The organism is Bacillus sp. GZB (genome assembly GCF_001975995.1).
In the GTDB taxonomy this organism is placed as follows: Bacteria; Bacillota; Bacilli; order Bacillales; family Bacillaceae; genus Bacillus; species Bacillus velezensis.
This window is the reverse complement of record NZ_MTQG01000017.1, coordinates 343,275-399,687: the sequence shown is the minus strand read 5'-3', so window position 1 is coordinate 399,687 and position 56,413 is coordinate 343,275. Positions and strand designations below refer to the sequence as shown.

The following is a 56,413-nucleotide window of genomic DNA, read 5'->3' as shown; positions in this document are numbered from 1 at the left end:
GTTGCCATCATTTTAATTTTCTGGCCCGGTTTGACCGTTCCTTCTACGACTCTGATATACGCGACGACTCCGCGGTACGCGTCATAAAGCGAGTCAAAGATGAGCGCTTTCAGCGGAGCTTCCGGGTCTCCCGCGGGAGCCGGCACTTTTTCTACGATCTGTTCTAAAATGTCTTCGATGCCGATGCCCGCTTTCGCTGAAGCGAGGACGGCGTCTGAAGCGTCAAGGCCGATAACGTCCTCAACCTCTTGACGCACACGTTCTGGCTCTGCGCTCGGAAGATCGATTTTATTAATGACAGGAAGAATCTCAAGATCATTATCAAGCGCCAGATAGACGTTCGCCAATGTCTGCGCTTCTATTCCCTGAGCCGCATCAACAACGAGAATCGCGCCTTCACAGGCAGCCAGGCTTCGCGATACTTCATATGTAAAGTCGACGTGTCCGGGCGTGTCGATGAGATGGAATATATATTCTTCTCCGTCTTTTGCTTTATATTTCAGCTGAACGGAATTTAATTTGATGGTAATTCCCCGTTCGCGTTCAAGGTCCATTGAATCAAGCAATTGTTCTTTCATTTCCCGCTGGGTGATCGCCGATGTTTTTTCTAAAATCCGATCCGCCAAGGTCGATTTGCCGTGGTCTATGTGGGCGATGATGGAGAAATTCCGGATTCTTGACTGCCTCTCTAAACGCTTTTCTTTATCTGTCACAATCTATCACTCCTACTATTAAACGCAAAATACACTAGCTTAGATTATATCAATAGGATTGTAAACATTCAATTAAAACAAGAAAGAGAAAAGCTTCCTTTAAGGAATCATCCGCTTTTCTCTTCATCAATGCTAACGGTTCAGTTTCGAAACCCACTCATACATCGCCTGCGCCGAGTCCGTCACGGTATTTGAAAGGGTTTCCCCGGCTTTTGAAAACAGGTTGAAGGTTTCCGCCTGTTCCAGCTGTTTTTGTTTTTCTTCCAGATCTTTCGCCGTAACGGTTTGTCCCAAAATGGAAGCTTCTTTTCCCTGTCCTTCTCCGCCGCCGAGCGTGAATGCTCCTTTTAAGGAGGGATCTTTGTATCCTTTCATATCAAGCATTCCGCTGTTTGCCTGCTGCATGCCGAACAATACGCCGAAAAACATGACAATGGCAATCAGCAGGCATTTGCCGGTAAAACGGATCATTCGAATCACCTGATTTCTATTGTTTTTTCTTCTCTCCTGATTGCGAACTGACCTTTTCTGCATCCCAGTACAGTTCGCTGAACACATCGGCCACGGCATCTGATGCGCGCCTCAGTTCTTCAAGATTGTTATCCACGCCCCCGAATTCCAGCAGAAGCGACCGGTCGTTTAAATCTTGGTTGTATACTCCATTATCTCCCGGAGAGCCTTTTGATAAAACACCGACGCTTAAGCCGGGGTATTTTTTCTCCATCAGCTTATGAAGTTCACTTGCGAGTTTATAGTTTTCTTCAAAATTAGCGCTTTTTTTGCCGACGACGATGGCGACTCTGGCATAGCTTTTTCCTTTAATGTCGGCTGTCGTATTTTTCTTGCGGCGGGAATCCCGGTGAATGTCTATGGTATATTGCAGGTTTTTATTTTTGGCGAGCGCGCTTTTTACGACCGGCCTTGATTCGTCATAGCTTCGCGCATAATTTAAGCCGTCTTTGTTCAGGCGGGCCTGAATGTCGGTTTTATCTACGGTCGCTCCTACACCTTGCGCTTCAAGCGCTTTTCCGAACATATCTCCGACAAGCGTGACATTGGCCTTCGAATGGCGGGCGTTATCCGGATTTGTTTCCCCCTTTAACAGAGGAAGGTAGGATTCGGTATTATGAGTGTGGTAAATAAAGACGACTTTTTTGCTGCCTGTTGAATGTTTCGGCGGCGCCGTTTCTTCTTTTTTCGTTTTGTTTTCGATTTCTGCCAGGTTCACTTCTTTTTCTTTTTCCATCACTTTTGACGGCGGCGGAGATTCAGCCGGCATATTCGTATAATCCGTCCCCTGCCCCGCCAGAAGGATCTCCGTATCATATTGGGCAAATCCCGGCAGCTCACGTCCCAAGAAACTCCGCGGGTCTTCCATATTAATACTTGTCGCCAGTTTTAAGGAAAGCCGGGACAGCTGAAAAGAGTCTTTTTCAGGAAGCTCTGAGGCGAAATAATGATTTTCCATGCCGAGGAGGTGTGCAAACGCGTCACCCGGAAGTTCTCCGGCAATTCCGTGAAGAGAATCCGAAGAAAGCCTCAGTTCAGGGCGAAGCGATGTGAGCACACCCGATAATACGAAAATAACGATAAGGCTTGTCATAAACAAAAACATGCCCTTGAGCGCATTTCCACCGTTTACTGCAACGACAATTTGACGGTTTCTGCGTTTTTTTCTCATGATTTGAATCCCTCCAGCGCTTGTCTAGTAATTACTCTATGAACAAGCTAGAGGAGGTAGAACCATTTTAATGATTATAAGAACCTTTGTTATCTTGTGACACTTTTTCATGAAGGGCGGTGTTTAACCCGTTTGCAAGTACGTTCGCCATATCATCAATAAAGGTGTCAATCTCCTTCGGCGTGACCATCAGATTATGGCCGAGCGGAGAAAGCACTTCGTGAATCAGCTGGCGTTTTTCGTTTTCGTCCAGCGTGCCGACAATACCGAGAAAGGATTGGCGTTCTTTTTCTCCGGGAAGGTCTTCGTCTGTCAGCACCTTCTTTTTGCCGAAGTTCATTCCGGCGGGCACCAGAGATCTTGACGGGCTGTCATCTTTCATCTCTCTGCCGAAATGTTTTAATATATAATCCACCGTATCGCTTGCGATCGTAACCGCATCAACAACAGTCGGTACCCCGATTGCGATGACGGGAATGCCGAGCGTTTCCTTGCTTAATTCTTTTCTCTTATTGCCGACGCCTGATCCCGGGTGAATGCCCGTATCAGAAAATTGGATGGTCGTGTTCACCCTTTCAACGGCTCTTGCCGCAAGAGCGTCTACCGCGATCACAAAATCCGGCTTTGATTCTTTGATCACCCCTTGAATAATATCGCTCGTTTCAATTCCCGTTAATCCCATCACACCGGGAGCAAGCGCGCTGACCGGCCTGTACCCTTCCTGTACGTTTTCTGGCTGAAGCCTGAACAAATGCCTAGTCACAAGAAGGTTTTCGGTCACGAGAGGGCCGAGCGCATCCGGCGTCACATTCCAGTTGCCGAGACCGACGATCAAACAGCTTGCATCCTTTGGAATCTTTAATGCCGATAGATAGGCGGAAAATTCCTCGGCAAACACTTCCGTTACTTTTTCCTGCATGTCAGAGTCGTGTTCCCGGACCCCTTGAGCCTCGATCGTGACATAGCGTCCCTGCTTTTTCCCCGATAGCTCGGCGCCTTCTTTGGTAATATCGACGGTTCTGACTTTAATGCCGCCCTTGTCGTGTTCTTTTTCAATAAACCCGTTTATTTCTTTTTTCTGACCGGCTTGTCCGTCTTTTACTGCCTGTTTCGTTTCTACCGCTAAATCCGTCCGTATCAGAAATTGATTGACATCCAGTTCGTTGTTTTTCACAGGGAAGACCTCCTTCAATCATCGTGGTACATAGTGTGGCCATTTACAAAACGAATCATGCGAATTTACCCATCAACGAAAAATACTTTACATTTATATTGCAATCTAAAGTTCTGTTTGATAGAATACAATTTGTTCTATTGTGAAGAAGATTTAACCTTAAGACACTGTGCTACAGGTTGTATCTTAGGAGGTGAAACACATGCCAAACATTAAATCAGCGATTAAACGTACAAAAACAAACAACGAACGCCGCGCTCATAACGCGACAATCAAATCTGCTATGCGTACTGCAATCAAACAAGTTGAAGCTTCTGTTGCTAACAACGAAGCGGATAAAGCGAAAACTGCTCTTTCTGAAGCAGCGAAACGCATTGATAAAGCAGTGAAAACAGGTCTTGTACACAAAAATGCCGCAGCTCGATACAAATCTAGACTTGCGAAACAAGTGAACGGACTTTCTGCATAATACAAAAACGATCCCTTTAACGGGGATCGTTTTTTTCATTCAGTCCGGAGAAGCTCAAGGAGAAAGAGCTCCAGCAAAAGCTGCTTGTCCTTTTTCCCCGTTTTCATTTCATAATCCATCACTGCGAGTCTTTCTATAATACGCCGCAGCTCTTCTTCAGAAAAAAGCCTCGCCTGATCCATCGCCAGCTTTACCCGGAAGGGGTGGACCTTTAAGTTGGAAGCGATTTGCTTTTGGCCGTATCCTTGTCCTGCAAAATACTTTGTCTGCATAATCAGACGGAATTGGTTGGCGATCAGCGCCATAATTTTGATCGGTTCTTCGTTTTGTTTTAAAAGATCATAAAATATTTGAAGACTTTCCGTCCGTTTTCGGTTCACGATTTTGTTGATCAGCTCAAAAATATTCTGCTCCAAACTTCTTGCGACGAGCTCCCGGACATCTTCAAGCGTGATCTCATGTCTGTCACCGGTGTAGGCGGAGAGTTTTTGTATTTCCTGATATATGGAAGACAGATGGCCGTTTGCAAGCAGAACCAAATGCTCGGCAGCTTCTGTATCGATCGTTTTATTTTCGGATTTCGCCAGATTAATCGTAAAATCAGTCGTCTCCTTTGCATTCAGCTCCTTAGCTTCAATCATAAGGGCTTTTTGCTTCAGCGCTTTCGTCAGCTTTTTCCGTTCGTCCAGTTTCTCATACGGAGCCACAATCACAAAGACAGTGTAAGGTGCAGGCTCCTTCAGATAAGTCTCCAGAGCGGCTGTATTATGCTCTATTTTTTCTTTCTTTTTTTCCCCTGTTAAAAAAGACGGATTTTTTACGATGACCAGCCGCTTCTCTCCCATAAACGGAAACGTTTCCGCATCGGTTACGGCCTGGTCAAGCGGATCTTCTTCAAGATCAAAAACAGACAGGTTAAAATCCTTTGTCTCCTCATCAACGACAGCTTGTCTGATCCGGCTGACAGTCTCTTGGAGCAGATACGTTTCTTTTCCATATAAGCAATAAACGGAGCGGACATCCCCTTTTTTCAGGGCTTTCCAAACATCAAATACCATGATCGTATGACTTCCTCTCTTTCTTGATCCCCTTCTATCCTAAATTGAGTTCGGCAAATAGTAAAGAGGAAGCTTTAAGGACAGCTTCCTCATTTATAATAAACGCCTGATTCACAAGCTCCCGGGTCTGCTTGTAAAAAGGCGATAATCACAAGAACAGAAAACGTTACCATCACTTCTAGATTTTTCAAAACAATTCCAGTATACTTAGGGAAGTCAGGAGGGATGAAATTGAATGATTTTGAAAAAAACGTTCAAAGCAAACGAAATGATGCTGTTGACTCAGCTGTCGGTTTTGTCGTGTCCTTCGGATTTTTCGCCTTTTTGTTCGTGATGGCAACAGCCATCCATCTTATCGGCTCTTAGCCGCATTCCGGGCTGCTGTCAATCGGCAGTCTTTTTTACTTCTTGCGCCCTGGTTTCTTCTATATCATATGGAGGGAAGACGGAAAACGTTCCGGCGCCTTTTTTAAATCTGTATTGAATCGTTCCGCTGACATCGGTGCGAAGCACATTGACAGAGTACGCCTTCAAACGATCCAGCACTTCTTCATGCGGATGATGGTATCGATTCTCTTTTCCTGCTGAAATCAGCGCTGCTTCCGGCTGAAGCTGTTTCAAAAAGGCTTCACCCGTAGAGCTTTTGCTGCCGTGATGACCCGCCTTCAATATATCAGCCTTCAGTTTCGGATACGTTTTCAGCACTTCCGTTTCGCCGTCCGATTCTAAATCTCCCGTCAAAAGCCAGCTCACTCCGCCTAAAACCGTCCAAAGCACCAGTGACGAATCATTTTTACTCCTTCCGTCAGACGACTCCGGAGACAGCACCTGAAACTGAAGATCACCGGCTGTAATGGTGTCGCCCCGCTTTGCTTCGGCAACGGGAATGTTGTTTTCTTTCGCCATATTTAATATGTTCTGATCTTTCGGTTCTTTTACGAATCCCACGGGGACAATTAACCGTTTGACTCTATGATTTTTGATTAACACTCCGGCTTCTCCGATGTGATCTTGATCCGCATGGGTTAAAATCAGCGCATCCAGCTTTTTCACCCCTTTTCCGTTTAAAAACGGAATCAAAACCTTCTCGCCGATAGAATACGGGTGGCGTTTTTCTTTCCATGATTCTCCGGGATAAGCAATCACTCCCCCTGTATCAACCATTACAGTCCCTTTGCGGTGCGGCGCGCTTATAAACAGTGAGTCTCCCTGCCCGATATCAAGCATATCCGCTTCTCCCCATGGACTGAAATACGGACGGCATATTAAATAAGCCAAAACCGCGCAGAAAAAAAGAGCCGATTTCCTGAGTTTTAAAAAACCTCCCTTTTCCAAAGCCGCAAAAAGCGTAAAAACGGAAACCGCAAGCAGAAGAAGGGAAACAAAGTCAGGCTTTGACACAATCATAGTAAATAAATCAACGGATGCCGCATATGTAATGAAATCATGCACAGGCTTCATCACAAGGTCGAACATATCAAACAAACATTCTCCCATCTGCCTTGAAAGTAAAAGAAGAAGGAAACCGATGACAGAAACCGGAATGACAAATAACGTATAAAATGGCACCATCACCATATTCATCGGAAAACTGACAAGTGAAATCTGCTGAAAATGATAGAGAAGAAACGGAAGTGAGCTGAGCTCCGCAATGAATGAAGCCATCGCAAGCCCGGCAAGTCTGCTTTTCCCCGCTTTCTTTAAAATGGAGGATGACAGAATTAAAGAGGCGCTTACCGCAAAGGAAAGCTGGAAGCCCGCCTGCCAAAGGAAGTAAGGATTAAACAGCAGGAGCAGCAGATAAGACAGGGACAATGCAGCAGAGGAATGAATGCCGCGTTTAACAAGAGTTCCGGCGATATAAAATCCCAGCATGAGGGATGCGCGCAATACGGATGGGGCGGCACCGCTCAGCAGCGTATACACCGGCAAAAACAGCAGCAGCAAAATTCCCGCTTTTTCTCTTGTCAGCCCGATTCTGATCAGAGCATAAAATAATCCCGCCGTAATAAGACCGACATGCATTCCGGAAATCGCCATTAAATGAACGACTCCTAAATTTTGATATGCACTCAGTATATCGTCCTCTATAGAAAATCTTTCACCTAAGGTCAGCGCTTCAACAATTCCGGCGGAAGATTCAGGCACGTGATTCCGAATGATCGAAATCAAATTTTTTCTGATGTTCAGCAGTTTAAACAGCGGCTGTTTGGATTTTTCACACTGCTGAATGGACGTCACGGAAAATAACCAGTGAATCTGCTGAGAGTAAAGATATTCCTTATAATCAAAACCTCCGGGAACCGTCGCATGTGCAGGCTGTTCCAGAGAGCCTGTAAACGTGCAGCGCATCCCCGGTTCGAGCTGTTCAATAAGTCTCTTTTCCTCAAGTGACCGGATTTTGTACGAAGCCGCCCATTTTTCCTTGTCATGTGTACGGATAACAGCTGATATTTTCGCTCCGTCAACTTTCGGAATATTAGTGATGACGGCCTGTTCAGTATAACTGCCGGCCTGATACCGCGTTACATTCGCAGCGTCACAAACCGTATAAAGAAAGAAATAAACACAAAAAGAAACGAGGCAGACGATAACCGGAGCATACTGCTTTGTTTTTACAATAATAAAGAGAAGATACAGAAGAAAAAGGAGCAGAACCCAGGAGACATGAGCGGCGGCAATTCCCGCAGTTGCAGAAACCGCCGCCAGAGGCAGAAGAAGGTATTTATATTTCATTTATACGTAACTGGTAAACAGCTCATTGGCCTGTTCATGAATTTTTTTCAGATCATCTGCCTTAACCCCCGCATCAGATAATTGCTGAATCAGACCTGCTACAAAAGACAATTTTTCACGGTTTTTCAGATCGATGATCATCTCATCAAGTTCGACCTGCTCCACCTTGACTCCGGCTTGGCTGAACAGCTCTTTTGCATAAGGCTGTGTTTTGTAATCTTCGGCATAATAAACCGTTTTGATGCCTGCCTGGATAATTGATTTGCAGCATTGAATACAAGGATAATGCGTCACATAAATTTCGGCGCCCTCCGTCGGAACACCGAACTTAGAACATTGCAGAATCGCATTCATCTCTGCATGTATGGTCCGCTGGCAATGATTATCTATTAAAAGGCATCCTTCATCAGCGCAATGGACGCCGCCGGCGATTGAGCCGTTGTATCCCCCGGCAATCATCCGCTTATCTCTGACTACGGTTGCCCCGACTGACAGTCTCGGACATGTGCTTCTCAGCGCCAGCAAATGGCTTTGCGCCATAAAATATTGATTCCATGAGATTCGTTCCACAAGTGTTCCCTCCAAAAAGTCTTGTTGCTTTTCTAAGTTTACATAGATTTAAGCAGAACCGTCAATTCACTTTACCGTAATGGAAGTTTTTATCCGCTCAAATGACTTTTCTCCAAAGCCTGATACATTCATCAAATCTTCAGCAGTCTGAAACCGTCCTTTTTCTTCTCGGTAGGCGATAATCGCTTCCGCTTTTTTCTGCCCCACCCCGGAAATCGCCTGAAGTTCGTCCAGAGATGCCGTATTGATATTGACAGCTGCATTCTCCTTTTCACCCGCTGCTGTTTTCGGGCGATTCTCCTCTTCGCCTTCACTCGGAATATAAACAATCGTCCCGTCCTGCAGCTGCTCTGCTAAATTAACTTTCAATTCATCCGCCTTTTTCTTCAGGCCGCCGGCTTTTTCAATGGCTTGAGTCACTCTGTCTCCCGCTTTCATTTCATACACGCCGGGATTTCGGACCGCGCCTTTCACATCAATCATAATCTTGTCGTCTGCGGTGTCTTTTTTGTCCGCGACGGATGCTGAGGCTGTTTGGCCGAGCACGGACTGCTGTTTGACCGGCTCTTCCTTTTCAGAACGAAACAGCCAAATGCAGATAAAAACCGCCCCTGCTACAAGACAAGCGCCCAGAATTTTCAGGTTCCGCCGCAGCGGCTCCGTCATCATCGCTTTCGTCATATTGCATTGCCTCCCCGCATAAGGTTTAGAGGATTAAGGGAAAAAGGAGGGGAATTCATTGAAAATAGGCTTTATCGGCACCGGAAACATGGGAACGATCCTGATTGAATCGTTTATCGAATCAAACGCTGCCGATCCCTCACATATCACCATCACAAACAGAACAATCGAAAAAGCATTAAAACTAAAAGAACGTTTCAGCGGCATCCATGTCACCGAGGATCAGGAAAAGCTCGTACAGGAAAATGAAATAATATTCATTTGTGTAAAACCGCTGGATATATATCCTTTGCTGAAGAAACTCACACCGCATTTACGGAAAGATCACATTTTAATCTCCATTACCAGTCCCGTTCAGACGGATCAGATTGAACATACGGTTCCGTGTCAGACGGCCCGCGTCATTCCGAGCATTACGAACCGCGCCTTGGCCGGCGTCTCGCTTGTTACGTTCGGCAAAAGCTGCAGCGAGTCTGCAAAAGCGGATATTCAAACGCTGTTCACTCATATTTCAAAACCTGTGGAAATCAGCAGCGGCATTACAAGAGCGGCGTCAGACATTGTCAGCTGCGGGCCCGCTTTTATGAGTTATCTCGTTCAGCGCTTTATTGACGCGGCAGTGGAAGAAACGGACATCACCAAAGAAGAAGCCGTGATTATGTCGACGGAAATGCTTGTCGGTCTCGGAAAGCTTCTGGAAACAGGGCATTACACGCTTCCCGCCTTGCAGGAAAAAGTATGCGTAAAAGGCGGCGTCACCGGAGAAGGACTGAAGGCTCTCGAAAGCGGTGTTCAGGATATGTTCAACCGTGTCTTTCAGCGTACACATGACAAATACGATGAAGATATATCGTTAGTGAAGAAGCAATTTCACGTGTAACTGAGTATGCCATAAAGTGCTTTACCGCGCCAATCGCAAAAAATGCATTTTAAAAACCATCGTTCCGTTTAAACGATGGTTTTTGGTTTGCCTGCCGTGAAGAAAAGACGTTCAGACTCTGTTGAAGGAGGCCGGTCTGTAAAATCAGCCGTCACCTTCTTCAGTTCAAATCCGGTCTCTGCAAGCATTTGTTCATATTCTTCAATGTGAAATGTTTTTTGCTCATGCGTCTCGTCATAGCGGTCATAAGATTGTCCGTTCCATACGAAAAAGGACATATCATGGATGACAGAAAGCTCTTCATCGCCGGCAAAGCTTTGCCAAATATAGCTGATCTGCTCATCCTGATCCGCATGGGTGCTGTCCGGAAAAAGCTCCGTCATTTTAAATGGGGAATGGACGTCAAACAGAAGCAGGCCGTCCTCCTTCAAAACTTGAAAAACACTTTTGAAGGTGCTTAAGACATCATTTTTCGTTTTTAAGTAATTAAGGGAATCACAGCAGATGACAACGGCATCAAACTGTTCTTCAAAACCGGAAAGCTCTCTCATATCCTGCTGGAGAAAAAGAATCGGCTTTCCCGTTTTTTTCTGCTGGGCACAGCTCAGCATATCTTCACTCAAATCAATCCCCGTGACTTCGCAGCCTTTTTCAGCAAGCCTGATGGATATTTCTCCGGTTCCGCAGGCAAGATCAAGCACCCTTCCCTTTTCCGGAAGAGACGCTTCGATCCAGCCCGCCCATTCATCATACGGCGCATGTGACATTAACTCGTCATATACGCCGGCGAAGCCTTGGTAAATCATGAGTTCAAGCCGAGCTCAAGCTCTGCGAGCGGCGCGTCGCCCCATAGCTTTTCAAGATTGTAGTAGCTTCTTTCATCTTTATGGAAAACGTGGACAATGACGTCGCCGAGATCAACTAAAATCCAGCGGGCCTCATCAAACCCTTCCATCTTTTTGACATCAATGCCGTTTTCTTCTGCCTGATCTTTAATTTCACGCGCAATTGCCTGAACCTGCTTATCAGAATTCCCGTGGCAGATTAAAAAGTAATCCGCTATAAGTGAGATTCCTTCCATGTCCAGCGCTAAAATATCTTCTGCACGTTTATCGTCGCATGCTTTTGCCGCGATTTTTAATACGGAAGCTTGATTCATTCTTCAAATTCCTCCTGTCAATTTTAAAGACACCAGCCAATTATAGGTTGCAAACGTCTCCGGAAAGACCGGCTGGTTTTTTTTCATCAGAAATATCATTGTATTTTTCATTGCTTGTATGAGCGCTTCGTTCAGATCCGTTTCCGCCAGACGGCGCACCTCTTCCACTCCGGGAAAATGGCGGCCGGGTTCAATGTAATCCGCAACGTAAATGACTTTGTCTAAAAGGGTCATTCCGGGACGCCCTGACGTGTGATAGCGGATTGCATCCAAGATCTCAGGATCAGTGATCCCCGCTTCTTTCTCAGCCAGATACGCTCCCACAGGGGCATGCCACAGCTCGGCATTGTAATCCAAGAGCTCAGCCGGCATTTTTTCCCGCACGATGATCTGCTTCATTTCTTCTTTCGGCCGGAATTTCGCATAATCATGAAAAATGGCCGCCATTTCCGCTTTTTTCGGGTCTGCTCCGAACCGGCCTGCGAGAATAACCGCCGTATCTGTCACGCCGATTGTGTGGATGTAGCGATGCTCGGTCAGCTGTTCTTTGACGCAGGCAAGTGCTTCCTCACGATTCATATAAATCATTCTCCTCTATATACTGCCTCACTTTATCCGGCATTAAGTATTGCGTCGGCTTTTTTGCTTTGAGACGTTCTCTCAGCATCGTTGACGAAACGTCAAATTCCGGAACGTCGGCAAAAAGCAGCGGGTACGGGGTCTCAATATGATACCCCGGGCGCCGCACTCCGATAAATTGAATGAGCGTGAGCAGTTCGTCCAGTTTGTACCATTTCGGCAGATATTCAATCATATCCGCCCCGATAATAAAGAAAAGCTTGTCGTTCGGGTGCCGCTCCTTCAGTAAACGGACAGTATCATAGGTATAAGAAGGGCCTTTCCGGTCCATTTCCGCAAGCTCAAGCTTAAAGCCGGAATTCGAGCTGATGGCAAGCTTCAGCATCTCCACCCGGTGCCGGCTGTCTGTAAAGTCTTCATTCTGCTTGTGCGGAGGGATTTTATTGGGCATAAACCAAATCTCATCGAGCTCCGCCTGATGAAGGACTTCATTAGCCATCAGAAGATGTCCGTTGTGCGGAGGGTCAAATGTGCCCCCGAATATTCCGATTTTCTTCATGTCAACCACCTTACGGAAGCTCGATTTGTTTATTTTCCTTTGACTCCTTATACAATACGATCGTATTTCCGATCGTCTGCACCAATTGTGAGCGGGTGCCTTTCACAAGGGCTTCTGCGACATCATTTTTATCGTCTTCGCAGTTTTGAAGCACGCTGACTTTAATCAGCTCTCTTGCTTCTAAAGCCTCGGCAATCTGTTTCACCATGTTTTCGTTGACTCCGCCTTTTCCCACTTGAAAAATAGGCGTTAAATGATGCGCTTTTGAACGCAAAAACCGTTTTTGTTTTCCTGTTAACATTGTGTTCCTCCTAGTTTTCCTTCAACAATTGCTCTCATTAAGCCGCTGTCAGGCTCTTGTTCCGTCCACAGCTTGAAAGACAGTGCGGCCTGTTCCACAAACATGCCGACACCGTCAAGGGTTGTTAAACCTCTTTTTTCAGCTTCTTTTAAGAACGCCGTTTGAATCGGGTTGTATACGATATCACAAACGATGGCGCCCGTTTTGGCCCGTTCCAATGAGAGCGGCACGGCATCCGTTTTCGGATACATGCCGACAGATGTTGTATGAATAATGACGTCATATTGTTCAAGCTGATTTTCAGCTTCTTTTAAAGTAAGGGCGCGTTTCTGCTGAAAAGAGGGAGCAGCCGCAATCAGACTTTCTGCTTTTTCCGGCGTGCGGTTGCAAACGTCAAATTGTTTCGGCTCTCTGCGGACGATCGTCGTAAAAATCGCTCTTGCCGCTCCTCCCGCCCCAATCATAAGGATGGAGAGCTCTGATATCGGTTTGTCCAATACTTTGACTAAGGATTTATAAAACCCATCTCCGTCAGTATTATACCCGATGAGCCTGTCTCCCTCTCTTTTGACGGTATTTACGGCCCCGAGTACTTTCGCGCTTTCATGTATTTCATCCAGATGCTCCATGATCGCGACTTTATGCGGGACTGTGACGTTCACTCCGCAGATGCCAAGCGCCTTGATTCCGTTAACGGCGTCCTTGAGATGATGAGGTTCCACCTGAAACGCAAAATACTGCCCGTTGATGTTCTTATCTTGCAAAGCAGCGTTATGAATATCGGGTGACATTGAATGCCCGATCGGATTTCCGATTACTCCGTACAATTGTTTCATGCTCCCTCTCCCCTTCTCTCTATATTAATGAACGGCGGACAAATACGTGTACGCCTTTCGGAGCGTATGCCGTTATTTTTTTATCTGCTTGCTGCACCGTGACCCAGCCGAGACCGGAAAAAACGATATCCGTCTTTCCTTCTTTAATCGAAAACGTATGGGGTGTAAGCTCCGGAAATTCATCCAAATGATCTTTTCCGGGCGGGGTAAGCAGTTCTCCCGCATGCTTTTCGTATAAGGCATCAGCATTTTCAAGCTTTGTTCTGTGAATCATCAATTCATTCGGCATATAGCAGACAAACGCTGTTTTATCGCCTGATACATAGTCAAACCGGGCAAGCCCGCCGAAATAAAGCGTTTGTTTTTCATTCAGCTGAAAAGTGCGCGGCTTCAGTTCTTTTTTCGGTGTCAGCACCTTTAAGTCACGCTTGTCCACGTAATGCGCCATCTGGTGATGGTTAATGATTCCCGGCGTATCATAAAGCGCAGATCCGTCATCAAGCGGGATTTCAATCGCGTCAAGCGTCGTGCCCGGAAATTGAGAGGTGGTAATAATATTCTCTTCCCCTGAGACCTCTTTAATAATCCGGTTGATAAATGTGGATTTGCCGACATTGGTACAGCCCACCACATACACATCGCGGCCTTCGCGGTAATGTTCAATGGCGTCAATGACTTCTTTCATCCCTTGTCCGCGGGAAGCGCTGATTAAAAAGACATCAAGGGGTTTTAAGCCGTATTCTTTCGCTTCGCGTTTCATCCATTGAACGAGCCGTTCCCGTTTTACGGATTTCGGCAGGATATCGGCCTTATTACCGACAAGAATGATCGGATTACCGCCGACAAAGCGGTTCAGCCCGTTTATCCAGCTTCCGTTAAAATCAAAAATATCAACGACTTTGACAATAAGAGAGTCAGTATCGCCGATTGTGTGCAAGATATTTAAAAAGTCATCATCCGTTAATGAAACATCTTGAATTTCATTGTAATTTTTCAGTCTGAAGCAGCGCTGGCAGATGACATTCTCCTTTGTGAGAGATGCCTTTGGCGCGTATCCGAGACCTTGTTTATCCTCGGTTTGGATCGTTACTCCGCAGCCGATGCAAACAACCTTTTCCATTTCTAATCCTCCCACTGAATATGGCCTTTACGTTTCAAAGAACTCAATATTCTCCGTTCAATCCGGCGGTTAAAGCGCGTCATGACTCCGTCAGAGGAAGCGACAGGCACGACGAGGATCGTATGATACCCGTTTCTGTTTCCGCCGAGAACATCAGTAAGCAGCTGATCGCCGATGACCACACAGTCTTCTTTTTTTAGATCCATGCTGCTGACGGCTCTTTTAAAGGCGCGCCCCATCGGTTTTCTTGCCTTATAAATAAACGGTATGCCAAGCGGCTCCGAGAATAATTTCACTCTTCGTTCATTATTATTGGAGACGATCGTGACTTTAATGCCGTGCTCCTTCATTTCTTCAAACCACTCGATTAATCGAGGTGTCGCACTCGGTCTGTCCCACTCCACAAGCGTGTTGTCAAGGTCTGTAATAATCCCTTTCACATTGCGTTCCTTGAGCTTTTCCGGTGTGATATGAAATATATTTTTCACAAATTCGTCAGGTAAAAAAAACTTTTTTAACAAAACCCGCACCCTTCCTTTTCTTTCTATCATCTATATGTCGAAACCTGTCAGATTTAAAAACAAAGTCGGACTCAGCAAAAAAATTTCGACAAAAATTGGGTTTCTTCACCAGTTGTGGATAAAATTACACACATTATCCACTCTTATTACATCCGGATTTATCCAGATTATAAACAAGATACTAACAAGTTATCCACGTACGAGTGTGGATAACAGAACGATTGTTCTTATTTGTATTTCATGGTAGATTAAAGATAACCTCACCATGATTGAAACGCAACCTTCCATCATATGCTTGCGTCTGATGATTGATTACAATTGTAAGGAGGTGCCACTCCCATTAATTGGGTCCCCGGCATGAGAAAGCTTTCTGATGAATTACTAATAGAATCTTATTTCAAAGCCAATGAAATGAATTTGAGCCGTGAATTTATCGAGTTAATTGAAAACGAAATCAAAAGAAGATCGCTCGGACACATTATTTCCGTTTCTTCTTAAACAGAAAAAAGTTTCCGGGCGAATTTCCTTTTTTTACTCAGATGACTGATATTATATCACTTCGGTTATGCGCATTACTACCACTTTCAACAAAAAACACCCCTAAAATAGAGGTGTTTAAGAGGACGGCTGCTATATATTGAACCAATACAGACCGCCCAGGACGAGAATGACGACGAGCAGCACAACAAAAAATGCGTACCAGTACCCCGCATTCACCCGAGGAGGCGGGCATACAGGATGTTGCGGAGGGAAACCGCGGTTCATAGCAATCGCCTCCAAAAAGATGTTTTTTCTACAGCCTATGAAGCAGAAGCAAAACGGTTTAGGCAGCTGACGGCGTCAGCGTTCCAAAACCCGCCCATTTTTTATGCCTTCAATTAAGATTCTGGCGCCTTTTGGCGTCATATGATTTCCGGAGGGATCTATCAGTCCGGATTGGATCAGCGCCCGGTCTGTATCTTTGCCGCCGTCCGCGCGTATAAAGTGTTTCCAGTTATCCACCAGCGGCACTTTCAACTCAGCTGCAACCTGCCTCGTAACGCCGTTATAGGAATTATGCCATTTTCTCGCGCCGCCTTTTTCTTTAAAGGCTGAGGCTTTATATCTCGAATAGTAATAGAGATGATGCGTTCCGTTTCCTTCTATAACCGGGATGCACGTCATTAAAATCGGCTTTATGCCGTGATTTCTGCTTTCGTTTATGAAATAAGTCAGGTTTTCTTTAAACCGTTTCTTTGATACCCGCGGCTGATCGCCCGTCAAAATGCCCGCATCATTTGTTCCGAACATGATAAATAAATATTGGGGCTTACGCTCCAGCACGTCGCTTTGAAAGCGCAGGCGCGCATCCTCAGTCGTCTGGCCGCCTATTCCCGCATTTATAACCGTAAGACGGCCGCGTTCCGCTGTTTTTAAAATGTTTACCCACTGCTGCGCCTTCGGATAATCACGATAATCCCAGTTGGAACCGCGCGTATTGCTGTCGCCGAACGCGACAACACTTTTTTCTTTGCCCGCGGCGCATCCTGATAACAGACAGATTATCGTAATAAAAAGAACAGCAAACTTCATTTTCTCTCCCCCCAAACCTTACCTCCTATGGTACACATCTCTTTGGCGGCTTTCAACGCGGCGCTCTCTTTACTGGATATGAAAAGGACCGGAATCCTGTCCGATCAAATCCGAAACCTTAACAAACGTGTAGCCCTGCTTTTTCAGCTTGGGAATGATTTCTTTCAAAGCCTCAACCGTCTGGCGCCGGTTTCCTCCGCCATCATGCAGAAGAACGATATCTCCATCTCTGGCATGTGAAACAACGTGCCTGACGATTTTTCCTTTCCCGGGCCTTTTCCAGTCTCTCGGGTCTTGGTTCCATGACCACATGATGATATGATAGCCCTCTTTTAAGATGCTTTTGAAAGCCGTATGATTCAGCGATCCTCCCGGCGGGCGGAATAACTTGTCTCCTTCCGGCTGAAGCGATGTGATATGATGCGCGGAGCTGTGAAGCTCTTGTAAAATGTCTTTGCGTTTCAGACGGTGAAAATAAACATGGTTCATCGTATGGTTGCCGATTTCATGCCCTTCTTCAACGATGCGTTTTGCCGTTATGGGGTATTTGTCTATACGGCTCCCGACACAAAAAAAGGTTGCTTTAACATTGTGCTGTTTCAGCACGTCTAACACAGCCTCCGTATAGACAGGATGGGGGCCGTCATCGAAGGTTAAAGATAGTTTCTTTTTTTCAGACCTTATATCCCAGTACACGTTTCCCGTCTTCTCCATGTCACTTCTTTTTAAAGATTTCGCATCGGCGGACACGGCAGTGAGACTCGTGAGGACGCATATCATGATGATCAGATGAAAGCATCTCAACGTTTACACCTCCAGTAAACACTACTGTTAACGTGTCCCCTTTTATAAAAAATGATTCTCTGCATCAAATGATTTACATCACCCGCTTCCCGCTTGTTTTTGTCCAAATCCGGGTGCAGCCGTTTCTCATCAAACGACAAATGCTGATAAATCAAATACGCTTATCGGACAGCTTATTTTAATAGAAGGAGATAGATTTGTGCTGTATACTAAATGAAAAGAGGTGAACGTGCAGATGATAAAAAAGGGATTCAGTCTTGCCGTCATTATTGCTGTCGTGATGATCGGCTTTATGCAAAAAGACGTCTGGCTCAGCATGATTCGCGCGGGCGGCATGTACGCCGTGCTTATGAGTATCCTTCTGGTCGCAGCTGACGTATTTTTTCCGATTGTTCCATTCGCCATTATCGCGGCCTTAAACGGAGCGGTTTTCGGGATTGTAAACGGGGTGTGGATTACATTGTCAGGCGCGATGCTCGGAACAATGGCATTGTTTTTTCTCGTCCGGTACGGATTCAGAGACTGGGCCAGAAAAAAGCTGCTGGCTTACCCGGCAGCGGCCCAATATGAAGATTCATTTCATCAGCACGCGTTTACGGCGGTGCTTTTCGGGCGGCTGATTCCGATTATACCGTCGCTTGCCATGAATACCGTCTGCGGGCTGAGTAATATCCGATGGCCGATCTTTTTTTCTGCGTCGGTGCTCGGCAAAATTCCGAACATTGTGATCGTGACCGTCGCAGGCGCTTCATTTACAAGCAACAAACTGCTGTCTTTCGGGATTTACGGAATGTATATGCTCGTCTTAATGGCGGTCATTTATAAGAAGTTTCCCGGACTTTTAAAAACAACGAAAAAATGAAGCGCGTACCGCCCCCTATTCCGGCGGTACGGCTCCTCTCATTCTGAACCGACCACTACCATATTTTTCTTTCTGTAAAATGACAAAGCCGCTCTGAAAAACTGCCTCACGTATTGATGCAGTTTCGTTCCGCACCCCCTTCCCCTCTGCTGCTCAGCAATATAGTAAAGGTGCACATAACCGATTTTTTGGCTGCGGTAAAATTTGATGGAAGCTTCAAGCTGTCCGATCGGCTGCCCGTTATGAAAAAGCGGCATAAAACCGTCGGGAAAGCATTTGATTTGGGATGACAGCCACCTGAGATATTCATCCTTATTAAAATGATCCGCCGTGCCAAAGCTGACGAAAAACGAATCCTCACGAAATGAAACGGCCGTCTCTTTATGTTTGTTTAAATTGATCCGCTTGAAATACATCAGGAGTCCTCCTTTTTGCGGCCGCAAATAAGAACGAGCATAAAACGGCTGCCAACGCCAGCATAACAGCAGCGCCTGCGATGACAATGCCGCGGACGGAAGAACTGACAGAAGCCGCTCCGAAAACCGCCGTTACTACTATAATGAAGACGGCTTCGACTAATGAATAAAAGCTCCCCACTCTCCCCATGATGTCCACCGGAACATTCTTTTGATAAAACGTCAGAAAGCCTGTATTGGCAAACGCCAGAAAAAAAGCGAGAAGGAAAAATCCGAAAACAGCCGTCCAAAAAACGTCAGAAAACGCATAAATCATATATCCGGCCGCTGTGAATAAAGAGCCCATTCCCATCAATAAAGAAGCCGGCATTTTTTTATTAAAGAACACATTGACAAGCGCTCCCGCAATAATGCCTGCCCCTGAGACACTGACGAGAAAACCGTAATCGGCATCAGTCAGCTGAAGAACCTCTTTTGCAAAAGCGGCTTCAAGCGAATCAAGCGCTGATGGCATAACGGTCATGACCAGACTGAATAAAAAATAAATGATCATGACGTTTCGCGCTGTTCGGCTGAAGCGATAGACGAGCTTCCAATCTTGTTTGTAAACTGCCAAAGAAAGCTTCTGTGCGGGAGAATGTACGTGAGGCTCATTTTCAAGGTTCGGCAACATCATCGTAATAAAACCGGACAGCACTAAAGCCGCCGCATTCACCCAAATCGCAAAAATCGGCGTGCCGGCGATAAAAAGCAGCCCGGCCGCAGCCGGCCCGAGGAGAAAAGCCCCTGATTCCGACAAAGCCCTTAGTGAATTGAATCGTTTTCTCCTTTCAGCCGGGATAAGCATCGTCACATACGCCATGGAACACGGACGAAACATCGCATTGGCCATTTGAATCAAAAATACGATACAATAAACGGAAAATAAAGACCGTGCAGTAAACATCAGCGGCAGAACGGCAATGAATGCAGCCCGGATGAAATCAAGCGACATCATCATATTCCGTTTGTTGCACCGGTCGATGATGCTGCCCGCCCACCCATTTGTCATCAAAACAGCCGCAGGCCTGATTAAATAAAGGATGGAAACCGCAAAAGCAGACCCCGTTTCTTTTAAGACAATAAGATTAAGAGACAAAAAATAAATCCATTCACCAATATTTGCTATCCCGATTCCGGTTAACAGAAGCATCGGGTACCGCCAAGACTTCAGGTTTTTCATCTTATCCCTCCCTTAGAAATAAAAAACGCCCTCAAGACAATAAAGTCTTGAGGACGGGAAACAGCCCGCTATGCCACCTCAATTCGGTTTGGTGCCGGCCTTGCCGGGTACAAAGCTTACTCGGTAACAGGAGTATCCGCCGCATCATCCTCGTGTTGCATGATTCCGATGCGAAGCTAAGAGGTTTGTTTCAACACATCCATTCATACTCCTTCACAGCTCCCGGAGCTCTCTGTCATGAATGATATCTGTCTACTCGTCTCTTCAGCGCTTTTCGGTTATATTGTTTTCACCCTTACTTTTTTCAACAATATACAGGCTCAATCAGCAAAAATCAAGAGGCTCCAATAAATAAAACCCGATTTTGATTAATTTCCCTGTACAGACACAAACAGCCCTAACGACACATACAGTTACATATAGGCGATTGCCTACATAACTTTGTGGAGGTGAGGACGGTGACAGGTGTTTTTGCAGCGCTCGGGTTTATTGTGAAAGAACTTGTGTTTTTAGTATCATACGTGAAAAATAATGCCTTTCCACAACCGCTCTCAAATAATGAGGAGAAAAAATACTTAGACCTTATGGCTGAAGGAGATGAACACGCCCGCAACATGCTGATCGAACATAATCTTCGTTTAGTCGCCCATATTGTGAAAAAATTCGAAAACACGGGAGAGGACGCAGAAGATCTGATCTCCATCGGTACAATCGGGCTGATTAAAGGAATTGAAAGCTACTCAGCCGGAAAAGGCACGAAGCTTGCCACATATGCCGCACGATGTATTGAAAATGAGATTTTAATGCACCTGCGCGCATTGAAAAAAACAAAAAAAGACGTCTCCCTTCATGATCCGATCGGCCAGGATAAAGAAGGGAATGAAATAAGCCTGATCGATGTCCTCAAGTCGGAAAGCGAAGATGTGATTGACACTATTCAGCTCAACATGGAACTTGAAAAGGTCAAAAAATATATCGACATTTTAGACGACCGCGAAAAAGAAGTCATCGTCGGCCGCTTCGGGCTTGATTTAAAAAAAGAAAAAACGCAGCGCGAGATCGCAAAGGAGCTCGGCATTTCAAGGAGTTACGTGTCGCGGATTGAAAAACGCGCATTGATGAAGATGTTTCATGAGTTTTACCGGGCGGAGAAGGAGAAGCGGAAGAAGAAGGGAAAGTGAGCGAAAAGCCGGATCTGACATCCCGGCTTTTTCTATTTTATCTTTTTCAATCATGACTATAAACAGAATATGCGTAGCGCTCAGTATGAAGGGATAAATATACAAACTGCTTGATCGCTTCAAGGCCTGTGATCATTTCATTTGTGATACGGCCATTTTCAAAATCAATTTTGTAGGTTTGCGAGGTCTCTATAACTTCGCTGTCATCTTCAATATCATCAAATTCAATTTCTGAGGAAAGGGGCATGATAAGATCATTCCTATAACGTTCCTCCATTTATTGATTGAATGAACCATAATAAAAACCGCTCCTAAAGAGCGGTTTTAACATATAGGAAGTAATCATTCTAAGAAGAAATCGAAAGGGATTTATTTACTGCTTTTTGAGCATGGATTAAAGTCGTATCAAATAATGGCACTTTTGAATCCTCTGCCTTTACTAATAGGCCAATTTCAGTGCATCCAAGAATGATTCCTTCTGCTCCTTTATCCACCAAATTATTTATGATCTTCTTATAAATGTTTTTGGAAGACTGTTTAATTTCACCCAGACATAGTTCTTAATAAATAATATTATTTATTAATTCTCTTTCATCATCATCAGGAACAATGACATTAATCGCATGAGACGCAATACGTGATTTATAAAAATCTTGTTCCATCGTATATTTAGTACCTAGCAATCCTACTGAGCGAATGTCTTGTCTAATAATTTGTTCTGCAGTTGCATCGGCAATATGCAAAATAGGTATAGTGATCATTTCTTGGATATATCCAAGAACTTTATGCATAGTATTTGTACATATTACAATAAAATCTGCACCTGCTTTTTCTAATGATCTTGCAACTTGACCTAAAGCTTCACCTGCTTTATCCCAAGCTCCTATGGATTGATAATGTTCAATTTCCTTAAAATCAACACTGTATAAAAGGCATTTTGCCGAGTGAAGCCCTCCTAACTTCTTTTTTATTTCTTCATTGATAATTCGATAATACTCAGCTGAAGATTCCCAACTCATTCCGCCAATAAGACCAATAGTTTTCATAACCCACCTCGGATGAAATTTTCAAAATATTATAGTTATTCTATAGCATAGATTAGGTCTTTACAATTATTTATTTTTTCAGGATTATTATCATTAAATTTTATCGAGAATAAAAAATGATTGTCCGCCTTTTAAGGAGAAAACCATCAAATTCTCACCCATTTTCAGTTCTTCATCTTCTCCAGAGCGCAACCGTTTAGGAATAATAATCAAATCAGCAGGTATTATTAATTTGTCATTTTCATTAAGCCTTATTTCAATAGATGAAACGGAAATCACTTCAGCCGGCATAATATCCACCGGTGACTCACATTCAATAAAGTAAGAATATAGAAAAAGAGATATGACAGTTATGAAAATATCATTTTTCTCATTCGTTACTGCATTTTGGTATCAAATGACTTGACTTATAAGTCCTTAACTTGCGTCCTCTCTCAAACGATTCAACGCCGGGCGCTCTAAAAAGCTCCTCAGAAAATCCTTCACAGGCATACTTCATTCCCTGCTTTCTTTATGCAGACCTCGATCTGGCTGAAAGAAAAACTAGTTACTGATTAGTAACTAGTTTTTATCTTAAAAGATTCAAATATTAGGTTTCAGATTTTCTGGTTTAACCATCTCATCAAATTGTTCTTCCGTTAAAATGTAAGTTGCACGCAGTCTTTTTAGCATTAACCCTTCCTTATGAACAAACTTGGAATTTTCGAATAATTTTCATACCCGATAAGGTTCTAATTCTCTAAGTTTTCGTATCAATATTCTCTGTGTAATCCATGGGATTAACCTTTTAAGTTCATTAAACCTAACTGTTTTATTAGACAAAGCTTACAGGTCGAATTTCATGGCGCCTATCGATTTTACAATTTCCGGATCTTGGTGCGATCCGAAAAGATTTTCTCCTTCATCAAGGGTGGAAATTTTTTCGATATCCTCTAAGCTCAACAAAAAAAATAAAACCTAGTTGAAACTTTACAAGACAAGCTGAATTGACTATAGTCTAATTAGACTAAAATATTGATGTAAAGAAGTGAAAAATTAAATGATAAAGTCTTTTTTAATGTTGGGGCAGTCGAATATGGCGGGCCGTGGATTTTTGAATGAAGTAGACCCTATCTATAATGAAAAAATAAAAATGCTGCGCAATGGACAGTGGCAGATGATGACAGAGCCGATTAATTACGACCGTCCGGTTTCCGGCGTTGGCTTGGCGGCATCTTTTGCAGATGCTTGGTCGAAAGCTCATCCCGATGAAGAAATTGGCTTGATCCCTTGTGCGGAAGGTGGCAGTTCATTGAATGACTGGCATCCGGAAGGCATCCTTTTTCAGCATGCTTTGTCCGAAGCCCGCTTCGCCCTCCAATCCAGTCAAATTTGCGGAATCCTTTGGCACCAAGGTGAGAGTGACAGTTATCGTTCGCTGCATGAAACTTATTACGAGAAATTAACTCTTATCATCGAGACGCTAAGAAACGAGTTGAAACTTGATGAGGTACCGTTGATTATTGGAGGGCTTGGTGACTTTCTTGGGAAGACTGGTTTTGGACAGCACGCGACTGAATTTCGACAGGTTAATGAACAATTGCTGCGTTTTGCTAATGAACAACAGAATTGTTATTTTGTTACTGCGGCAGGTCTGACTGCGAATCCTGATGGCATTCATTTAGACGCAGCTTCACAACGCAAATTCGGTTACCGCTATTTCGAGGCTTTTTCGAAAAAGCACCATATCCTGAAACCCATTTCGGGAGAGGAGCAATCACTGAAAGTGAAGGGTGACTATTCTAAAACAGAACAGATTTACCTTCATAGTATGGATTTGGCTTCGGGTAAAATCACGTACGCGGAATTTGAGGCGCGGATGGCGAAGGTGATGAAACCATGATTCCCTTACTTATCCTTGGCTTGCTCATCCAAAACCCCGGAGCTCACGGCTATGAACTTCTGGCTTTAATGGAAAAACGTCATTACAAATACATTGTTAACTTCACGAAAGGTTCATTTTATTACAATCTGCAGCAACTTGAAGAAAAGTGTTTGATTGAACAGATTCAGCAGAAACCCTCAACCAGCGGGCGTGAAATCCGTAACTTTAACGTCACAGAATCGGGAAGGGCAGAATTCGAGAAATTAATGATCAAATACGGCACCAAATCGGAATATGTGAACCTGCAATTTTATGGGGCGTTACTCTTTGCCGATGAATTTGACAAAAGTAAATTACTGGATCTGATCCAATCACAAATCGATCAGACTAAAACTCGATTCGAGCTCCTTGATGAATACCTGTCCACCACTCAAGAAATTCCCGGCACAATCAATTACTTTCGCCGTATGAACGAAAATTCCCGTTCACATCACTTGGTTAATTTAGAGTGGTTCGAGAAATTGAAAGCAGAAATAGAGTGAACTATTGCAAAATAAAAAATGCAATGTTGCATATATAAGAATATTAGTTACCTACATATAAAACCTGTGTCGCAGATATCTAGTAACACATTGATACAGGTTTTATACTCCTTCTTTAATTAAACCAGTAATAGGGTTGTCAACACTTGCCCCAAACAAGAGCAAGTGAATCTGCTGCGTGTTCTTCTTTTTCAATCCGTATGAATAACCGCTTTTTTACACCTATTCAGTATTCAAGTAAGTCATAGGACATTGCAGTGGCGTATCGGTATAAAGTGAACTAATTTATTAATGTTCAACAACAGAATTTCGTCTATTGACAATAAAGAATGCACAAATCATTGCAAGAATGGCCATCGCCCACCAGAACGTTGAGATCGCCTGATCATGATCGATGATTATCAAACGAATGACAGCCGTAATGCCAATATAAATAAAGTAGCGAAGCGGGAAATGAAAGTCTGATTTGAAGTATTTGATAATCAAAGCAATGAACTCAAAATACATGAAGAATATAAGCAGTTCCCCAAGCATCTCATAATAGCTGTCCACTTTGTTGAACAGTGACTTGTATACGAATTGAACAATGTACCATGTCTCGCTGATCAGAAGTCCGCTTAAGGCTATCGCCAGGAAGAACAGACAGACATTGAGAAGCGCTTGTAACAGGTAAGGCGCCTTTTTAAAATTGTTGGAAAATCTCATCTTGTTGTCTCCTATTTCAATATTTTCGTCGTTTTGAGTCGCAGCCTACATCTTTCTGTTCCAAAATCGCAGCACGATGCAGTACTTGGAATTCTTTTGTATACTGTGAAACTGCCCCTGCATGCGGGACATCATTCGCGCAATGCTTCTTTCACCGAGTCCGTTGCTTTCCGGCGTTACATCCGCAAGTTTAATCGTATTGCTGATATGAATCTCAAATATTTCTTGCTCCGATACAAACGTGATGCTGATTTCTTCTTCCGGATCTGCGTATTTAAATAAGTTTGACATCACATTATCAAATACACGACCAAGCTCCTCCAAATTCACGTTAATATAGGTTTCCGGCAGCTCGCCTGAAATATGGACCCGGAAATGCTCCTGATGAAGGATAGCAATCTGATCTGATATTAGATCGTAGATCACTTCTTTCACTGCAACGGTCTCCAAGTCGGCCTCATGTTCCTTATTCAGCAGGAAATACGCAAACAGATTGTCAGACAAGTTTTTTAATTGCAGTGCTTTACCATAAGCATTGGCTACATAACGATCTTTGCTGGCACCCGCTTCGCCTCCTTCTTTTTTGGCAAACTCCAGATTCATGATCAGCGACGTCAGCGGTGTACGCATATCGTGCGACATTTCGGTAACCAGGCTGCGGCTCTCTGCTTGCAATTCCTCGATCGCTTTAAGTTTGTCCAAGAAAGCTTTCCGCAGATCCTCAATGCTCTTTGCAATCATCGCTAATTCATCATGCCCTTTTATCGTCATCTCGTAGTCCAGCTGGCCCCCTTCAAGAATATGAATCTCTTGGTGAAGCGTTTTAAGGTAGCGAAGACTTTGGCGAATGCCCAAGAGAACAATGATTAAAAAGATGAGGGTTGCACCGAGCAATTCCAATGTAAAGGCCAGATCATAATATCGGGAAGAGTAGAAACCGTCGATAATGACTCGTCCTTCACCATCGCTGAACTTGACAGGATGTGAATGATTTTGAGCATACTGAGTCAGCTTTTCTTTTCCATAATCGGATTCGGAATAAACGGAATCATATTGCAGCTCCTGATCCTTGAATATGGTGAGGTTAATGTAATTTTCTTTTTTGACCCACTCGCCAAACGCTTTTCTATCCGATGTAGACAACCCATTTTCTGAAACGTACTGACTGAATTTTTGAATGTATCTCGCTGACTCCTTGTGATAATACTCATCCGAACTCAGATATCCCTCGATCAGATCATCTGTAATCTTTTGCAGCGTCAGAAAGATCACACCGCTCACAATCGCAGCAACCATGATCAGCAAAGCCAGTTTTTTGGTTAGCGTGAATTTACGATGTGCCAAATCGATATCCTCTTCCCCATTCAGTTTTTATATAAACCGGACGTGCCGGATCATCCTCAATTTTGGAGCGCAGTTTCCGAATATGCACCATCACTGTATTGTTAGAACAGTAAAAGTAAGGCTGTCCCCACACACTCTCATATATATTTTGAGCAGAAAATATTTTGTTGCGTTTGCTCATCAGCAGTTTCAGGATACGATATTCCAGATCTGACAGCTTGATTTGCTGCTCCTCTTTCCAGACCTCATTAAATTCTTCGCTCACTCTCAGTTTGCCCCCGATAAGAAATGTTTCTTCCTGTTCCTTCTTTTCCTGATAGATTGTATATCTGCGTAATTGGGCAATCACTCTAGCGTGAAGTTCCTCTTCCGAGAAGGGTTTAGTCATATAATCATCGCCGCCGGCGAGTAATCCCTCAGTTTTATCGAGTGTACTCGATCTGGCCGTCAGAAACAGAATTGGGACGTTAGAGGTTTCCCTGATGTGCTGACAGGTTTCGATTCCCGAAATGCCTGGCATCATAATATCCAAAATAACCAAATCAAGTGAGTCATTCACAAGTTGCAATGCTCGCTTTCCATCCTTGGCTCTTAGCACCTCGTAGCCTGCTCGCATAAGGGATTCCTCCAAAAGATCACCAATATCATGATCATCCTCTACGACTAATATTCGATGGGTCATGCCTCTTTCACCTCATGATTCTTGATGTTATTTCTCGTGTGACCTTACTATATATCATTCATAAGTAACACGTACGTTATAAGATACTACGTAAATCTTAACAGTTTATGAAAGCTGATGTCCGCCACAATTTTGTCACATTTTAAAAAAAATGATGAACCTTCATAAATTGTTAAGATTCTGTCTTTATATTTATCCATTGTAAGGCTCGAGTTTTTCAGATCCGCACTGCATATTGCAATGGTAAATGGGAAAGGAGTATTGATATGATTGTACAAAAAGAAGAACGCGGGCAACCAGTGAGTCTGCGGGAACGGGTTCATTTTCTGGACATCGTACGTGGGTTTGCCTTGCTTGGCATTATTATTGTCAACTATTTTCTGATCGTAGATTCAGTAAAGGGATTCGAAATGGCCTCCGGTGACCTCCTGCACAATCTGGTTTCCTGGTTTGCCGAAGGGAAATTCGTTACATTATTCTCCTTCTTGTTCGGAGTTGGGTTTATGATCTTTATGGATCGAGCCGCGCAGAAGGTAGATAGTCCCAACAAGCTGTTTGCCCGTAGGTTATCTATCCTGTTGGGATTTGGCATTTTGCACATCACATTTGTTTGGGTCGGTGACATATTGACCTTTTACGCCGTAAGCGGCTTCCTGTTACTCGCCTTCTATCAACGCACGGCCAAAACGGTGCTTAGATGGATTATCGCACTTATCGTGTTTCAATTCCTGACTCCTGTTTTCACAATGTTGTACAATGTCATCAATACTGCAGGGTCAAAAAACCCGAATTTTTCAGAGTTTACTTTGTTTAGCCACACAAGCCTTACCTACATGGAATCCATCAGCACTCGGTGGACAGATATGGTCACGATGGCGGCTGGCTCTTTCTCTATGATCTATTCCATGTTTCTCATGTTTCTGCTGGGCGTGTACTTTGTTAAGATGGAATTTTTCAAAGACATGGAAGCAAAAAAGTTCATATGGAAGCGTATCTGGATCATCAGCACAATCGCTTTTCTAATAACACAAAGCAGTATATTACTAGACATGTTTAATCTTTCTGAGAATATGCTGTGGAAGGACATTTCCTCTGTCTTGGGTCAAAATGGCGGCTTAACCGGAAGTATGTTTTATATGAGCACTTTTGCAATGCTGTTTCTGTACGTTCCTCAGCTGCGAGGCCCTATGATGATCTTCACCAAAGTCGGACGGATGTCATTGACCTGTTATCTGCTTCACTCTATCATTGGAACAGTTTTGTTCCTCAGGTACGGATTCGGGCTTGCGGATCATATTCAATCCGCCGGCACGTTCATGTTCAGTCTGGCCGTGTACTTCGTGCTTATGAGCTTTAGTACATTGTGGTTGAAACGATTTAAGTACGGTCCGATGGAATTGATATGGCGCAAGCTGACGTACGGCAATGTAAACGGAAGTCCCAAAGCGACTCCGCTGCATTCGGAAAAATCAATTCCGAAATAACCCCTTTGCACAGATTGCATGACTTCAAATTAGTTGTTGAGAAGTGGGCATTAAACGGACAGATTTGATATATATACTAGTTATTTTTATATCTATTAGGCTTCTTTGGGCTAATAAATTCACCGGAGTTTACTCAATGTGCATTGCTCATGATCGAATTTGAATCTTTTACGCATGTTCATAGGCAAAGGCGCCACATTCGACTATTTTTGCAACTTTTCGCAGGTAAAGTTTGAGAATGATTGCAAATCCCGCGTACCACACTTAATACGGCAGTGAACGATAGTAAATAAGGGTTACATGCAGCTTATTTTCCAAGAAAACAAAGAAAAAGACATCATACAAAAAGACAGGAGAAAGCTTTTGAAGTATTTTAACGCCAAATTTACCGCGGAAGAAAAAGCGGCAGAGCAGCTGGAATGTTTTACTGAACGACTGAACTCGTTATTTCAGCAACTGAGGGAGTGAGCAATCATGAAAACAAAAAAGGAACCAAAAGTCATTCTGGAACCAGCAAAGGAATCTGATCTGCCAGAATTCCAAAAAAAATTACAAGAAGCCTTTGCGATCGCCGTGATTGAAACGTTCGGTGATTGCGAAGATGGACCGATTCCATCGGACAATGATGTTCAGGAGACTTTCGACGCTCCCGGAGCAGTCGTATATCATATTCTTCGGGATGGTGAGAAGGTAGGTGGTGCAGTAGTACGTATCAACAGCGAAACACATCATAATTCGCTAGATTTATTCTATGTATCTCCAGAACATCACAGCCAGGGGATTGGTCTTTCTGCTTGGAAAGCCATAGAAGCACAGTATCCGGATACTGTGCTTTGGGAAACCGTGACACCTTATTTTGAAAAGCGAAATATCAACTTCTATGTGAATAAGTGCGGATTCCATATCGTAGAGTTCTACAATGAACATCACTCTGATCCGCATATGCATCGCAATGGACGCGAAGATGACAAGCCCCTGCCGGATGATGATGACTTTTTCAGATTTGTAAAGATTATAAAAAAAAAGGACTAAACAATTGAACACTGCGATATGCCGCAGAAAGTTGCCGGTAACTTTTTTAAAGATATTTGTTTGGATCGAAAAAATTCTAAGTTAACCAATAATTCCCTATGTTTACAGAGTTGATTAATAAACGATACGAGGGATAAACGGATAAAGCCTTCCCCTTCTTTTTGAGGAGAAAGTATTAAAGGCGGAAAGCCCTTCTCGTTATGAGAGGGCTTTAATTCGGTCTGAAAATGAAATGGAGAATAAAAATAAACAAAGAAATAATTAATTAAGTGATGAACGATTTATACGAATTTTAGAGAAATACTCCAACGGAGAACTTAACGAAGAACAAATCACTTCTCTATTGTGGGATGCTGCCGAAAATAAATCACTTCACAACAGACAAACTGGAGGCGGTATAAAAAACAGCTCCGTTAAAATGGCCGGAACTGTCTTTGAATTTTGGATTTTGCAGTTATCTCCATCCGTTAGTTTGAATTCAGATAATCCAAGACACGATCAACTCTTTCATTGACTGAGTAATCTCCTTCAATTTTTAGCAATGGACAAGATAAATCTGCCATCCAATGTTCGTGTAAAGCTTTGCTTCTAACTTCCATTCCGGCATTATCATATAAAGAAGCCCACTCTAAAAATGTTTTTGATTGTTCATATTTACTGCCGCCGGCTAACACTTCGTTTCCATAACGCTGAAATTCCCTCTGCCTTAATCTCTCAAGCCGTATATCTTGCGGAATCCATAAGAAGATGACAAGGTCAAAATAACTTTTTAGATCATCGCCCCAGCCGCAAACTGCGCCAGAAAGAATCCATTTCTCATTTATTGTCAAGTCTTTTTCAAGCAGCTTTCTTCTTTCAGGAATTTCTCTTTTCTTAGTGAATTTATCTGTCCAATAGTAATCATCAGTATCAAGATGCGTATGAGGCAAATGCTTTGATAATGCAACACCCAATGTTGAAGTTCCGACTCCGGAGGCTCCCAGTATGTGAATATTTTTTTTCATAGTTCCCTCTCCTTATAAAGCAACGAAACTCCCTGTCCGCTGCACAAGGTTCTTACTATTATTTTAATATAAATCCCCAAAAACCTTTACTTTTCCAGGGGAATCCAAATGCGTGTTAAAACCATACTGCTTACGAACTTCATGGTCATTTTCAAACAGAATGATTAACTTTCTCTCCGGCCTATTTTAATATCCTCATACACTTTCTCAAAATTCTCGACTGGCAGTGAAAACTTGGTTGTTTTCTCATTACGATAATTGATCACGATCTCAATTTGATTATTTTTTTGTTCAAACTCAATAAGTGCATTCTCCCATTTATCTCTGATTGAAATGATACAATTTCCATTTTTCTTTTCCTTTTTCTTATAAATGTAATTCACCTTAACTCTCCTTTCATTGATCGACAAAAGGTTTCGGAATAAGGAAGCTCCTCAAAAAAAGGATCAAAACTTTTATCAAGTTTGATCCTTTTCCCTTTTTAGTCATTTCTCCGCGAACGTTTATAGACATTCAGGGTTACCAGCCAGCTCATAACAACGATTCCTGCAAAAAGAATGAGCATATTACTGTACAAATAAGCGGAATGATCAGCGTTAACAGGCAGCAGCCTTTGATCCAGCAAGCGGACCGATAATAAACCGCCTGCAATCGAAATACCCGTCCCCTCTGATAGAAAGCTGGTAAAATTAAGCAGACTCATTCCGGCGCCGGCTTCCTTTTGTTTCAAACTGCCAGATACCATTGTAGATATAACCGTTTTTGTGAAGGAGAGCCCCCCAAAAACAAAAACGATTATAACGGTCATGAGCCATGGTGTCGCATCTATAAAAAAGGCAGCGATTAAAAAGCTGGAAGACATCAATGCAATCCCAATGGTCAGGACATATAAAGAACCTTTCCGATCAACAAGCCATCCTCCAATGTAACCGAAGATGATGACGCTCATCGTTCCGGGAAACATAATCCCGCTTCCAATTGCCGCAGTACTTAAATGGTGAACATCTTTCATCATATAAGGAACCATAGACACAAATCCTGCTGCAGTGCCGAATATCAGGCCTCCGCAAAGGGCGCCCATCATAAACAAGACATTTTTCCCCAGTGCAGGTTCAACAAAGGGATCTTGAGTTTTCCTAATATGTTTCACAAATATCAGGAAAGCCAGAATACTGATAATCAGAAAAGATAGTCTATATGACGTTGTAAACAGCAGAAAAAATACGATGCCTGCAGACATTAATATAATTCCCGCCATATCAAAGCGCCCGCTGATTCTTTCTTCCTTTTCCAGCAGTTTCATCAGGAATGGAACGGTGATAACTGTTGCTGTCGGAATAAGCAGCAAATATGACCAGTGAATATAATGAGCGATCATTCCGCCAATAGCTGGTCCGGCGCCTTCCCCCATTGCCACCAGCGACCCGATCAGACCAAATGCTTTACCCCTGTTTTCTTTCGGAATATAGCGTACTACTGCAACCATCACAAGAGCCGGGAATGCGGCTGCACCAGCCCCTTGAATAAATCGGGCCAGAATGAGTACAGTAAAGAAAGAGTGTCCGACAAATCCAATGATCGACCCGAAGCCATTTACCATAATTCCAAATAGGAGCAGCTTTTTGATGCCCAGCTGATCTGATAACTTCCCATACAGAGCAGTTCCGATGGAAAAGGTTACCATAAAGGCTGTGTTCACCCAGTTTGCACTCGCTGGCAGTTTACGGAAATCGTTGGCGATATCAGGCAGCGAGACGTTCAAAACCATTTCATTGAATGCGCTGAAAAATGACAGAACACAAAGCCAAATGAACACTTGGTTGTGCCGTAAAGCTGACTGTGAATAAGGCGTATTCACAACTTTCCCTCCATTAATGAGGGCAGACGCAGTTTATAGGGCCATTGATACGCTTCCCTCTTTTAATTGGACCCTGTTCATTTTTTTGCACTTCATACATAACTCCCCCTGCATTGATTGATATACCTTATTATAAATCCTCAAGCCGATGTTTTGAATACTTCGCGACACACACCCGCTAAAAGACGAAACATCAAATACTGTTATCTTTAAAATTTACAGTACCAAAAAACCGCAATTTCATTTGCTGTTGAAAAATTGGAATAAAGCATTGTATCGACCGCTCCTATGACAAAGTTATTTTTGGCATAAAAATGACAAGCTGAAACATTAATATCTTGTGTTTCAAGCATAAGACCGCATAAATGATTCTCCTTTGCCCACTCAATCGCTTTATGTAATAATGCCGTCCCGACACCATTTTTTCTATAATCTTTTGCAACGGCAATGTCTTCAATCAGTGCGTATCCATTCCAATTAGAACGAAGCTTACTCCGGCCGACACAGTCGTTCTCTGCGTAATAAAAAAATACAGCTTTATCCTCTTCTTCAATATAACTGACATCAATGTCTTCATCATCATATTTTTTGACATAAGGTTCAGCAAATTTCTCCTCTGTATATGTCCAAACATTGTCCTCAAATGAAGGGACGATTCTCCCTGAAACAACGAAAGGTTCGTTTGGTTTATTGAAGTCTTTCATATTGAATCGCGTCATTTTAGTTATCATCATAATCACCTTTCTGCATTTATTGACCTTAATTTACATCTTTTGAACTGTTGATTCGTCTGCATGTCATGGATACTGGTTTAATCACTCTAAGACTAAAACAAAAAAGATACCAACATCGATTGGTATCATCTATTCATTCGAGCCCTTACATCAACATCCTATTTCGGAGCTTCCAAACCGAATGTTGTCCATTCCTCTTTTGCCGGACCATAAATACCCGGAACAGGTAAACCTGCTTGTCTCATAAGGACAGTCATTTGTCCTCGATGATGGTTTTGATGTTGAATTAAAAACATCAAAAGTGAACCATTCGGCAATTGCTGACCAATAAAGTTGACACATTCTTGAAGCGTATCGTCAGTCCATTGCGTTTTTAACGCCTGTACAAATGCATTACTGGCTTGATGATAACTCTCAGCAATAAACCGCGCCGATGCAGGAACAGGATAATCTTCAGCCGGAGCGTGAAACGTTAAATCTGTGTTTGAGGTAATGATGTGAATGGCCGCGACAGTATGCCATGCAATACGGCCTAAAGTCCAATGTTGTGAAGTGATTTCTTGTTTAAGTGATTCATCAGTCAGATGATTCAGCAGTTTCTGTGTCGCATCGGCTTCGAACTCCCAAGATTTCAAAAAATGGTCCAAGGTTTGAAACATAAAAATCCTCCTTATCCTTTATTGTTTTTCTATGTATCTACAGTTCAATTATAGTGCTCCGCTTAGTTAAAAAGAACAAAACGATAGACAGACATTTTTAACAGAAAGCCCGATCTGACAACAACAGACAAAAAATAAGAACATAACGGATAACTCTATACTTCTTTTTCTTCAATCGACAAAAAAAGGATAGCTGTTCAAACAAGGATTCTTCTGTCTAATATTTTCGCTTTGCAAAAGTCCATATCGTCTTAGTGATTGAACCGGAGACAAAACAGCTCCCTGTCATCATAGCCACCCAAATGAAAAATGTCGGTTCGGCACCTATTACAATAAACATGAATATCAAGGACAAAATGAAGACAATAACAACCATCATCCATACTTTTTTAAAGATGAAATACCCTAATATCCCTAACAGAAAAGAAGCTGCCGGAAGAAAAATGAGAATGATATACGCGGGACTCAACAGCGGGCTAATACAAACACCTCCCAATTTATTTAAAAACGAGGAAGTTCCTACTTTTTGTCTGATATGAAGTGATTTTTTTCATCTTGATATTATGCCGTTTCATTCATTTTATACATATTATACCAATGTCATCGAGTCAAATATAGATATTTATTCATTTTTAACATATTTCAGGTAAATCAGGAGTGAATTAAAGTCTGAGAATAGCCCGCTTTTTCTTTCCCTAGTAAGTCCTGCCGCATTGATTTTAGCCCATCATTGTTTTTGCAGCGCTAATATTCTCATAATCGTATGCATGACGCTGCTATCCTCATTTGATTTGATGACAAAGTGCGCCGCATCTTTTATTTCGTCAATGGCATTCTTAACCGCAAAGCTGTAGGATGCCGCTTCCATCAATTCTTTGTCATTGCGGCCGTCTCCGAACGCCATTGTTTCATCAGCCGAAACCCCTAATAATCGCTGCAGTTCTTGTACTGTTGTTCCTTTATGTATTCCGATATTTGATATGTCCATCCAGGTATCCTCTGATGCTACGATATATAATTGGTGAAAAAATTCATGCAGCTTTTCTCTCGTTTCCGGACAGTTGGCGTCGGGATCATGAACCGTAATCTTGATAAAATCGTCTTTTATCTCAGTAAAATCAGTTATTTTCGTTACATGTGCATAAGAGGCATTTACATATTTCATCTCACTTTCAGACAGATTTTCTTTTACGATCGCGCCATTTTTTGTGCATGCGATAATGCTATGCCCGCAGCTGATTTTTTCTAAAGCGCCTATAATTGACAGTCCCGCTTCATTGCTGATCAAAGATTCATATACGAATTTGCCGTTCTTTTTTATACGTGTGGCACTGTCTCCTAAAATCCAAAAATCTTTCGCGTCTTCTCCGAATAAAGCTTCCACCCTTTCACACTGCTTCCCGGTGCAGATGGCGAAAGCGACATGCTGTTCCTCCATTACTCGTTTTGTCTTTTCAAATAACGTTCTGTCAAAATCGCCTTGATTATTTAAAAATGTGCCGTCTAAATCCGTAATCACTAATTTAATCATCGTTCAGCACCTCCGCAGTTAAAATGTCTTTTTCAGATAAAGGGTTTTCACATTTGAGAATGGAATCAATCGCATTTAAGACCCCTTCTTCATTGTTTGATTGCGTGATATGCGCGGCAGCCTGTTTAATGCTTTCCTGGGCATTATCCATGGCGACCCCGTATTTCACGGCAGACACCATCTCCAAATCATTGCCGCTGTCTCCGAAGGCCGCGCATTCTTCATCATTTATCCCCCATTGTTTCTGGAGAAGCTTAATCCCGCTTGCTTTATGAAGCCCCGGTATGATCAGATCTATGTCACCGTGCCCGCTTGATACAGGCGTGACGAAAGACCCGATGGCGTCTTTTAAATGCCTCAGAAGTGCGGAACAATGTTCGGCGGGAAAGCTGATGGAAAATTTTAAAATGTCATCATCGATGTTTTCAAAATGCGGCACCCTTTTTAACACATAATAATACTTACTGGCATGCAGATATTCATCTTCACTTGCATTTTCATGAATATACGCGCTTTTTTTTCCGCAGACAATGACGTTTTTCACCTCATACTGCTCTAAAGCACGGATCACTGCTTTTACAGTGTCTTCAGACATGTTACCCGCGAATAATTCTTCTCCGGCATTCACGACGAAAGCGCCATTCTCGGCAACGAAAGCGATTTCATTTTCGATCTCCGAAAAAAAGGATGTAAGCTGCGCATACTGGTTTCCGCTTGCTACGGCAAATTTAATTCCCCGCGCTTTTAATTCACGATACTGATTCATAAAACGCTCTTTGTTATATGCCATTTCATCATTCAAAAACGTTCCGTCCATATCAACCGCTATCAGTTTGATACTCATATTGTCCTCCTTTTTTCGACCGCTTTTGTCAGAGACCCTTAAAGAGATCATGCATAAAGCGTATGAACGAATTATATCCGCAGTTGTTTTGCGCCGTAAATCATTGGCTGACGTCTTGTTTTGAATGACACAAAAAGTGATTTGTCACATAAATATAACACTATGTTTCTTTTAAAAATGATATGTTACGATTAGATGTACATTCACCATTCTCATAAAAAGGAGAATCCCCCTGCATGTTCACACACGAAATGATTGCTTCATTTAACGAGCTTGAAACTTCTTTATACAACTACATCTCCCAAAACAGCGAGAAAGTCGTCTATATGCGAATCCGTGAATTGGCAAATGAAACCCATGTATCTACGGCTTCTATTTTACGTTTCTGCAAAAAAATAAACTGTGAAGGGTTTTCGGAGTTTAAGGTGAAGCTGAAAATGTATACGGAGGCAAATAAAAAAACGATTTTAAAGAGTCCCCATCATTCCGTTGCCGAGTTTTTTGAAAGAACAGTAAGCGGAGGGATGGAAGAAAAGCTGAAGGAAGCAGCAGCCCTTGCGGCCGATGCAGAAAGCGTCATTTTTATCGGAGTGGGAAGTTCAGGAATTCTCGCCGAATACGGAGCCAGATATTTTTCGTGCTTAGGGAAACTTTCAATGTATATTAAAGATCCTTACTTTCCGGCCCATTCCCATTTCCGTCATAACAGCATCACGATCGCATTATCGGTTTCAGGTGAAGGAGATTCTACGGTGACTCATCTGAATCAGCTGAAACAAGAAGGCAGCCGGGTCATCAGTATTACAAATCATAAACATTCAACCATTGCCAAAATGTCCGATGTGAATATTTCATATTACGTGACGGAAGAATGGGTTGAAAATGCGAATGTCACCACCCAAATCCCCGCTATGTACATACTTGAATCAATGGCTCGGGAGATATACAAATTGAGAGAATAAATTCAGGAACGAACCACTGATACGCTGAAAATTTTGGTATTTTTGCAAAAGTGATGAGAAACCCTTCTCTGATGCAAGAGAAGGGTTTTGAGAATCACAGATGAGACACAATACAATTTGCATGGCCTGCCAGTTTATATTCTCCCAAATCGGAAGGCAGGAGAATATGATCTCCTTTTCTAAATGGATATTCATGCCCGCCTGCAATCATTATTCCATCTCCTTCGATCACGCTGACAAGAAGGAAAGGATGATGCTGGAATAGATTTGCTTCACCTTTTACAACCCACTTTTCGACTGAAAAATAAGGACATTCTATTAAAACAGCTGCCAGCAGATCATCTGTTTGTTTATATTGAACGGTCGGCCGTTCACGGACAGATGGAATGTCTATCACGTCTATACTCTTTTCCAGATGGAGCTCGCGCATCCTGCCTTCCGCATCTTTTCTTCCGTAATCATACAATCTGTAAGTCGTATCTGAATTTTGCTGCGTCTCTAAAATAAGTGTGCCCTTTCCAATCGCGTGAACGGTGCCGCTTGGGACAAAGAAGAAATCTCCCGGCTTTACCTTAACTCTGTTCAGGAGCCCGTCCCATTCTCCGCGCTCAATCATGGATATCAGTTCTTCTTTTGTTGTTGCGTTGTGGCCGAAAATGATCTCCGCCTCTTTTGCACAATCAATGATATACCAGCATTCGGTTTTTCCAAGTTCCCCGTTTTCATGCATTTTGGCAAAGTCATCATTCGGATGTACCTGAACGGAAAGGTCTTGGTCCGCGTCCAAAATTTTTGTAAGAAGAGGAAAACGGTCTCCTTCTAGGTTTCCGAATAAATCTCTGTGATGCTCCCACAATTCACCGAGCGTACATCCTTTATACATGCCGTTTCGAACTGTGCTCTGTCCATTTTGATGAGCGGCGAAGGCCCAGCACTCCCCTGTCCGCTCGGACGGAATATTATAGTAAAAATCACGCAGGGCGGCGCCTCCCCAAATTCTTTCTTTGAAAACCGGATTGAAAAATATCGGTTCAGTAGACATGATCATCCCCCGCTTTATTCGATTTCTTCCAGAAGCTCATACGCCTCTTCTTTTGTCTGAACGGCGAGCAGCCTTTCCCGATAGCTGTCATCCATCAGTTTTCGGGATAACATCTGCAATATTTTCAGATGCTGATTTCCGCCGCTTTCCTTCGGTACGGCAATCATAAAAATCAGTTTTGCATCAGAACCATCAAGGCTGTTCCAGTCAACACCCGAACGTCTTATTCCGAATGCGACACCCGGCGTTTTGACGGCTTCAGACTTTCCGTGCGGAATGGCGATATTCATACCTATCGCCGTGGTTCCCTGCTGTTCCCGGCTCAAAATGGCCTGCTTAAATCCGCTGTCAGACAGCAGCATACCTTTACGGGACATTTTCTCGATCATTTCATCGATAATGTCATCCCTCGTTTCGCCGGATAAATGCGGTTCAATCAAGTCCGTACTGATAATGTCAGTCAGTTTTTTGATTTCGGTCATCCCGGCTTTTCGGCTGTCAGCCTGAGATGGTTCCTTTGTTTCTTTTGCCGCTGCAGCTTCATTTGGTGCGGCAGACGGCAGCACCTCGCCGGGCGCGGGGGATTTCGCCATATCTTTCTTCAGTACATTAACCAACAGAGCGGTGACAAGAGAGCCTGCTGTTACAGCGATAAAAAACATCAGTACATGATCTACTGCTCCAAGTACAGCAACGATGGGGCCGCCGTGTGCCACTCTGTCCCCCACATGGCCGATCATCGCTATCACCGAGCCGGTCATAGAACCCGCCATAATACTCGGGATCACTCGAAGGGGGTCTTGGGCCGCAAATGGAATAGCTCCTTCCGTGATACCGAATAGGCCCATCGTAAATGAAGCTTTTCCCATTTCTCTTTCTGCGGCGGCGAATTTTCTTTTTCCTAAAAACGTCGCAATCCCAAGCCCTATCGGCGGTATACAAATGGAAACGGCAATCGGGCCCATAATTTCATAATTTCCTTCTCCGATCATTGCCGATCCGAAAAGAAAGGCCACCTTGTTTACGGGTCCTCCCATATCAAAGGAGATCATCGCTCCTAAAATCAATGCCAGAAGAATTGAGCTCGAACCTTTCATTCCCGCAAGCCAAACTGTTAATGATGCGAAAATATGAGCTACGGGGGCGCCGATCAGAAATACAAACGCCAAACCGACGATCAGTGAGGCAAACACCGGAATAATAATGATCGGCATAATCGGCTGTATTGCTTTAGGAACTTTACATTTTTTGATTCCAAGCGCCGCATATCCCGCCAAAAATCCCGCAATGATTCCTCCGAGGAATCCTGCGCCGCTTGCACTGTCGTAAAAGCTGCCGGATGCCGCAATATATCCGCCGATCATTCCGGGGACAAGACCCGGCTTATCAGCGATGCTGAACGCGATGTACCCGGCTAAAATCGGGATCATGAATGAAAAAGAAGCACTGCCGATCTGTTCAATCGTTTTCCAAAAAGACTCGTCCGGAATGACTAAGCCCTTTGGTGTTTTTTCTCCTCCAAGCGTCAATGCAACCGCTATCAATAATCCGCCGACGACAATGAAAGGAACCATAAAAGAAACGCCGTTCATTAAATGACGGTAAATCGGGTTTTGTTTTTTGCCCTGCTGACTTGCGGATTCAGCTTTTGAAGCAGATTGATAGACCGGCACTTCACCGCTAAGCGCTTTTTGAATTAATTCTTCCGGTTTGCGGATGCCTTCCTGAACCCCGACGGCCAACAGCTTTTTTCCCGCGAATCGGTCTTTGTTCACCGAACGGTCCGCCGCGATAATGATTGCGTCTGCTTCCCGGATTTCCTCTTCGGTCAGCCTATTTTCCACCCCGATTCCGCCCTGGGTTTCCACTTTGATCTCAACGCCTAATCTGCCGGCTGCTTTTTGTAAATTTTCAGCAGCCATATACGTATGGGCAATGCCGTTCGGACATGATGTAATCGCTAACAGTTTCATATAAATCCTCCTTTGCAGTCTGAATTTCAAGATCTTGTCTCAACTTTATACTGAAATCAGCCTGTGATAAGCGCGTTTTTTTACCATAAGTTCCGGAAATAACGGCATTTTTCCCTATAAACAGAAAAAAAGCAGGGAGCCATTCCCTGCTTTTAATAGTTTAAATACGATAAAAACGTCATTACATTTTTTTCTTCCGTCAGTTTTTGAATAAATGCCGGCTGCTCGCTAAGATAGGAAAGCTCACTGAATAATTGCTTTACCTTGTTTTGATCTTCGTGTTTGACGGCAAGCATAAAAACGAGCGATACCTTTTCCGTCCCCCACTCAATCGGCTCTTTTAAGGTGGCGATTGCAATGGCTGATTGTTTGATATATTTAGAGTTCGCGTGAGGGATAGCAATACCCGCCCCGATATTTGTCGCCGACATTTTTTCTCTCATTACTGCATGAATGCCATACTCTTTTTCTACATAGCCTTTTTCATACAAAGCCTGCGCCAGCTTTTCAATGACCTGATAACGGTGCTCTGTCTCTTGCTGTAAAAAAACGAGAAACGGAGTCGTATCGTTCAGCATTTTAAACGTTTTTTGCTCCCGGCGGTGTGATGTATCAAGCTGTTGCATAAATGCGCTGAGCTTCTTTTCATCAGCAGACTCCAAAAGCGGTGATACGACAATATGAGGGATCGTTACATTTCCAAGCCCTATCGTAGAAATGACGAAATCTATATCTTTATGCTTTTTGATATACTCTGTCAGCTCCGCTTTTGCGATACAGTCTTTTACCGTAATGTGATGAAATTTGCGTTCAATTTTAGTCCGCAGCAATTGCGACATGCCAATGCCCATATGGCAGACGATGATCGTCCTCTTAGGATTATGACTGCTTCGGCGCAGCCGTTCGATCGCTGCCTGAAAATGCAGCGTCAAATATGCCGCCTCTTCTTCAGGAATACAAAGATCAAATGTTTGATTGATGTCTTCTAAAACGTCAATGATAAGATGAAACAAATAAGGGTACATTTTTTTGATGTCGTGAAGCATGGGGTTTGAAACAGAGAGATCATAGCTCAGCCGCTTCAACACCGGATCGAGATGAATGTTCAATCCGTTGATCAGTTCCTGGTCTTTATGAAAATCCAGCATTTGCAGTTCTGAAACACGATTGATCAAATGCCTGACGACTTTGGAAAGCTCAGAATCTTCAAGATCAAGCTTCTTTTCTTGCTGCGATGGATAGCGGACTTTCCCGCCTATTATATGTAAAGTTAAATAGACGGCTTCTTCCTCAGGAAACCGTATGGCAAATACCGGCTCAAGCCGTTTTAAACAAGCCAGTGTCCATTCATATTCTTTCTTCTTTTTTACCGCGTCCAGCTGTCTTGCAGAAATGGCGACCGGCTGTTTCATTTTGATACGGCGGATAGTCAGCAATGTATGCAGCAGCAAACTTTCAAATGTTTCATCCGTAAAATAGATAGAATGGTTTTTTTGTAATAACTTGATTTCTTTTCTCACAAAGTCCGCTTCATGACTTAAAAACTTACTTTTTATAAATTGGCTTGTAAACTCCGCATTATCAATCAAATCTGAAATTCGCGCCAATGCTTTTCTTTTGTTTTTTTCGTCCCCTTCAATCTTTAAGCCGAGCCGCTGTTTAGATACCAGCGTGAGATCAAATCGCTTCAGCCACACTTCAACCGCATTTACATCCTTTTTAATCGAAGCTCTGTTTACAAAATGCTGTGCGGCAATTTCTTTTGCGGAAACGGGCTTTGAATTCATTAATAAATCATAAGCGATGTGAAGTATTCTTTCTTCATCGGTCTTGTGCCTGCATGTAAAGTGCTCATTATAAATTTGCCGGCTTAACCGTGACCTTTCCTGTTCAGATATATGTAAATAGACGCCTAATCCCGGTTTGCGGATCAACTGAGCTTGAGCATGTTCATTCAGGAAATCTTCAATCGTTTTCAAATCATTCCTGATCGTTTTTTCAGAACAGCGGACCCTGTCTGCGAAATCTTGCACAACTAAGTAGTCATCAGGTTCAGATAACAACAGATACAAAATCTTTTTCTGCCTTGAATTCATGTATTTCATCTGTTTTTCTATCCTTCCTGTCCGTTTCTGCTGGAGCAATTGTGATAGGTTAAATATACTACGCATACGAAACCGTTTTCATTTTATAGTGAAACAAAAGAGTAAAAAGTTTTGTTTTTTACCGCAGGTTCCGGAAAAATCATGTTTTATACAGAGGCTGTTCACCTTTGATTGACAACAAAACACCAACCGTTTTTAAACGATTGGTGTCGGCAGCGAAAACCTGCTGTTACAGCCAAAATGTTTCGCCAAGCGCTAATGCTTTCAGGTTTTCAGGAGGTAATGCAAGCCGGTCCCACTCGCCGTGCAGTCTGCTTAATGCTTCCGGGCCTGTATCATCAGCAAGCCGGAATGCCCCGTAATGCATGGGAATGAAACTGTCAGCCTTCAGCTCCAAAAACGCTTTCACGGCGTCTTCCGGATTGATATGTGACACTTGCATAAACCATTCCGGTTCGTATGCCCCGATCGGCATCAGAGCCGCCTTAATACGAAACCTCTCTCCGATTTCTTTAAAGCCTTCAAAATAGCCTGTATCTCCTGCAAAATAGATGGATTCGCCGTTTTCGCTTTCTATGACCCAGCCTCCCCAATGAGAGGTATCGGTATCCCAAAGCGTTCTCCGTGTCCAGTGCTGGGCCGGAACAAATGATATATTCACTCCCCGCATTTCAAAACGATCCCACCAATTCATTTCATGAACGTTTTTGCGGCCTTTTTTGTTGAACAGCTTTTTCAATCCCGCAGGCACGTAAAAATCCGGGTTTCCTCTCAGTTTTTTTATACTCGGAAAATCAAGATGATCATAATGCCCGTGTGAAATGAGCACGGCATCAATGTCAGGCAGTTCGCTCAATTCATATCCCGGCTCTGTCAGCCGTTTTTGAAAACCCATCCGCCGCGCCCATACAGGGTCGGTCATTATGTTAAGCCCCTGTATTTGGATCAGAAATGAAGAATGGCCGATCCATGTTATGGCGTTTTCCGTCCGATTGACGGCAACATCACGGACATCCCTAGTGACCGCTTTCGGAATGTTCTCGCTTAAGTCTTTGCTTTTTTCTCTTCGTTCTTTCATCCATTTCCACATGTCCCTGAATCCATTTTCATTCTTCACGCCATTCAAGTTTTCATATCTTTTTTTCATTATCATTCTCCCTTGACACGTGTATTCCATTAGATTCATCGGACATTTATACAATGTCTGTAAATACCGCCCCGCTTGCTTCGGCTAAATCTTGAGGCGCTGCTTTCAGCTGCATTCCGATTTTCCCCGCACTGACAATCATAAACTCCAGTGTTTCGGCGGATCTATCAATAAAAGTCGGAAACCTTTTTTTCATGCCGATCGGAGAGCAGCCGCCGCGCATATAGCCGGTTACTCCCAAAAGGTCCTTCATGGCAATCATTTCTATTTTCTTCTCACCTGCCGCCTTTGCAGCCTTTTTCAGATTCAGTTCTTTTGCAACGGGAACGACAAAGACGTAATAACGATCAGTTCCTGCAGATGCCACTAAGGTTTTATAAACATATTCGGCAGCGTATCCGATTTTTTGTGAAACGGAAAGACCGTCTGCGGGCTGTCCCCCTTCTGTTTTGTAACCTAATAGCTCATAGGGAATGTTTTGCTGCTCAATGATACGGACAGCATTTGTTTTCACTATTTTTTTCGCCATGGTTTTCCTCCGTTTTCTGTATTTCTTTCTGATTATTTTCAACTACCGCTCAGTTGCGTGCTTTGTAATACTCAAGTGCAAACTGTTTAAAACGCTCAGCAGCGGGAGAGAGAGCATGGTTTTTCAGCTGGGCTAACGCTATGGTGCGTTCGCATTGGTAATCTGCAACCGGAAGAAAAACGACTGGAAAGTATGAATGCTCCGCGGTTTTCGGCAGCACTGCAGCCCCCAGACCCGCGGCGGTCAGCCCTAATATGGTTGACACTTCCTCTCCTTCAAATGCGAGATGCGGGTGTATATTCAAATCCCGGCACATCAGATCAAACATATACCTCAGCCCGTATCCCGGTTTAAAACCCACAAAATCCTCGTCCTGCATCTCTTTCATTTGAATGCTTTTATTTCCTGCAAGCGGGTGGTTCTCAGGAAGCACCGCATAAAGAGGCTCTTTCTCCAGCACTGTCCATTGTAAAAGCTCGCTGGGAAGCGGCGGGGAGCTGAGACAGATATCCGCATCTCCCGTTTCCACCATTTTGCGAAGCGTTTCATTTGCGCCTTGATAAAGCCGGAAGGTCACGTTTGGGTATAGCTTTTTAAATTCGGCAATCAGCTGAGGCATTAAGCGCAGCCCGAGCGTATGAAGAAATGATACAGATATTTCGCCGTGCTCCAGGCTCATGTTCTTTTTCACTTGTTCAACGCCTTCATTTAAAGCTCTTCTCGCTTGTTTTGCTTTTATTAAGAACTGCTCTCCGTGCCTTGTCAGCCGGACGGCTTTTGTCTCTCTGTAAAATAACGGCGCGCCTAATTCTTCTTCGAGCCTGATAATCGATCGGCTTAATGCCGGCTGAGAAATCATTCTTTCTTTTGCCGCATTTGTGAAATGCTGATGAGCTGCCGCCGCAATGAAGTTGTCAATTTGATGAAGCTCCATTTTCTCCTTCTCCCCTTTCTCATAACCTACACGCATTAATTCTATAGTTATTATAAATTAGACACATTGAAATGAAAAGCGTACGATACATATATAACCAACAGTGAGAAAAGAGGGACATTCATGACGTTTATTCAGCCTCATACAAAGGCTTACAGAAAGGCCAGCTTGGCTCTGTTTATCAGCGGCTTTGTGACATTCGCCACGCTTTACACGACACAGCCGCTTATGCCTTTGTTTTCGGAAGAGTTTCATATTTCCGCTGCGGCTGCCAGCTTAACTTTATCCATCTCAACAGCCGTTTTGGCATTTTCATTATTGGCCGCCGCTTCGTTGTCTGACGGATTCGGCAGAAAAAAATTAATGGTGCTGTCGTTAACAGCCACTTCTGTTTTAGGTCTATTAACAGCGTTCAGTCCGGCTTTTCCGGCGCTTTTGGCGATGAGGGGGCTGCTCGGTATTTTCCTGGCAGGCGTTCCGGCTGTCGCTATGACATATGTAGGCGAGGAGTTTGATCCGAAGGGCCTCGGGAAAATGATGGGCTTGTATATCAGCGGCACAAGCATCGGGGGAATGAGCGGCAGGCTGTTAACGGGGCTTCTGACCGATGTATTCGGCTGGCGGCCCGCGCTTGCCATCATCGGCATTCTTTCTATTGTATTAAGCTATTTGTTTTGGCGTTTTCTTCCGGCTCCGCGCCATTCATCTGAGCGGCATGCGGGCGTAAAAGCGGCATGTAAGGAATACGGAGCGGTTCTGCACCGCAAACGGCTGCTTTTGTTAATATCTCTGGGATTTATATTAATGGGGAGTTTTGTGACATTATATAATTATATCGGCTTTCATTTAATGGCTGCTCCTTATCATTTGTCGCAGACTGTGATCGGTTTTATTTTTATTGTCTATTTCGCGGGAACGTTCAGCTCGGTCTATATGGGGAAAAAAGCAGATCTTTTCGGAAGCTCGAAAATGATTAAGATTGCGATTTTTGTTATGCTTGCCGGCGCAGCGGTGACACTTTTGCCCCAGCTTGCGCTTAAAATCGCGGGGATTGCCGTCTTTACCTTCGGCTTTTTCGGCGCGCATTCGATCGCAAGCGCCTGGGTCGGCCGCGCAGCCGGTGATCATCGCGCGCAAGCCTCTTCATTATATCTGCTTGCATACTATATCGGTTCAAGTGTGGCCGGGTCTTGCGGCGGTTTCTTTTGGACGCATTTTCATTGGATCGGTATCATTTCATTTATTTCAGTTTTGCTATTGCTGTCTTATCCAATTTTATTTCTGGCGGAATCCAGAAAAAAGGGACATAGCCGCCTGCATGTAAATCAATAAAAACATTAAAGATTTGTGTCTTTTGTCCGATACTAAAGATAAGGCCGGCACGATACTCCCTATAACTATTCCTTTTGATTCAGTAGATTTCAAATATCGTGCCGGCTTTTTTCAATTAAAAAACATTCTTCAGTTGTCTCACTCTTCTGTTACATACCTGCCCAAACATCTTTCGCATATCTTCCTTCCGCCTGCAGCTGTTCAAGCCACTCCAAGGAAACTTTTGAATCAGTGTTATGCACCTTTTCATACGCCTGAAGCAGTACATTTTCCACGGCCGGAGCCATTTTGCTTCCGTCACCGCATATATAGAGATGGCCGCCTTGGTCAAGAAGAGCAATAATTTGTTCAGCCTCGCGAAGCAGAACATCCTGTACATATACTTTACAGTCCTGATCTAATCTGGAATACGCCCGATGCACGGTGACAAGGCCGTTTTTCTCCGCATGGTCGAATTCATCTTTGTACAGATCGTCTTCTTCAGGATGCCGGCAGCCGAAGTATAAATGAGCTGCGCCCAGGATGTTACCGGACATTTTTTCGGCAGCGCGGGCCTGGATAAATCCCCTGAACGGCGCAATTCCTGTGCCTGCTCCGACCATAATGAGAGGCGTTTTCGGATTTTCAGGCAATGCGAAACCCGACTGCGGCGAGCGGATGAAACACACGGCAGAATCGCCATTCTGTAATCCGGCTAAATAGTTCGAAGCCACGCCCCGGTATTCCCCACGGCCGCTCCATGCCGGAGCCGTCACAACGCCGACCGTGATACTGAGCTCCCCGCTGGCTGCCTTCGGTGAGCTTGAGATTGAATAATAGCGCGCCTTTAAGGACGGCAGAAGTTCTAAAAAGCGCTCAAACGGCAGTTCACATGCAGGATAATTTTCCAGCAGGTCCAGCATGGTCATTCGTTTTTTCAGCACGTTTTCTTTATATGCCGTATCATCAGAATAAAGATGCTCCAATTCTTTTTGGTGCGGCGGGCACACGGTATGTGCGGCAAGTTCGCGAAGCTGGACTCTCGTTGCCGGCTCCTGCAGCTCTACATAAGACGCCAAAAGCTCCGGCGCATTAACCGGCCGGTCCATCGGCAGATGAGGCAGCTGCCGGCCCTTGATCTTAAAGTGCTGGTTCGGATCAAGACCGAATCGGCGAATGACACGGCTGATCAGTTCCCCGCTGTTTTGCGGAAGCACCCCGAGATGATCTCCTTCCTGATACGTTTCTGTTTCGGGGAGACGCAGCTCAATATGCCGGACTGAGCGCTTGCTGCTTTCGGTATGAAGCTCTTTGTTTGTGATGACCTCCGCCTCAAATGCTTTGTACGTTTTGGCAATCGGCGTCTCGGCTGCTTCACTTACGTATTCGATTGATAACTGTGATTTGTTTGTCTGTTTTGGAGCGGCCTCTATATGAAAAGCCTTCATGATGTCCTTCCAGAATGAGTCTTCCCAGGCTTCCTGACTGTACTCAAAATCATCGGCATTGTCGCCCTCTCCGATAGAGGTCAGCCGTTTTGCCCCTTTTTCTTCAAGCACTTTGTCTATCAGGCGGGGGACCCTCTGGTAAGTGGCGGCCCAGTTGCGGTCTCCGCAGCCGAAAACGGCGTAAGAAACACCCTTTAATTCCTGATCTTCAAGGGTTTCCATCCATTTCACAAAACCCGCCGCATTATCAGGCGGCGCCCCGTTATAAGAAGCCGTAACAATAACGACCGCGCCTTTTACAGGCAGTTTCCCGGCATAATCATCGAGCGGGCCGGTTTCAGTTGAAAATCCTTTGCTTCTTCCGATACCAGCCAGCTCTTCCGCGATTCCTTCTGCAGTTCCTAAATTTGATCCGTAAAGAATGAGAAGCGGCGTTCCGTGGGACGGGATTTCTTTCGTTTCTTCTTTGTGACCGCTTCCTTCAGCTTTATGGTTTTGTACGGGCTGATGATTGGACACGTCCTTGTTTTTCACACGGATTTTAAAATCACCGGGCTTAATGGTTAGAGCTTCTTTAATCGTAAGCTCATAATCGGTATGATCAATCAGTTCAAAGTGTTTCAGGACAAGGCCGAGCACCATTGTCGCTTCCTGAAGGGCAAACTGCATCCCGATGCATGCTCGCTGTCCGTTTCCGAACGGCTTATATGCATCAGCCGGAATTGCCGCGGGATCACTGAACCTTTCCGGGCGGAATGACTCGGCATCTTCTCCCCACGCGCTTTTATCCCGGTGCAGCTGCGGAGTCAGAATCGTCACCGGCTGTCCCTTCGCAATCGGATATTTCCCGCCGAGAACCGTATCTTCCTTCGCGTACAGAGAAAATGCCGGGGCAGTCGGATACAGCCGCAAAGTCTCGTTTAGCACCATGCGGATATATGTCAGCTGCTGAATCTGCTTATATTCAGGGGTCTCTCCCGTCAGCACCCGCTCGGCTTCCTGAACAGCTTTTTTCAATTTATCTTTATTTTTCAGCAGGCAGTATATCGCAAAAGAAAGCAGCCCGCTTGTGGTTTCATGCCCAGCGATCAAAAAGGTAATGATTTGATAACGGATATTTTCATCATCCAGCCTTTCCCCCGTTACAGGGTCTTTCGCTTCAAGCATCAATGCTAAAAGGTCAGACAGATTCTCATCCGGATTTTCCCTCCGCTCAGCGATGATCCGGTCTACAAGCGAATTCATCTCTTCAATATCCTGCTGGAACTGATGTCTCGTTTTGATCATCAGCTTGTCCTGCAGGCTGTGTCTCTGCGATTGGCGCATTGCCTCCTGCAGCGCACGAAGCATACTTGTGATAAAAGGATGCTGTGTGTCGCGGTAAAAGCTGTTAAAGCGGTAATGAAATCCGCACAGGCCGATTGTATCCAGCGTCAGGCGCGTCATATCTTCGGCAACGTCAATTTCTTCATTCGGATTTAATCTGCTCCACTTCTGCACGAGCTGCATGGCAATATCCAGCATCATTGAATGATAGCCTTTCATCGCCTTCTGGCTGAAGCTCGGCAATAAAATCCGATGCGCTTTCTGCCAGTTCTTTTCGTGAGTCCAGCTCGTAAATAGTCCGTCACCGCCAAACTCACGGACTTTCAGCAAGGCTTTGCTGAGATTTTTGTCAAATCGCTTTTCATCACAGACTTCTGCCGCAAGCTCGCGGCCTGATACGAAGACCCCGACAGAGCTCGGAAATTCAAAACGAAAGATCGGGCCGTATTCTTCGGCAATTTTCCAAAGCGATTGTGACAGTTTTTCTTTTTCCAAGTGAGGGAGATTTTTCAGAGGCCCGTATGTTTTCGGCTGCGGTATAGCGCTTAGCTGTTTCATATCGATCTTCCTTCCTTCGGCGTATAATTAATGAGTTCTGATGGCATCCCAAGAACATTGTTCCAATTCTTTCAGAAACGGTTTTGTTATTTCGACGCTTCCCGTCCGGACAAGCTGATAGAGTTTGAGATATGCCCCGAGCAGCAGCGCCATCAGCACATTGGACGGCAGATTGCGGAGCACACCTTCAGACTTGCCGCGCTGAAAAAAGACGTCAAGCATCTGTGTTATTTCATCAAGAAGCTTACGGCTCGTTTCATTCAGAAAGTAGGCGTCCTTATTCGTTTCAAGAAAAAACAATGCATACTCACTTTCCTTCGTAAAATCAATCAGACAATAAAACAGGTGATGAAACCCTTCTCTTACAGATATCCCCTGAAAGTCCGTTTTGACTTTTTTCATAAAACGCTGCGCACTTTCCTGATACAGTACGTTCACAAGTGTCTCTTTACTGTCAAAGTAACGGTAAATTGTGCCGGTTCCGACATCGGCCTGAGCGGCGATCATCGGAATCGTCGTGGCGTCAAATCCTCTATCTGTAAACAAAGTAAGCGACGCTTTCATAATGAGTTCAACCTTGTTTGAAGCTGTCATTTCATCCCCCTTTCTAAATGCGGAATGAATATTCATTCCGTTTGTTCAAAATATTTAAAATGTACGGTCATCTGATTACCATTGTATAAGAAAAAAACTTTTTTTAATATAAAATATATGTGAAATAACCAAAAATAAGGAAATATGCCCAATTTCACAAAAAGAGCTGCAATGACTTAAGCAGCTCTTTTTATTTCCCAAGAAATATTCTATTTAATGGCAGTAATAAAATGGAATGAATCTCTGCTGACAACTGAAATGTCTCTGAAATGCTGATCATAGAGCACCTCAATCACATCCTTCTCACTCATCCGCGAAGGTTTCAAAACCATATAGAAACACCCGTCAATTTGAAGAACGCGGTACACTTCTTTACATGCTGTCCGGTAATCGCTGACTGTTTCAGCAGTATGTAATGAGAAGACTTTATGAAAACTGCGGTCGCGGAACGGTATGCTTTCCGGCCTCCCCTGCTGAATGTTTCCGAGCCCGGCTTTTATAACCGAACGGTTTGCGCGCTGTGTTTTCCGTATTTTACGTTTCGATGTTTCTATGCTTTTAAGACTGCCCTTTTCAAGCTGTCCGATGATTTGTTTAAACATTGAGCCGTTTCCGGTCCCGATTTCCAAAATGCGGTCGTATTCCTGTATGTCCATCAAGATTTGCTGAATGACTGACTCTGCCGGTTCTGATGCAGCAAAGTATTTCGCGCGCATTCGTTTTAATGCTGAAGATGTATGTTGCAACATTGTATAACACCCGCTTTTCCATTCCTGTGATTTATTATTCAGAAATAATATTACCTCGTATTAGTATGAGGTACTAACTAGACGCACTTCTCTTCATGAACGTTTCGATTTATTTGAAATTTATATTTGTTTTCATAAAAAAAAGACGGAAAACGTAGGTTTTCCGCCTGCTCTAGTACCAATAATACGGTGCTATATATCTTGTCTGCCGGGAAAGCGCCGCCATTCTCTGCCGGCGGTACGGGTTGCCGTAGCCGTGTTTAAATGAATGGGGCATTGACGCATACCCGTGCCCGATGGATGGAATTCTGTTCTGACCGCCTTGCATGTTATCACCCGCTTACCAATTTTTCTTTCTTTACCATGGTATGCAGGCCGTCTGCGACGTGACAGCAACATCCTCGCTAAACCTGGTCCTTCTCCATTGTGTAATGATTCAGCAGTTCAATTCTGAACATGATGATCTCCTCCTTCTCCTCCGTTTTGGCCCTTCGTGTCCGTTAGTTCATATAAAAATGTTTCAGCTGGCGTTCTTTCGCTTCATTATAAAACTCTTCGACCTGCTGTTCTCGTTCATACTCTTCCGCACTTTTAAAACGCTTTGAAATGGTCAGTGTTAAAAAGAAAAGATTAATGGTCATTATCGCTCACCCCCTTTCAATATCCGCACAAGCGAAAATAACCCGCAGCAAAGTTCATATGCGCTGCGGGCAGACTAAATCCGCAGACAAAAGAAGACGGTGCTTCTTTCCCTGCGGGGAGCTGCGAATGTCCTGATACTCCGAAATTAACGTGCTTGACGGGCAGAGGTTAAGGAAGGACACGAACTCTTCCACAGGCTGAATCGGTTCAATTGTAGATTTTGATTGCCGTTTAACGTCGTCATGTGATTCAACCTCCCTTTGCTTTTTTCTTACTTTGTAAGTATATCCATCAGCTTCCATTTTGTAAACATTTTTTTCAAGATTTGGACGGAAAATGTGCTGGCATTCCGCTTCAATTGTCCGTGTTTTCCGGCATCTTTCTTACCTCAGGAAACTCTTTTCATCCCTTGCTTTTTCTGATCTTTTTTTGAATATGCAATAAAATAAATAAGACCGACAAACACTGCCCCGCCGATGACATTCCCGATAAAGGCCGGAATGAGATTGCCAATCAGATCACCCCACGAAAAAGAACCTGCAAAAATCGCAGCCGGGATGATAAACATATTGGCTACAACGTGCTGAAAACCAATTGCGACAAACGCCATAATCGGAAACCATATACCCGCGATTTTTCCGGCTCCGTCTTCTGCGCCGAAAGAAAGCCAGACGGCCAAACAGACAAGCCAGTTACAGCCGATCGCCGAAACAATGACTTTTCCAAACGGCATATCCAATTTGCCTTGTGCGACCGCAATCGTTTTTTCCAAATACGGTCCTGTTTCGGTTAATCCGACAACATGTCCGAAAAAGTAAGCGACAAACAGTGCGCCGACAAGATTCATCAACGTCACGATCACCCAATTTTTCACTAATGCACCGGCGGATATTCTTCTGGAAAACAGCGCCATGGATACCGACATCATATTTCCCGTAATCAGCTCCGCGCCGGCAAGAACAACGAGCACCAATCCGATAGGAAACACGGACGCCCCGATTAAACTCGACAGGCTTCCCCATTCTTTCGGAAGGTCGCCGATGACACGGATATCAAGCAAATAACCGAGTGCGATAAACGCTCCTCCCAAAAATCCTAATACAATCAGTGCTGAAAGCGGTGAATGCACCTTTTTTACCCCTGATTCGACCGCAAGCTCCGCTATTTCGTCCGGTTTACGAAAAGCCATAATAACCCCTCCATTTATCATTTCAGCCCGCAGTTTCCAAAGACGCCTAACAAAAAAGGCAGCATTCAACTAACCCGTCTGAAAAAACGGGATTTGAATGCTGCCTAACTTGTATGCATACCCATACAACAATATCAAGCAGAATGAAAATATGCGGTATAGAATATGTACAGATCATGCACACATTCCATAAAAAATCGTCCTTAGGCCACTGCCGGCAGTTCATATCATATCAAATGTGACAATTTCGTGTCAATTGAATATTGTCAGCTTTTGATTTCTTCTTTATGCTCTTCAATTGAGCGGTCAAAGACAAACACCGATACGGCTATATTTTCCTCTATTTTAATATCTGAAAACAGATGCACAAGCTTTGCTCCGATGAGCTCTTCCATTCCGTCAGGCGTTTGTTTTGAATACAGCTCCTGAATTAAGCTGGTTCGCGCCGCATGAACCATTTCTCTTCCTTCAGGCGTGCGTGCGATAAACTGCTCGCTTGCGCTTAGATTTCCGTAAAGTGTAGATACCGCCATGTTATCCACAAAAACGGTGTGAATTCGTTCAGGCCCCTTTCCAAATAATTCTTTGCGCAATTTCCGGATAATATCGTTAAATTCATGAATTTTTTTAGACATATTGTCCCCTCCGATTTTAGCCTATGAAAGACATTCCCGGTTCCCCTTTGTGACATTTCACCTGGTTAAAGTTTTCCTTTCGTATTGTATTATAATAAATATCACCTTATAATAAAAGCAGTGAAGATGGATTTGTAATAGGAAACGTGTTATGAGTCTATCGTTTTATACAAATAGGATTGGTCTGTTAGTAAGACTTGCTAGTGAACTATTCCGCCATGCGTATTTATACCGTTCTCCGGACAGGAGGCCGGTATCTATGTGCATGGCTTTTTTTCGAGTTTACAAGATGGAGGGGAATTGGAAGTGACAGACGTTCAGTCTATCCGTGTCACAATTGACGGCACGGAGTATGAAGCACCAGAGGGGTCTAAGATTTTAGATATTTTAAACCAAAACGGAATTGAGATTCCGCAAATATGCCATGTACCGGAAGTGGATCCGATTCAAACATGTGACACCTGTATTGTTGAAGTAAACGGGAAATTGCAGCGCTCTTGTTCCACGGCTGCAGAAAATGGGATGTCCATCTCGCTTACGTCGGGAAGGGTAAAAGAGGCTCAGACAGAGGCCATGGACCGCCTGCTTGAGAATCACCTGCTTTACTGTACGGTATGCGATAACAACAACGGCAACTGCACACTGCATAATACAGCGGAAATGATGGGAATTGAGCATCAGAAATATCCGTATACGCCGAAAGATGATTCAAAGTGCGCGGTTGATATGTCTCACCCGTTTTACCGCTATGATCCGAACCAATGCATCGCCTGCGGCCAGTGTGTGGAAGTGTGTCAAAACCTTCAGGTGAATGAGACCCTTTCAATTGATTGGGAGCGCGACCGCCCGCGGGTCATTTGGGATGAAGGCGTCGCCATTAATGAATCATCCTGCGTCAGCTGCGGCCAGTGTGTCACTGTCTGCCCTTGTAACGCACTGATGGAAAAATCAATGCTCGGCCAAGCCGGATTTATGACAGGAATAAAAGAAGATGTCATGGAACCGATGATTGATTTAGTAAAAAATGTTGAACCCGACTATACAAGCATCTTCGCCGTGTCAGAAGTGGAAGCGGCTATGCGCGATAAACGGACGAAAAAAACAAAAACAGTCTGCACGTTCTGCGGCGTCGGATGCTCTTTTGAAGTATGGACAAAAGGCCGTGACATCCTTAAAATTCAGCCTGTTTCCGATGCTCCGGTTAACGCGATTTCCACTTGTGTGAAAGGGAAATTCGGCTGGGACTTCGTGAATTCGGAAGAACGGATTACAAAACCGCTTATCCGGAAAAACGGCGCATTTGTTGAATCGTCATGGGAAGAAGCTCTTGATCTTGTCGCTTCAAGACTCGGTTCGATCAAGGCCGAACACGGAAATGGTTCTGTCGGCTTTATTTCTTCTTCTAAAATTACGAATGAAGACAACTATGTCATTCAAAAATTGGCGCGCCAAGTATTTGAAACCAACAACGTGGATAACTGCTCACGCTACTGCCAGTCACCGGCAACGGACGGCTTATTCCGCACCGTCGGAATGGGCGGTGACGCCGGCACAATTAAAGATATCGCAAAAGCGGGCCTCGTGCTCATCGTCGGCGCCAATCCGGCGGAAGGACATCCGGTTCTGGCCACACGCGTGAAACGCGCCCATAAACTGCACGGCCAAAAACTGATTGTTGCCGATCTGCGCAGAAATGAAATGGCTGAACGGTCCGACCTCTTTATCAGCCCGAAACAAGGGACTGACCAGGTCTGGCTCATGGCAGTAACGAAATATATGATTGACCAAGGCTGGCACGATCAAGCGTTTATTGATGAAAATGTCAACTACTTTGATGATTATAAAGAAACGCTGGAAAAATACACATTGGAATATGCGGAGCGCATCACCGGACTTTCTCAGGATACGATCATCCGCATTGCCGAAATGATTCGTGATGCAGACGGCACTTGTGTTCTTTGGGGCATGGGCGTTACTCAAAATACAGGCGGCTCTGATACATCAGCGGCGATTTCCAACCTGCTGCTTGCCACAGGAAACTACCGCCGTCCGGGCGCCGGAGCCTATCCGCTGCGGGGACATAACAACGTTCAAGGCGCTTGCGATATGGGAACTCTTCCAGGCTGGCTTCCGGGGTATCAGCATATTACCGATGATGCGGCACGCGCTAAATTCGAAAAAGCTTACGGTGTTGAAATTGACGGCAAGCCGGGTCTTGATAATATCGAAATGCTCCATGCGATTGAAGAAGGAAACATGAAAGCCATGTATCTCGTCGGTGAAGATATGGCGCTCGTCGATTCAAACGCCAACCATGTTCATGACATTTTATCCAGCCTTGATTTCTTTGTTGTGCAGGATATTTTCCTTTCAAGAACGGCGCAATACGCGGATGTCATCCTGCCTGCGGTTCCATCTCTTGAAAAAGACGGAACATTTACAAACACAGAGCGGCGTGTGCAAAGGTTGTATCAGGCGCTTCCGACACTCGGCGATGCAAAACCCGACTGGTGGATTATTCAGGAAGTCGCCAATCGTTTAGGCGCTGGTTGGAATTACACGCATCCTAGCGACATTTTCTCAGAAATGGCGAGCCTTTCTCCGCTGTTCGGAAAAGCAAGCTACGACGTCCTTAGCGGCTGGAACAGCTTCCTGTGGGGAAGCTTTACGGGAGAAAGCACTCCGCTTCTTTATGAAGACGGCTTTAACTTCCCGGACAAAAAAGCCCGTTTTGCGCTGAGCGATTGGGTGGAGCCTGCTGTATTCCCTGAAGAATATGACCTGCATATTAACAACGGACGGATGCTTGAACATTTCCACGAAGGAAACATGACAAACAAGTCAAA

The 56,413-nt window shown here is 44.0% G+C and carries 60 protein-coding genes and 7 pseudogenes (2 of these 67 only partly in view); 14 read left to right on the top strand and 53 right to left on the bottom strand.

Features of this window, described 5'->3' with window-relative positions:
- The 4 genes from lepA to gpr form a co-directional block, all read right to left on the bottom strand.
- Window positions 1-713, bottom strand: the beginning of a protein-coding gene (lepA, locus tag BXO87_RS13035; protein WP_038459257.1) for a translation elongation factor 4. 1,123 nt of this gene lie to the left of the window's left edge; 713 of the gene's 1,836 nt are visible here — the first part of the coding sequence; it begins with the start codon at window positions 711-713; the stop codon falls past the left edge of the window.
- Between the two features lie 132 nt (window positions 714-845).
- On the bottom strand, window positions 846-1,184 hold the full coding sequence (locus BXO87_RS13030) for a YqxA family protein (protein ID WP_038459259.1): 339 nt from the start codon (window positions 1,182-1,184) through the stop codon (window positions 846-848).
- A 16-nt stretch (window positions 1,185-1,200) separates the two neighbouring features.
- Window positions 1,201-2,394, bottom strand: a complete 1,194-nt coding sequence (gene spoIIP, locus BXO87_RS13025) for a stage II sporulation protein P (protein ID WP_007612673.1) — start codon at window positions 2,392-2,394, stop codon at window positions 1,201-1,203.
- Between the two features lie 67 nt (window positions 2,395-2,461).
- The gene (gpr, locus tag BXO87_RS13020) at window positions 2,462-3,568 is read right to left on the bottom strand and encodes a GPR endopeptidase (RefSeq protein ID WP_038459261.1); all 1,107 of its coding nucleotides are present in this window, start codon (window positions 3,566-3,568) and stop codon (window positions 2,462-2,464) included.
- Between the two features lie 202 nt (window positions 3,569-3,770).
- Here gpr and rpsT point away from each other — a divergent pair, with 202 nt between their 5' ends.
- The gene (rpsT, locus tag BXO87_RS13015) at window positions 3,771-4,037 is read left to right on the top strand and encodes a 30S ribosomal protein S20 (protein ID WP_003152876.1); all 267 of its coding nucleotides are present in this window, start codon (window positions 3,771-3,773) and stop codon (window positions 4,035-4,037) included.
- Window positions 4,038-4,053: 16 nt separating this feature from the next.
- Here the strand turns inward: rpsT and holA are convergent.
- Both holA and BXO87_RS20560 read right to left on the bottom strand, forming a co-directional pair.
- Window positions 4,054-5,095: pseudogene (gene holA / locus BXO87_RS13010) on the bottom strand (DNA polymerase III subunit delta).
- 39 nt (window positions 5,096-5,134) lie between these two features.
- Window positions 5,135-5,286 (bottom strand): annotated as a pseudogene (locus BXO87_RS20560) (hypothetical protein).
- A 40-nt stretch (window positions 5,287-5,326) separates the two neighbouring features.
- On the opposite strand from BXO87_RS20560, the gene BXO87_RS13005 reads away from it, so the two are divergent.
- On the top strand, window positions 5,327-5,461 hold the full coding sequence (locus tag BXO87_RS13005) for a YqzM family protein (protein ID WP_003152870.1): 135 nt from the start codon (window positions 5,327-5,329) through the stop codon (window positions 5,459-5,461).
- An 18-nt stretch (window positions 5,462-5,479) separates the two neighbouring features.
- Here BXO87_RS13005 and BXO87_RS13000 read toward each other — a convergent pair whose 3' ends face one another.
- From BXO87_RS13000 to BXO87_RS12990, 3 genes are all read right to left on the bottom strand, one after another.
- Window positions 5,480-7,831, bottom strand: a complete 2,352-nt coding sequence (locus BXO87_RS13000; protein ID WP_038459264.1) for a DNA internalization-related competence protein ComEC/Rec2 — start codon at window positions 7,829-7,831, stop codon at window positions 5,480-5,482.
- The gene (locus BXO87_RS12995; RefSeq protein WP_038459266.1) at window positions 7,832-8,401 is read right to left on the bottom strand and encodes a ComE operon protein 2; all 570 of its coding nucleotides are present in this window, start codon (window positions 8,399-8,401) and stop codon (window positions 7,832-7,834) included.
- 66 nt (window positions 8,402-8,467) lie between these two features.
- Entirely contained in the window at window positions 8,468-9,082 is a 615-nt protein-coding gene (locus tag BXO87_RS12990; protein WP_038459268.1) for a helix-hairpin-helix domain-containing protein, read from the bottom strand.
- Window positions 9,083-9,140: 58 nt separating this feature from the next.
- Here BXO87_RS12990 and comER point away from each other — a divergent pair, with 58 nt between their 5' ends.
- Window positions 9,141-9,962 carry a late competence protein ComER gene (gene comER / locus BXO87_RS12985; protein ID WP_012118027.1) on the top strand — a complete coding sequence of 274 codons (822 nt, stop codon included), beginning with the start codon at window positions 9,141-9,143 and terminating at the stop codon, window positions 9,960-9,962.
- A 68-nt stretch (window positions 9,963-10,030) separates the two neighbouring features.
- On the opposite strand, the gene BXO87_RS12980 is transcribed toward comER, so the two are convergent.
- From BXO87_RS12980 to BXO87_RS12945, 8 genes are read right to left on the bottom strand one after another with little or no spacing between them, the layout of a single operon-like run.
- Complete coding sequence (locus BXO87_RS12980; protein WP_038459270.1) at window positions 10,031-10,768, bottom strand: class I SAM-dependent DNA methyltransferase; 738 nt, start codon at window positions 10,766-10,768, stop codon at window positions 10,031-10,033.
- Complete coding sequence (gene rsfS, locus BXO87_RS12975; RefSeq protein WP_007408260.1) at window positions 10,765-11,121, bottom strand: ribosome silencing factor; 357 nt, start codon at window positions 11,119-11,121, stop codon at window positions 10,765-10,767. The genes BXO87_RS12980 and rsfS overlap by 4 nt, the downstream gene beginning before the upstream one ends.
- A gap of 3 nt (window positions 11,122-11,124) precedes the next feature.
- Window positions 11,125-11,700, bottom strand: a complete 576-nt coding sequence (gene yqeK / locus BXO87_RS12970; RefSeq protein WP_032873949.1) for a bis(5'-nucleosyl)-tetraphosphatase (symmetrical) YqeK — start codon at window positions 11,698-11,700, stop codon at window positions 11,125-11,127.
- Window positions 11,690-12,259, bottom strand: a complete 570-nt coding sequence (locus tag BXO87_RS12965) for a nicotinate-nucleotide adenylyltransferase (RefSeq protein WP_007408258.1) — start codon at window positions 12,257-12,259, stop codon at window positions 11,690-11,692. The genes yqeK and BXO87_RS12965 overlap by 11 nt, the downstream gene beginning before the upstream one ends.
- A 10-nt stretch (window positions 12,260-12,269) precedes the next feature.
- Complete coding sequence (gene yhbY, locus BXO87_RS12960) at window positions 12,270-12,560, bottom strand: ribosome assembly RNA-binding protein YhbY (RefSeq protein ID WP_007408257.1); 291 nt, start codon at window positions 12,558-12,560, stop codon at window positions 12,270-12,272.
- Complete coding sequence (aroE, locus tag BXO87_RS12955; protein WP_003152856.1) at window positions 12,554-13,396, bottom strand: shikimate dehydrogenase; 843 nt, start codon at window positions 13,394-13,396, stop codon at window positions 12,554-12,556. Before aroE ends, yhbY begins: the two co-directional genes overlap by 7 nt.
- 19 nt (window positions 13,397-13,415) lie before the next feature.
- Complete coding sequence (gene yqeH, locus BXO87_RS12950) at window positions 13,416-14,516, bottom strand: ribosome biogenesis GTPase YqeH (RefSeq protein WP_033574151.1); 1,101 nt, start codon at window positions 14,514-14,516, stop codon at window positions 13,416-13,418.
- 2 nt (window positions 14,517-14,518) lie between these two features.
- Entirely contained in the window at window positions 14,519-15,037 is a 519-nt protein-coding gene (locus BXO87_RS12945; protein WP_007408254.1) for a YqeG family HAD IIIA-type phosphatase, read from the bottom strand.
- A 357-nt stretch (window positions 15,038-15,394) separates the two neighbouring features.
- Between BXO87_RS12945 and sda the strand changes: the two genes are divergently transcribed.
- The gene (gene sda, locus BXO87_RS12940; RefSeq protein ID WP_003152850.1) at window positions 15,395-15,535 is read left to right on the top strand and encodes a sporulation histidine kinase inhibitor Sda; all 141 of its coding nucleotides are present in this window, start codon (window positions 15,395-15,397) and stop codon (window positions 15,533-15,535) included.
- 132 nt (window positions 15,536-15,667) lie between these two features.
- Here the strand turns inward: sda and BXO87_RS21160 are convergent, their stop codons facing one another.
- From BXO87_RS21160 to BXO87_RS12930, 3 genes are all read right to left on the bottom strand, one after another.
- Window positions 15,668-15,802 carry a hypothetical protein gene (locus BXO87_RS21160; protein ID WP_254894354.1) on the bottom strand — a complete coding sequence of 45 codons (135 nt, stop codon included), beginning with the start codon at window positions 15,800-15,802 and terminating at the stop codon, window positions 15,668-15,670.
- Window positions 15,803-15,877: 75 nt separating this feature from the next.
- On the bottom strand, window positions 15,878-16,609 hold the full coding sequence (locus tag BXO87_RS12935; protein ID WP_025285021.1) for an SGNH/GDSL hydrolase family protein: 732 nt from the start codon (window positions 16,607-16,609) through the stop codon (window positions 15,878-15,880).
- A 69-nt stretch (window positions 16,610-16,678) separates the two neighbouring features.
- The gene (locus tag BXO87_RS12930; protein ID WP_007612700.1) at window positions 16,679-17,413 is read right to left on the bottom strand and encodes a polysaccharide deacetylase family protein; all 735 of its coding nucleotides are present in this window, start codon (window positions 17,411-17,413) and stop codon (window positions 16,679-16,681) included.
- Between the two features lie 235 nt (window positions 17,414-17,648).
- Between BXO87_RS12930 and BXO87_RS12925 the strand changes: the two genes are divergently transcribed.
- The gene (locus tag BXO87_RS12925; protein WP_012118035.1) at window positions 17,649-18,275 is read left to right on the top strand and encodes a TVP38/TMEM64 family protein; all 627 of its coding nucleotides are present in this window, start codon (window positions 17,649-17,651) and stop codon (window positions 18,273-18,275) included.
- Between the two features lie 38 nt (window positions 18,276-18,313).
- On the opposite strand, the gene BXO87_RS12920 is transcribed toward BXO87_RS12925, so the two are convergent.
- Window positions 18,314-18,691 (bottom strand): GNAT family N-acetyltransferase, encoded by a 378-nt coding sequence (locus tag BXO87_RS12920; protein WP_038459275.1) that lies wholly within the window; start codon window positions 18,689-18,691, stop codon window positions 18,314-18,316.
- Window positions 18,657-19,913, bottom strand: coding sequence for an MFS transporter (locus BXO87_RS12915; protein ID WP_038459277.1), 1,257 nt, complete (start codon window positions 19,911-19,913; stop codon window positions 18,657-18,659). The genes BXO87_RS12920 and BXO87_RS12915 overlap by 35 nt, the downstream gene beginning before the upstream one ends.
- Before the next feature lie 458 nt (window positions 19,914-20,371).
- Between BXO87_RS12915 and sigK the strand changes: the two genes are divergently transcribed.
- Window positions 20,372-21,094: an RNA polymerase sporulation sigma factor SigK gene (sigK, locus tag BXO87_RS12910; RefSeq protein ID WP_007408248.1), complete on the top strand. Its 723-nt coding sequence runs from the start codon at window positions 20,372-20,374 to the stop codon at window positions 21,092-21,094.
- A gap of 49 nt (window positions 21,095-21,143) precedes the next feature.
- On the opposite strand, the pseudogene BXO87_RS12905 reads toward sigK, so the two are convergent.
- From BXO87_RS12905 to BXO87_RS12890, 6 genes and pseudogenes are all read right to left on the bottom strand, one after another.
- Window positions 21,144-21,341, bottom strand: a pseudogene (locus BXO87_RS12905) (DUF2634 domain-containing protein); the annotation flags it as partial.
- Window positions 21,342-21,441: 100 nt separating this feature from the next.
- Window positions 21,442-22,140 (bottom strand): annotated as a pseudogene (locus tag BXO87_RS12900) (aspartate/glutamate racemase family protein).
- Between the two features lie 93 nt (window positions 22,141-22,233).
- Window positions 22,234-22,500 carry a DUF2577 family protein gene (locus BXO87_RS12895; protein WP_045555123.1) on the bottom strand — a complete coding sequence of 89 codons (267 nt, stop codon included), beginning with the start codon at window positions 22,498-22,500 and terminating at the stop codon, window positions 22,234-22,236.
- Window positions 22,501-22,560: 60 nt separating this feature from the next.
- Window positions 22,561-22,673 (bottom strand): annotated as a pseudogene (locus BXO87_RS20720) (recombinase family protein); the annotation flags it as partial.
- A 49-nt stretch (window positions 22,674-22,722) separates the two neighbouring features.
- A pseudogene (locus BXO87_RS21290) lies at window positions 22,723-22,865 on the bottom strand (class II fumarate hydratase); the annotation flags it as partial.
- Window positions 22,855-22,962, bottom strand: a complete 108-nt coding sequence (locus tag BXO87_RS12890) for a winged helix-turn-helix transcriptional regulator (RefSeq protein WP_074534277.1) — start codon at window positions 22,960-22,962, stop codon at window positions 22,855-22,857. The gene BXO87_RS12890 and the pseudogene BXO87_RS21290, both read right to left, overlap by 11 nt.
- 217 nt (window positions 22,963-23,179) lie before the next feature.
- Between BXO87_RS12890 and BXO87_RS12885 the strand changes: the two genes are divergently transcribed.
- Together BXO87_RS12885 and BXO87_RS12880 are read left to right on the top strand one after the other, a co-directional pair.
- Window positions 23,180-24,022, top strand: a complete 843-nt coding sequence (locus BXO87_RS12885; protein WP_038459280.1) for a sialate O-acetylesterase — start codon at window positions 23,180-23,182, stop codon at window positions 24,020-24,022.
- Window positions 24,019-24,546 (top strand): PadR family transcriptional regulator, encoded by a 528-nt coding sequence (locus BXO87_RS12880; RefSeq protein WP_038459281.1) that lies wholly within the window; start codon window positions 24,019-24,021, stop codon window positions 24,544-24,546. Before BXO87_RS12885 ends, BXO87_RS12880 begins: the two co-directional genes overlap by 4 nt.
- 288 nt (window positions 24,547-24,834) lie before the next feature.
- Here BXO87_RS12880 and psiE read toward each other — a convergent pair whose 3' ends face one another.
- From psiE to yrkP, 3 genes are read right to left on the bottom strand one after another with little or no spacing between them, the layout of a single operon-like run.
- Window positions 24,835-25,251, bottom strand: coding sequence for a phosphate-starvation-inducible protein PsiE (psiE, locus tag BXO87_RS12875; protein ID WP_012118039.1), 417 nt, complete (start codon window positions 25,249-25,251; stop codon window positions 24,835-24,837).
- 45 nt (window positions 25,252-25,296) lie between these two features.
- On the bottom strand, window positions 25,297-26,595 hold the full coding sequence (yrkQ, locus tag BXO87_RS12870) for a two-component system sensor histidine kinase YrkQ (protein WP_038459282.1): 1,299 nt from the start codon (window positions 26,593-26,595) through the stop codon (window positions 25,297-25,299).
- Entirely contained in the window at window positions 26,582-27,277 is a 696-nt protein-coding gene (gene yrkP, locus BXO87_RS12865; RefSeq protein WP_015417875.1) for a two-component response regulator YrkP, read from the bottom strand. The genes yrkQ and yrkP overlap by 14 nt, the downstream gene beginning before the upstream one ends.
- 266 nt (window positions 27,278-27,543) lie before the next feature.
- On the opposite strand from yrkP, the gene BXO87_RS12860 reads away from it, so the two are divergent.
- From BXO87_RS12860 to BXO87_RS12855, 3 genes and pseudogenes are all read left to right on the top strand, one after another.
- Window positions 27,544-28,761 (top strand): DUF418 domain-containing protein, encoded by a 1,218-nt coding sequence (locus BXO87_RS12860; protein WP_038459283.1) that lies wholly within the window; start codon window positions 27,544-27,546, stop codon window positions 28,759-28,761.
- A pseudogene (locus tag BXO87_RS20555) lies at window positions 28,680-28,924 on the top strand (hypothetical protein). Before BXO87_RS12860 ends, BXO87_RS20555 begins: the two are co-directional and overlap by 82 nt.
- Before the next feature lie 311 nt (window positions 28,925-29,235).
- A complete protein-coding gene (locus tag BXO87_RS12855; protein WP_038459285.1) occupies window positions 29,236-29,793 on the top strand; it encodes a GNAT family N-acetyltransferase in 558 nt (185 codons plus the stop codon).
- A 467-nt stretch (window positions 29,794-30,260) separates the two neighbouring features.
- Here BXO87_RS12855 and BXO87_RS12850 read toward each other — a convergent pair whose 3' ends face one another.
- The 9 genes from BXO87_RS12850 to BXO87_RS12815 all read right to left on the bottom strand — a co-directional run bounded on the left by BXO87_RS12850 (window position 30,261) and on the right by BXO87_RS12815 (window position 36,423).
- Complete coding sequence (locus BXO87_RS12850; protein WP_038459287.1) at window positions 30,261-30,797, bottom strand: ATP-binding protein; 537 nt, start codon at window positions 30,795-30,797, stop codon at window positions 30,261-30,263.
- Between the two features lie 164 nt (window positions 30,798-30,961).
- Window positions 30,962-31,180 carry a hypothetical protein gene (locus BXO87_RS12845; RefSeq protein ID WP_038459289.1) on the bottom strand — a complete coding sequence of 73 codons (219 nt, stop codon included), beginning with the start codon at window positions 31,178-31,180 and terminating at the stop codon, window positions 30,962-30,964.
- A 98-nt stretch (window positions 31,181-31,278) separates the two neighbouring features.
- Window positions 31,279-32,655 carry a Tet(L)/Tet(K)/Tet(45) family tetracycline efflux MFS transporter gene (gene tet / locus BXO87_RS12840; protein WP_038459291.1) on the bottom strand — a complete coding sequence of 459 codons (1,377 nt, stop codon included), beginning with the start codon at window positions 32,653-32,655 and terminating at the stop codon, window positions 31,279-31,281.
- Window positions 32,656-32,688: 33 nt separating this feature from the next.
- Window positions 32,689-32,751, bottom strand: coding sequence for a tetracycline resistance efflux system leader peptide (locus tag BXO87_RS21285; protein WP_134816631.1), 63 nt, complete (start codon window positions 32,749-32,751; stop codon window positions 32,689-32,691).
- A 113-nt stretch (window positions 32,752-32,864) separates the two neighbouring features.
- Complete coding sequence (gene satA / locus BXO87_RS12835; RefSeq protein WP_038459294.1) at window positions 32,865-33,386, bottom strand: streptothricin N-acetyltransferase SatA; 522 nt, start codon at window positions 33,384-33,386, stop codon at window positions 32,865-32,867.
- A 161-nt stretch (window positions 33,387-33,547) separates the two neighbouring features.
- A complete protein-coding gene (locus tag BXO87_RS12830) occupies window positions 33,548-34,048 on the bottom strand; it encodes a DinB family protein (RefSeq protein WP_003152812.1) in 501 nt (166 codons plus the stop codon).
- Window positions 34,049-34,265: 217 nt separating this feature from the next.
- Window positions 34,266-34,517 carry a DUF2651 family protein gene (locus tag BXO87_RS12825; RefSeq protein ID WP_025285029.1) on the bottom strand — a complete coding sequence of 84 codons (252 nt, stop codon included), beginning with the start codon at window positions 34,515-34,517 and terminating at the stop codon, window positions 34,266-34,268.
- 258 nt (window positions 34,518-34,775) lie between these two features.
- Window positions 34,776-35,579, bottom strand: coding sequence for an HAD-IIB family hydrolase (locus BXO87_RS12820; RefSeq protein ID WP_038459296.1), 804 nt, complete (start codon window positions 35,577-35,579; stop codon window positions 34,776-34,778).
- Window positions 35,572-36,423 carry a Cof-type HAD-IIB family hydrolase gene (locus BXO87_RS12815; protein WP_046702263.1) on the bottom strand — a complete coding sequence of 284 codons (852 nt, stop codon included), beginning with the start codon at window positions 36,421-36,423 and terminating at the stop codon, window positions 35,572-35,574. Before BXO87_RS12815 ends, BXO87_RS12820 begins: the two co-directional genes overlap by 8 nt.
- A 236-nt stretch (window positions 36,424-36,659) precedes the next feature.
- Here BXO87_RS12815 and BXO87_RS12810 point away from each other — a divergent pair, with 236 nt between their 5' ends.
- On the top strand, window positions 36,660-37,385 hold the full coding sequence (locus BXO87_RS12810; RefSeq protein WP_007612737.1) for a MurR/RpiR family transcriptional regulator: 726 nt from the start codon (window positions 36,660-36,662) through the stop codon (window positions 37,383-37,385).
- 94 nt (window positions 37,386-37,479) lie between these two features.
- Here the strand turns inward: BXO87_RS12810 and manA are convergent, their stop codons facing one another.
- The 6 genes from manA to BXO87_RS12780 form a co-directional block, all read right to left on the bottom strand.
- The gene (manA, locus tag BXO87_RS12805; protein ID WP_038459303.1) at window positions 37,480-38,427 is read right to left on the bottom strand and encodes a mannose-6-phosphate isomerase, class I; all 948 of its coding nucleotides are present in this window, start codon (window positions 38,425-38,427) and stop codon (window positions 37,480-37,482) included.
- A 14-nt stretch (window positions 38,428-38,441) separates the two neighbouring features.
- Entirely contained in the window at window positions 38,442-40,400 is a 1,959-nt protein-coding gene (locus tag BXO87_RS12800) for a fructose-specific PTS transporter subunit EIIC (RefSeq protein ID WP_038459306.1), read from the bottom strand.
- A 152-nt stretch (window positions 40,401-40,552) separates the two neighbouring features.
- Window positions 40,553-42,505 (bottom strand): mannose transport/utilization transcriptional regulator ManR, encoded by a 1,953-nt coding sequence (manR, locus tag BXO87_RS12795; protein WP_038459309.1) that lies wholly within the window; start codon window positions 42,503-42,505, stop codon window positions 40,553-40,555.
- A 229-nt stretch (window positions 42,506-42,734) separates the two neighbouring features.
- Entirely contained in the window at window positions 42,735-43,652 is a 918-nt protein-coding gene (locus BXO87_RS12790) for an MBL fold metallo-hydrolase (protein ID WP_038459312.1), read from the bottom strand.
- A 46-nt stretch (window positions 43,653-43,698) separates the two neighbouring features.
- Window positions 43,699-44,181, bottom strand: a complete 483-nt coding sequence (ybaK, locus tag BXO87_RS12785) for a Cys-tRNA(Pro) deacylase (RefSeq protein ID WP_038459314.1) — start codon at window positions 44,179-44,181, stop codon at window positions 43,699-43,701.
- Between the two features lie 49 nt (window positions 44,182-44,230).
- Complete coding sequence (locus BXO87_RS12780) at window positions 44,231-45,115, bottom strand: LysR family transcriptional regulator (RefSeq protein ID WP_015240269.1); 885 nt, start codon at window positions 45,113-45,115, stop codon at window positions 44,231-44,233.
- A gap of 123 nt (window positions 45,116-45,238) precedes the next feature.
- On the opposite strand from BXO87_RS12780, the gene BXO87_RS12775 reads away from it, so the two are divergent.
- Window positions 45,239-46,447: an MFS transporter gene (locus tag BXO87_RS12775; protein ID WP_038459316.1), complete on the top strand. Its 1,209-nt coding sequence runs from the start codon at window positions 45,239-45,241 to the stop codon at window positions 46,445-46,447.
- A 149-nt stretch (window positions 46,448-46,596) separates the two neighbouring features.
- On the opposite strand, the gene BXO87_RS12770 is transcribed toward BXO87_RS12775, so the two are convergent.
- From BXO87_RS12770 to BXO87_RS12740, 7 genes are all read right to left on the bottom strand, one after another.
- Window positions 46,597-49,758 carry a bifunctional cytochrome P450/NADPH--P450 reductase gene (locus BXO87_RS12770; RefSeq protein ID WP_038459318.1) on the bottom strand — a complete coding sequence of 1,054 codons (3,162 nt, stop codon included), beginning with the start codon at window positions 49,756-49,758 and terminating at the stop codon, window positions 46,597-46,599.
- Between the two features lie 27 nt (window positions 49,759-49,785).
- A complete protein-coding gene (locus tag BXO87_RS12765) occupies window positions 49,786-50,352 on the bottom strand; it encodes a TetR/AcrR family transcriptional regulator (RefSeq protein ID WP_014418456.1) in 567 nt (188 codons plus the stop codon).
- Window positions 50,353-50,561: 209 nt separating this feature from the next.
- A complete protein-coding gene (locus BXO87_RS12760; RefSeq protein WP_007408228.1) occupies window positions 50,562-51,101 on the bottom strand; it encodes a class I SAM-dependent methyltransferase in 540 nt (179 codons plus the stop codon).
- Between the two features lie 172 nt (window positions 51,102-51,273).
- Entirely contained in the window at window positions 51,274-51,429 is a 156-nt protein-coding gene (locus BXO87_RS20835) for a hypothetical protein (RefSeq protein ID WP_007408227.1), read from the bottom strand.
- Window positions 51,430-51,601: 172 nt separating this feature from the next.
- Complete coding sequence (locus BXO87_RS12755) at window positions 51,602-51,742, bottom strand: YrzI family small protein (protein ID WP_003152787.1); 141 nt, start codon at window positions 51,740-51,742, stop codon at window positions 51,602-51,604.
- Window positions 51,743-52,131: 389 nt separating this feature from the next.
- Window positions 52,132-52,932: a formate/nitrite transporter family protein gene (locus BXO87_RS12745; protein ID WP_007408225.1), complete on the bottom strand. Its 801-nt coding sequence runs from the start codon at window positions 52,930-52,932 to the stop codon at window positions 52,132-52,134.
- A gap of 266 nt (window positions 52,933-53,198) precedes the next feature.
- Window positions 53,199-53,567 carry a Na-translocating system protein MpsC family protein gene (locus BXO87_RS12740; protein ID WP_007408224.1) on the bottom strand — a complete coding sequence of 123 codons (369 nt, stop codon included), beginning with the start codon at window positions 53,565-53,567 and terminating at the stop codon, window positions 53,199-53,201.
- A 306-nt stretch (window positions 53,568-53,873) separates the two neighbouring features.
- Here BXO87_RS12740 and fdhF point away from each other — a divergent pair, with 306 nt between their 5' ends.
- On the top strand, window positions 53,874-56,413 hold the 5' portion of the coding sequence (gene fdhF, locus BXO87_RS12735) for a formate dehydrogenase subunit alpha (RefSeq protein WP_108655021.1). It continues 403 nt past the right edge of the window; only the first 2,540 of its 2,943 coding nucleotides appear in the window; it begins with the start codon at window positions 53,874-53,876; the stop codon falls past the right edge of the window.

What these genes read in the sequence shown, in the direction of transcription:
- BXO87_RS12755 (WP_003152787.1), bottom strand. Translation starts at nt 51,742, where the DNA reads ATGACCATTAATCTTTTCTTTTTAACACTGACCATTTCAAAGCGTTTT.
- BXO87_RS12815 (WP_046702263.1), bottom strand. Translation starts at nt 36,423, where the DNA reads ATGAGTATCAAACTGATAGCGGTTGATATGGACGGAACGTTTTTGAAT.
- yrkP (WP_015417875.1), bottom strand. Translation starts at nt 27,277, where the DNA reads ATGACCCATCGAATATTAGTCGTAGAGGATGATCATGATATTGGTGAT.
- BXO87_RS12935 (WP_025285021.1), bottom strand. Translation starts at nt 16,609, where the DNA reads ATGAAGTTTGCTGTTCTTTTTATTACGATAATCTGTCTGTTATCAGGA.
- BXO87_RS21160 (WP_254894354.1), bottom strand. Translation starts at nt 15,802, where the DNA reads ATGAACCGCGGTTTCCCTCCGCAACATCCTGTATGCCCGCCTCCTCGG.
- psiE (WP_012118039.1), bottom strand. Translation starts at nt 25,251, where the DNA reads ATGAGATTTTCCAACAATTTTAAAAAGGCGCCTTACCTGTTACAAGCG.
- yhbY (WP_007408257.1), bottom strand. Translation starts at nt 12,560, where the DNA reads ATGTTAACAGGAAAACAAAAACGGTTTTTGCGTTCAAAAGCGCATCAT.
- BXO87_RS12980 (WP_038459270.1), bottom strand. Translation starts at nt 10,768, where the DNA reads ATGATTTACCAAGGCTTCGCCGGCGTATATGACGAGTTAATGTCACAT.
- BXO87_RS12915 (WP_038459277.1), bottom strand. Translation starts at nt 19,913, where the DNA reads ATGAAAAACCTGAAGTCTTGGCGGTACCCGATGCTTCTGTTAACCGGA.
- manA (WP_038459303.1), bottom strand. Translation starts at nt 38,427, where the DNA reads ATGTCTACTGAACCGATATTTTTCAATCCGGTTTTCAAAGAAAGAATT.
- BXO87_RS12765 (WP_014418456.1), bottom strand. Translation starts at nt 50,352, where the DNA reads ATGACAGCTTCAAACAAGGTTGAACTCATTATGAAAGCGTCGCTTACT.
- BXO87_RS12790 (WP_038459312.1), bottom strand. Translation starts at nt 43,652, where the DNA reads ATGAAAAAAAGATATGAAAACTTGAATGGCGTGAAGAATGAAAATGGA.
- BXO87_RS12885 (WP_038459280.1), top strand. Translation starts at nt 23,180, where the DNA reads ATGATAAAGTCTTTTTTAATGTTGGGGCAGTCGAATATGGCGGGCCGT.
- yqeH (WP_033574151.1), bottom strand. Translation starts at nt 14,516, where the DNA reads ATGGAAAAGGTTGTTTGCATCGGCTGCGGAGTAACGATCCAAACCGAG.
- BXO87_RS12850 (WP_038459287.1), bottom strand. Translation starts at nt 30,797, where the DNA reads ATGAAAAAAAATATTCACATACTGGGAGCCTCCGGAGTCGGAACTTCA.
- yqeK (WP_032873949.1), bottom strand. Translation starts at nt 11,700, where the DNA reads ATGAATCGTGAGGAAGCACTTGCCTGCGTCAAAGAACAGCTGACCGAG.
- rpsT (WP_003152876.1), top strand. Translation starts at nt 3,771, where the DNA reads ATGCCAAACATTAAATCAGCGATTAAACGTACAAAAACAAACAACGAA.
- BXO87_RS12775 (WP_038459316.1), top strand. Translation starts at nt 45,239, where the DNA reads ATGACGTTTATTCAGCCTCATACAAAGGCTTACAGAAAGGCCAGCTTG.
- BXO87_RS12810 (WP_007612737.1), top strand. Translation starts at nt 36,660, where the DNA reads ATGTTCACACACGAAATGATTGCTTCATTTAACGAGCTTGAAACTTCT.
- manR (WP_038459309.1), bottom strand. Translation starts at nt 42,505, where the DNA reads ATGAAATACATGAATTCAAGGCAGAAAAAGATTTTGTATCTGTTGTTA.
- BXO87_RS12770 (WP_038459318.1), bottom strand. Translation starts at nt 49,758, where the DNA reads ATGAAACAGCTAAGCGCTATACCGCAGCCGAAAACATACGGGCCTCTG.
- BXO87_RS12925 (WP_012118035.1), top strand. Translation starts at nt 17,649, where the DNA reads ATGATAAAAAAGGGATTCAGTCTTGCCGTCATTATTGCTGTCGTGATG.
- rsfS (WP_007408260.1), bottom strand. Translation starts at nt 11,121, where the DNA reads ATGAATCAAGCTTCCGTATTAAAAATCGCGGCAAAAGCATGCGACGAT.
- BXO87_RS12880 (WP_038459281.1), top strand. Translation starts at nt 24,019, where the DNA reads ATGATTCCCTTACTTATCCTTGGCTTGCTCATCCAAAACCCCGGAGCT.
- BXO87_RS12855 (WP_038459285.1), top strand. Translation starts at nt 29,236, where the DNA reads ATGAAAACAAAAAAGGAACCAAAAGTCATTCTGGAACCAGCAAAGGAA.
- BXO87_RS12965 (WP_007408258.1), bottom strand. Translation starts at nt 12,259, where the DNA reads ATGAAGAAAATCGGAATATTCGGGGGCACATTTGACCCTCCGCACAAC.
- BXO87_RS12760 (WP_007408228.1), bottom strand. Translation starts at nt 51,101, where the DNA reads ATGTTGCAACATACATCTTCAGCATTAAAACGAATGCGCGCGAAATAC.
- satA (WP_038459294.1), bottom strand. Translation starts at nt 33,386, where the DNA reads ATGATAACTAAAATGACGCGATTCAATATGAAAGACTTCAATAAACCA.
- BXO87_RS12800 (WP_038459306.1), bottom strand. Translation starts at nt 40,400, where the DNA reads ATGAAACTGTTAGCGATTACATCATGTCCGAACGGCATTGCCCATACG.
- BXO87_RS12745 (WP_007408225.1), bottom strand. Translation starts at nt 52,932, where the DNA reads ATGGCTTTTCGTAAACCGGACGAAATAGCGGAGCTTGCGGTCGAATCA.
- BXO87_RS13000 (WP_038459264.1), bottom strand. Translation starts at nt 7,831, where the DNA reads ATGAAATATAAATACCTTCTTCTGCCTCTGGCGGCGGTTTCTGCAACT.
- BXO87_RS12780 (WP_015240269.1), bottom strand. Translation starts at nt 45,115, where the DNA reads ATGGAGCTTCATCAAATTGACAACTTCATTGCGGCGGCAGCTCATCAG.
- spoIIP (WP_007612673.1), bottom strand. Translation starts at nt 2,394, where the DNA reads ATGAGAAAAAAACGCAGAAACCGTCAAATTGTCGTTGCAGTAAACGGT.
- BXO87_RS12860 (WP_038459283.1), top strand. Translation starts at nt 27,544, where the DNA reads ATGATTGTACAAAAAGAAGAACGCGGGCAACCAGTGAGTCTGCGGGAA.
- BXO87_RS13030 (WP_038459259.1), bottom strand. Translation starts at nt 1,184, where the DNA reads ATGATCCGTTTTACCGGCAAATGCCTGCTGATTGCCATTGTCATGTTT.
- sda (WP_003152850.1), top strand. Translation starts at nt 15,395, where the DNA reads ATGAGAAAGCTTTCTGATGAATTACTAATAGAATCTTATTTCAAAGCC.
- BXO87_RS12820 (WP_038459296.1), bottom strand. Translation starts at nt 35,579, where the DNA reads ATGATTAAATTAGTGATTACGGATTTAGACGGCACATTTTTAAATAAT.
- BXO87_RS12990 (WP_038459268.1), bottom strand. Translation starts at nt 9,082, where the DNA reads ATGACGAAAGCGATGATGACGGAGCCGCTGCGGCGGAACCTGAAAATT.
- aroE (WP_003152856.1), bottom strand. Translation starts at nt 13,396, where the DNA reads ATGAAACAATTGTACGGAGTAATCGGAAATCCGATCGGGCATTCAATG.
- BXO87_RS20835 (WP_007408227.1), bottom strand. Translation starts at nt 51,429, where the DNA reads ATGCAAGGCGGTCAGAACAGAATTCCATCCATCGGGCACGGGTATGCG.
- BXO87_RS12740 (WP_007408224.1), bottom strand. Translation starts at nt 53,567, where the DNA reads ATGTCTAAAAAAATTCATGAATTTAACGATATTATCCGGAAATTGCGC.
- BXO87_RS12830 (WP_003152812.1), bottom strand. Translation starts at nt 34,048, where the DNA reads ATGTTTCAAACCTTGGACCATTTTTTGAAATCTTGGGAGTTCGAAGCC.
- BXO87_RS12920 (WP_038459275.1), bottom strand. Translation starts at nt 18,691, where the DNA reads ATGTATTTCAAGCGGATCAATTTAAACAAACATAAAGAGACGGCCGTT.
- ybaK (WP_038459314.1), bottom strand. Translation starts at nt 44,181, where the DNA reads ATGGCGAAAAAAATAGTGAAAACAAATGCTGTCCGTATCATTGAGCAG.